This window comes from Rhizobium aethiopicum (assembly GCF_900094625.1).
In the GTDB taxonomy this organism is placed as follows: domain Bacteria; phylum Pseudomonadota; class Alphaproteobacteria; order Rhizobiales; family Rhizobiaceae; genus Rhizobium; species Rhizobium aethiopicum.
The window spans coordinates 1-56,782 of sequence record NZ_FMAJ01000018.1 but is presented as its reverse complement, the minus strand read 5'-3'; the positions used below and the strand labels follow the sequence as shown (position 1 = coordinate 56,782).

The window sequence follows — 56,782 nt, the reverse complement described above, 5'->3', positions numbered from 1 at the left end:
CCAGCGGAAAAGCCGCCCTTGGCGTTGACGACGACGAAGCGTTTGGCGATCGACCGCCAGACGAAATCGCGCACCGGCGGAATGAGGATAAGGATTGCGATGATATCCGTGAGGAAACCGGGAATGATCAGCAGCAGTGCGGCGATGACCGTCATCGCCGGCTTCAGCAGATCGCGCCCAGGCATCATGCCGTTCCGTCCTTCGCTCGACATGCGGCGCAGGATTCCGATCCCCTGCCGGCGCAGCAGGACCACGCCGACAAGGAAGCTCGCCAGCACGAGTGCAAGCGTCAGCGCCAGGCCGATCGCCCGGCCGACGACGACGAAGCCGGCAATTTCGCCGAGCGGCAGCAACAGAATGAAAGCCGGCAGGATTGAAAAACGCATGGTCGTCATGTCCCGGCCCTTGCCGGTCTCCTCTTGGCGCCGGCGAAGATGCCAGCCATCATTTGAATCATCTGTATAGGCGGACTATATGGGAGTACAAATCAGAGATGTTAACGGCGGCTGCGATACGATATGAGTTCGAACGACTTCATCACATTATTCTTCCTGGTGGCGGCGGTGCTGATTTTCTTTCAGCTTCGCTCCGTGCTCGGCCGCCGCACGGGAAATGAGAAGCCACCGCGCGATCTATATACGCCGCGCGATGCGGCTCCGGCCGAAGCCGCCGATGCCGGCAAGGTCGTGACGCTGCCGCGTCGTGATGCGACGGCCGAAGACGAGGATCGCTTCGCCGCCATCGATGCCGTGGCCGCGCCGGGTACACCGCTCAATGAATCGCTGCGCGCCCTGAACAAGGCCGATCCCTCCTTCAGCCCGAAAGAGTTTCTGAACGGGGCCCGCATGGCCTACGAGATGATCGTCATGGCCTATGCCGACGGCGACCGGAAGACGCTGAAGAACCTGCTGTCCCGCGAAGTGTATGACGGCTTCGATGCGGCGATCGGCGAGCGTGAAGCTCGCGGCGAGAAGGTGAAGTCCACCTTCGTCGGCATCGACAAGGCCGAAATTACCCATGCGGAGACGAAGGGCAGCGAAGCGCAGATTACCGTGCGCATCGTCAGCCAGCTGATATCGGCCACTTATGACAAGGCGGACGTGCTGATTGATGGCGACGCCGAAAACGTCGCCGAGGTCAACGACCTCTGGACCTTCGCCCGCGACACCCGTTCACGCGATCCGAACTGGAAACTTGTGGCGACCGAATCGGAACATGAGTGACCACGCATCGGACTTCGTCCTGCAAGCTATCAGCTTCGATCGTTTAAAAGGCTGGGAGGATGATGATCCTTCCAGCCTTTTTGAAGGCATGCGGAGCTGCCATCGGCAGATCACCGATGTCAAACCCTACCGCACCGGATCGCTCGGCCTGAGTTCGGAAGATCTGCTTCCGCTTCTGGCCGCCGCCGAAGATTTCAAGCCGTCGTCGCCGGCATCGGCGCGCGGCTTTTTCGAAAGACATTGTCGGCCCTTTCTGATCCGGCGCAAGGATGGCAATCCCGGCTTCGTCACCGCCTTCTACGAGCCGGAGATCGAAGTGTCGGAGAAGCCGGACGGATTGTTCCGGTTTCCCTTCTACCGCCGCCCGGATAATCTGATCGATCTTGATGACGGCAATCGCCCCGACGAACTGGATGGATCCTATGTTTTCGGCCGTCTTCGTGATGACGGCCGCATCAGCGCCTATCCGGACCGCCGCGAGATCGATCAGGGTTTTCTCGAAGGCCGCGGCCTCGAAATCGCCTGGGCGAAATCGAAGATCGATGTCTTTTTCGTCCATGTGCAGGGTGCCGCCCGCCTGCGTTATAACGACGGCCGTATCGGCCGCATCACCTATGCGGCAAAGGCCGGCCACCCTTTTTCGGCGATCGGCAAGCTCTTGATCGATCGCGGGCAGATCGACCGCGACGAGATCTCCATGCAGTCGATCCGCGCCTGGCTCGGCCGCAATCCCGAGCGGGTGGACGAGGTGCTATGGCACAACCGCTCCTATATTTTCTTCCGGGAGGCTCCGGTTGTCGATCCTCAGGCCGGCCCAATCGCCGCCGCCAAGGTGCCGCTCATCGCCGGCCGCTCGCTGGCCGTCGATCGGATGATCCATACCTTCGGCTTTCCCTTTTTCATCCGCGCCGACAGCCTCACCCATCTTGATCACGGCGGACCCTTCCGCCGGCTGATGCTTGCGCTCGATACCGGTTCGGCGATCGTCGGGCCGGCCCGCGGAGATATCTTCACCGGCTCTGGGGACTTGGCCGGAGAGCGCGCCGGCACCGTCCGCAACGACGCCGATTTCGTCATCCTCATCCCCAAAGCCGCCGCCGGACGTTTCGACTGATGGCCAGGGATCGCAAGCTCAGCGCCGATGAGAGGATCCTCTGGGGCAAGGTTGCCCGCAGCACGCGGCCAATGCCCGGCAAGACCAATGAGTTGACCGAGCTTGATGCTTTTCTTGCCGAAACTGAAGCAGCAGCCGAACGGCAGAATGCCGAAAAACAGATGCCTGCCTCGTCCACGCCGGAACAGCCAGCAGCCCCTTCGGCGTCGAAACGGCCGGCAGGAGTGCATCATCCGCTCGAAAGGCCGGTCAAGCGTAAGATTGCCAAGGGCCGGCTCGCGCTCGAGGCGCGCATCGACCTGCATGGGCTGGTGCAGAGCGAGGCCCATGTCATCCTTCTCGATTTTTTGATCCGTGCCCATGAGCGCGGCATGCGCCATGTGCTTGTCATCACCGGCAAGGGCAGCTCGCTCGGCAGCGACGGTGCGCTGAAGCGGGCCGTTCCCCTGTGGTTCTCGAAGCCCGAATTCCGCTACCTTATCTCCTCCTATGAGTCTGCCGCACAGCATCATGGCGGCGAGGGCGCGCTCTATATCCGCCTGTCGCGGCGGCATGGGGAAAAGGCATGACCCCCTTCGGAGAGGCGGTTCGCAGGCTGAGGGCGCGCAAGGGCGTCTCGCAGAAGGAGATGGCGCAGGCGCTGAACGTCTCTCCCGCCTATCTCTCAGCGCTCGAACACGGAAAACGGGGTCTTCCGACATTCGACCTGTTGCAACGCATCGCCGGCTATTTCAACATCATCTGGGACGAGGCCGAGGAACTGTTCCTGCTTGCCCGTTCTTCCGACCCGCGCGTCGTCATCGACACGTCGGGCCTGGCGCCGGAATACACCGATTTCGCCAACCGGCTGGCCCGGCGGATCCGCGACCTTGACAGCGCTGAGATCGCCCGGTTATCGGCTCTTCTCGAAAATGGCGGCAAAGGTGACGGAAAAGCGTCATAATCCCCTGTTTTATGGCTTGTCCAGGGGACTTGCCATTGGGAACCGGGCTCAAAAAACCTATATACGAGAGTAAAGAAAGCCGGTGATTCGCAAGGCCCGCCGCCGCTTTACGACAACAGGGAAAATCTCGACAGAATGAGCGATACATCCGCGACGGAAAACGGCGTAAGCACCGAATATGGCGCAGATTCCATCAAGGTCCTGAAGGGCCTCGACGCCGTGCGCAAGCGCCCCGGCATGTATATCGGCGATACTGACGATGGCTCCGGCCTCCACCACATGGTCTATGAGGTCGTCGATAACGCTATCGACGAAGCCCTTGCCGGTCATGCCGACATCGTCACCGTCACTCTCAATCCGGATGGTTCGGTGACGGTCACTGACAACGGTCGCGGCATCCCGACGGATATTCATACCGGCGAAGGCGTATCGGCAGCCGAAGTCATCATGACGCAGCTTCATGCCGGCGGTAAATTCGATCAGAATTCGTACAAGGTCTCGGGCGGTCTGCACGGCGTCGGCGTTTCCGTCGTCAACGCGCTTTCGGTCTGGCTGAAGCTGAAGATCCGCCGCCACGGCAAGATCCATGAAATGAGCTTCACCCATGGCGTCGCCGACGCGCCGCTGAAGGTGACGGGGGATGCGCCTGATACGACCGGCACGGAAGTCAGCTTCATGCCGAGCAGCGAAACCTTCACCATGACCGAGTTCGACTACGGCACGCTGGAGCATCGCCTGCGCGAACTCGCCTTCCTGAATTCGGGCGTGCGCATCCTTTTGAGCGACAAGCGCCACTCCGATATCAAACAGGAAGAGATGCGCTATGACGGCGGCCTCGAAGCCTTCGTCGCCTATCTCGACCGCGCCAAGAAGCCGCTCGTCGACAAGCCTGTCGCCATCCGCGGCGAGAAGGACGGCATCACCGTCGAAGTGGCGATGTGGTGGAACGACAGTTATCACGAGAACGTGCTCTGCTTCACCAACAACATTCCCCAACGCGATGGCGGCACCCATATGGCAGGCTTCCGCGCCGCCTTGACGCGCCAGGTCGTTTCCTATGCCGATAACTCAGGCATCACCAAGAAGGAAAAGGTGACGCTGCAGGGCGAGGATTGCCGCGAGGGGCTGACGGCGGTGCTGTCGGTCAAGGTTCCGGATCCGAAATTCTCCTCGCAGACCAAGGACAAGCTCGTTTCCTCGGAGGTCCGCCCGGTCGTCGAAAGCCTCGTCAACGAGGCGCTGAGCACCTGGTTCGAAGAGCATCCGAGCGAAGCCAAGATCCTCGTCGGCAAGGTCGTCGAGGCGGCGGCGGCGCGCGAAGCGGCCCGCAAGGCACGTGAATTGACCCGCCGCAAGGGCGCTCTCGATATCGCTTCGCTGCCCGGCAAGCTGGCCGACTGCTCCGAACGCGATCCGGCCAAATCCGAAGTATTTCTCGTCGAGGGCGATTCCGCCGGCGGCTCGGCCAAGCAGGGCCGGTCGCGCGAGAACCAGGCGATCCTGCCGCTGCGCGGCAAGATCCTGAACGTCGAGCGCGCCCGTTTCGACAAGATGCTCTCCAGCCAGGAAATCGGCACCCTGATCACCGCGCTCGGCACCGGCATCGGCAAGGATGAGTTCAACGCCGAGAAGCTGCGTTATCACAAGATCATCATCATGACGGATGCCGATGTCGACGGTGCCCATATCCGCACCCTGCTGCTCACCTTCTTCTTCCGCCAGATGCCGGAACTGATCGAGCGCGGCCATCTCTACATCGCCCAGCCACCGCTCTATAAGGTGGCGCGCGGCAAGTCGGTGCAGTATCTGAAGGACGAAAAGGCGCTTGAGGAATATCTCATCGCCCAGGGCCTGGAGGATGCATCCTTGAGGCTCGGCAGCGGCGAGGTTCGCACCGGTCAGGATCTGCGTGAGGTCATCCTCGATGCGATGCGCATGCGCGCTTTGCTCGACAATCTCCATTCGCGCTACAATCGCGCCGTCATCGAACAGGCGGCGATCGCCGGCGCCCTCAATGCCGAGCTCGTCAGCGATCGGGCAAGAGCGCAGGCATTGGCGAGCGAGGTCGCAAGCCGTCTCGACATCATTGCCGAGGAGACCGAACGCGGCTGGGAGGGCGACCTGACGAGCGACGGCGGCCTGCGCCTCGAGCGCATGGTCCGCGGCGTCAAGGAAGTGGTCGTGCTCGACATGGCGCTGATCGGCTCCTCCGACGCCCGCCACATCGATCAGCTGACCGCGCGCCTCAAGGAAATCTACCAGACGCCGCCGTCGCTGCATCGACGCGAAGGCGACATCGAGATTTCCGGACCGCGCGCCCTGCTCGACGCGATCTTCGCCAGCGGCCGCAAGGGTCTCAGCATGCAGCGCTACAAGGGCCTTGGCGAGATGAACGCCGAACAGCTTTGGGAAACGACGCTCGACCCCAATGTCCGTTCGCTGCTGCAGGTCAAGGTCGCCGACGCCACCGACGCGGATGGCCTCTTCGCCCGCCTAATGGGTGACGAAGTCGAGCCACGGCGTGAATTCATCCAGGACAACGCGCTCAGCGTCGCCAATCTCGATATCTGACCGAGATTTCTTCAACAAAAAAGCCCCGCCGTTCCTCGAACGGCGGGGCTTTCTTTTATCTGGTTTCCTCAGTTTGCGACGAAACGGCCGTTGAAGGCGAGCTCGGAGAGCGGCTTGCGCTGGCTCGGGACCTCACGCGCCTGGTTGCGTTCGGATAGAACGCTCTTGTCGGCCAGGCGGCCGACGGCAATGCCGGCTTCGACCCGATAGCCCGCCGGAATATCGAACGACTTCCTGATCTCCTCATGTTTGATGCCGCCCATGCCATGGGCATAGAAACCGGAGAGGCGCGCCTGGAGCGCCAGGTACCCCCAGGCCGCACCGGCATCGAAGGAATGGGTGTAGCTCGGCTTTTCCTCACCGGAACCGGCGGCGCCGGTGAAGGCGCGCGAAACGACGAAGATCAACGCCGATGCGTTCTTCGCCCATTCCTGATTGGCATCGACGAGCAGCGCGACGAACTTCTCCCAATGCTGCGAACCCTTGAGGGCGTAGATGAAACGCCAAGGCTGCTGGTTGGACGAAGACGGCGCCCAATGGGCGGCGTCGAGCAGGCCGAGCAGCTGTGCTTCCTCGATGATCTCGCCGGTAAAGGCACGAGGCGACCAGCGGTCAAGGAATATCGGATCGATCGAATAGTCGGATTCGCGGCTATTGCTGTTTGTCATGCTTGTTCCAGGTTGCGGCAGAAGGTTCGGGCTAGTCAGTCCAGACGATGTCGAGTTCCTCGCGGAAGGCGAAGCGCTTCAGATGATCGTCGATGACGCCCTGCATCCTTGCCTGCTGCGCAGGATCGACGACGGAAAGCGTCATCGTCAGCGCCGCGTGGTCGGCGGTGAATGTCACCTCGGCGCTCTCGCTGAACGGCACCCGTCCCTTATGCGGATCGAAATCGACGCTGAACTTGTGGCTCCAGTGTTTGCAGAGCTGCTGCAGGTAGCGGCTCGCATGTTCGGTGCGTACGACGGCCTTGGAGAGGTGCATTGCGAACTCCATCTCATCTTGGAAAGCGGCCAAGTCATATTTCCTGCTTCACCGGCTTGGCAAGGGTAGTATCGTCGCAGCTGGGTGGACGGACTGTCTCCATAAGAGCGACTTACCCACGGGACTGAGGTAATGAACAGCTGGCTTGAAGCCGGCGACGACCCGCCAATCCGGATCTTTCCGAATTTTTCTAGGAGCGCCGTACCGCTTCTGGTCAAAGCCGTAATGACACCGATGAATAATTCGTTCATAGGTGGCTGCAAATCCGTTTTCGATGAGGAGGCATTCCATGAAGCTGATGCGTGTTGGCGAAGCAGGTCGTGAAAAACCGGCGCTTCTCGATGCCGATGGCAAGATCCGCGATCTCTCGGCGCATGTCGCCGACATTGGCGGCGAGGCAATCTCGCCGGCCGGTCTTGCACGGATAGCGGCGATCGACCCGAAGGGCCTTCCGGAACTTGCTCAAGGCCGTATCGGCGCCTGCGTTGCCGGCACGGGCAAATTCATCTGCATCGGCCTCAATTTCTCCGACCATGCCGCCGAAACCGGCGCCACCGTGCCGCCCGAGCCGGTCATCTTCATGAAGGCGACTTCGGCGATCGTTGGTCCGAATGACACCGTGCTCATCCCGCGCGGCTCGGAAAAAACCGACTGGGAAGTCGAACTCGGCGTCGTCATCGGCAAGACGGCGAAATATGTCAGCGAAGCCGACGCGCTCGACTATGTCGCTGGTTACTGCGTGTCGCATGACGTTTCCGAACGCGCTTTCCAGACGGAACGCGCCGGCCAGTGGACCAAGGGTAAATCCTGCGACACGTTCGGGCCGATCGGCCCCTGGCTGGTCACCAAGGATGAGATCGCCGATCCGCAGAACCTCGGCATGTGGCTGAAGGTCAACGGCCAGACGATGCAGAATGGTTCCTCGAAGACCATGGTCTATGGCGTCGCTCACATCGTTTCCTATCTGAGCCAGTTCATGTCGCTGCATCCTGGCGATGTCATCTCGACGGGAACGCCACCCGGCGTCGGCATGGGCATGAAGCCGCCGCGCTTCCTCAGGGATGGCGATGTCGTCGAGCTCGGCATCGAAGGTCTCGGCAGCCAGAAGCAGAGCTTCGTCGCCGATCGTTAACGACACTACTTGCGCTGAACCTTAAGCTTTTCGGTTCTATGGTGATGCCAGGGATCAACTCTCTGGCATTTCCTGTGCAGGTCTGGGACGTCCATGTTGCTGTGCAACAAAAACCTGTTAGTCTGCGTTACGTGCCAGCGTGCGAAAAGAGTCGATGTCTCTCAATCGACGTCATCTTTTCGATAAAGAAAGGCAGCGCCTTCTATGTTCTACCAGCTTTATGAATTGAATCATGCCGCCATGGCGCCGTTTCGCGCCGCGGCTGACATCATGCGATTTGCCTATGCCAATCCGCTCAACCCGTTCGCCCAGACGCCGTTAGGCCGCACGATCGCAGCAAGCCTCGAAATGTTCGAGCGCACGACACGCCGCTACGGAAAGCCCGAATTCGGATTGAAACAGACGGTGATAGGCGATCAGACGGTTTCCGTCCGCGAAGAGATTGTCTGGTCGCGTTCCTTCTGCAATCTCCTGCATTTTTCGCGAAATGTACCGCCTAGTCGCGCTAGCGACCCGCGCGTCCTGATCGTCGCGCCGATGTCCGGCCACTATGCAACGCTGCTGCGCGGCACGGTCGAGGCATTGCTGCCGAGCGCCGATGTCTACATCACAGACTGGATCGACGCCCGCATGGTGCCGATGGCCGAAGGCACCTTCGATTTCGACGACTATGTCGACTATATCATCGAGATGCTGCATTTCCTCGGTCACGATACGCATGTGATTGCCGTCTGTCAGCCCTCCGTCCCGGTGCTGGTCGCAGCCGCGGTAATGGAGGAAGCCAAGGATCCTCTGTCGCCGTCCTCGATGACGCTGATGGGCGGCCCGATCGACACGCGCATCAACCCGACGGCGGTCAACAAGCTCGCCCAGGAGCGGTCGTTGCAGTGGTTTTCCGACAATGTCATCATGAACGTGCCCTGGCCGCAGCCGGGCTTCATGCGGCCCGTCTATCCCGGCTTCCTGCAACTGTCGGGCTTCATGTCCATGAACCTCGACCGGCACCTCGTCGCTCACAAGGAATTCTTCATGCACCTTGTGAAGAATGACGGCGAGCCGGAAAAGCATCGCGACTTCTACGACGAATATCTCGCCGTCATGGATCTGACGGCCGAGTTCTACCTGCAGACGGTGGAAGAGGTCTTCATAAAACATTCCCTGCCCAAGGGCGAGTTGATGCATCGCGGCAAACGTGTTGACCCGGCCGCGATCCACAAAGTGGCGCTCCTGACCGTCGAGGGCGAGAATGACGACATCTCAGGCGTTGGCCAGACTAAGGCGGCGCAGACCATCTGCGTAAATATTCCCGAGGATATGCGCATGCATTATCTGCAGCCGGATGTCGGCCATTACGGGGTTTTCAACGGTTCGCGCTTCCGCCGCGAGATCGCGCCGCGCATCATCGATTTCGTCCGCCAGCATTCCCGCTCCGCCGTAAAACGCCCGGTGCAGCGCGTCATCAAGGGCGGTCGGACGGCTTAATTCAGGGATAGCTGAATTAGCGACGCCAATTCAAGGGCTTGTCCGATTTCGCCGGCAATCGTCTTGAAGGCGCCGATTGCGGTAACCACATCGATTTCCAGCGTTCGGCATCTTGCCGGGCGCGGAAAGCGAGGATACCGCACGATGAACCAGTCAGCATTGCTTCGACCGGATTGGACTCCGGCTACCATTGCCCTGATGATTCTCGGCTTCATGGTTTTCTGGCCTCTTGGTCTGGCCATGCTTGCCTATATCATGTTCGGCGATCGTCTGCGCGGCTTCAAGCGCGACGTAAACCAGGCGACCGATGGTTTTTTTGCCTCCTGCCGCCGTTCGCATGGCCGTCACCGTCCGCATTTTTCGACTGGCAACGTCGCCTTCGACGACTGGCGCAAGGCCGAGCTTGACCGGATCGAGGAAGAGCGCCGCAAGCTGGACGAAATGCGCCAGGAATTCGACGACTATCTGCGTGAACTCCGCCGCGCCAAGGACCAGGAAGAGTTCGACCGCTTCATGCGTGACCGCAAGAATGCAAAGCGTGACGACAACGGCCCGGTCGCGGAGTTCCAGACGCCATGAAGGCTTAAAGCATGACGCGCAAAAGTGTGAAGCGGTTTTGCGGCAACGACATGCGTAAACAAAGACCTGAAGCGCAAGGAGCGAATCTGAAAGATCGCGACGCGCTTTAGGCGATCAAATGATGACCGGCATCTCGCGATGCCGGTTTTTCCATGTCCGCCCACCCGGCAAATCGTTTAGATTCGCCGGCGAATCGTATAGAAAACATCCATGTTTCCGCTTCTGAAGACACGGCCAAAGGCGCGCAAGCCGGCTCCGCCCGAGACGCGGACCCTCGATGTCGCCGGTCGGCTCATGCCTCTGACCATCAAGCAGCATGATCAGGCAACGCGCATCACGTTGCGTATCGAACCGGGCGGGCGGGCCTTGAAGATGACGGTGCCGCGAGGCCTTGCGACGCGCGAGGTCAATGCCTTCCTCGATCGGCACCAGGGATGGCTGCTCACGAAGCTTGCCAAATTTTCGACCGATTCGGGCTTACGCGACGGCGGCAAGATCCTCCTGCGCGGTGTTTCCCATCGTATCGAGCACACAGGTAGCTTGCGCGGCTTGACGGAGGTAGTCTCCGTGGAAGGCAGCCCGGTGCTGCGTGTCAGCGGCATGCCCGAGCATGTCGGACGGCGCATCGCGGCCTTCCTCAAGAAGGAGGCGCGTGCCGATCTCGAACGACTGGCGGCGATGCATGCGGCAACGATCCGGGCGCCGATCCGGTCGATCTCGATGAAGGATACCCGCAGCCGCTGGGGCTCCTGCTCGTCGGAAGGAAACTTGAGTTTTTCCTGGCGCATCGTCATGGCACCGCCTGCGGTGATCGATTATCTCGCCGCCCATGAAGTCGCCCATCTCAAGGAGATGAACCACGGTCCCCGCTTTTGGGCGCTTTGCAAGAAGCTTTGCCCCGGCATGGAGGAAGCGAAATCCTGGCTGAAGCGGCACGGCAGCCAGCTGCACGCCATTGATTTCGATTAGTTGAGCCTTCTCTAAATACAGCATTCCACGCAAATTGGCTCGACTCTTGCCGCATTTCGTGTCACTTCGCTGCCATGAAACCGGATATCAAGATCTGCGGCTTGAAGACGCCCGAAGCGATCGATCGTGCGCTGGAGCGCGGCGCGACCCATATCGGTTTTATCTTCTTCGAAAAGAGCCCGCGTTACGTCGAGCCCGATGTCGCGGCAAAACTTGCCGAACCCGCGCGTGGCAGGGCGAAGATCGTCGCTGTCTTGGTTGATCCCACAAATGACGATCTGGACGAGATCGTATCGCTGCTGAAGCCTGATATTCTCCAGCTCCACGGCAACGAGAGCCCCGAACATGTGTTGACCATCAAGGCGCTCTATGACCTGCCTGTCATGAAGGTCTTTTCGGTGCGCACCGCAGACGACCTGAAGCGCGTCGAGGCCTATATCGGCATCGCCGACCGTTTCCTCTTCGATGCGAAAGCGCCGAAGGGTTCGGAACTGCCTGGCGGCAATGGGATTTCCTTCGATTGGAGCCTCTTGAGCTGGCTCGACGGCAGCATCGACTACATGCTTTCCGGCGGGCTGAACAAGGACAATGTCGCGGATGCGCTGGCGAACACCAAGGCACGTGGTATCGACGTCTCCTCGGGCGTCGAAAGCGCGCCCGGCGTGAAGAGCGTCGCGATGATCGATGAATTTTTCGATTCGGTCGAAAAGGCCGATGCGCCTGTCATGGCCTCAGGGAGTTGAGAGTGAACGAAACGCCTAAACCGAATTCCTTCCGTTCCGGGCCCGATGAAGATGGCCGCTTCGGCATTTATGGCGGTCGTTTCGTCGCCGAAACGTTGATGCCCTTGATCCTCGACCTGCAGGATGAGTGGAACAAGGCGAAGAACGATCAGGCGTTCCAGTCGGAACTGAAGCATCTTGGTGCCCACTATATCGGACGGCCGAGCCCGCTCTATTTCGCCGAACGGCTGACGGCCGAACTCGGCGGCGCGAAAATCTATTTCAAGCGCGAGGAGCTGAACCACACCGGTTCGCACAAGATCAACAACTGCATCGGCCAGATCCTGCTTGCCAAGCGCATGGGCAAGACGCGGATCATCGCCGAGACCGGGGCCGGCCAGCATGGCGTCGCCTCGGCAACCGTTGCCGCCCGGTTCGGCCTTCCCTGCGTCGTCTATATGGGCGCCACCGACGTCGAGCGCCAGGCGCCGAACGTATTCCGCATGAAGCTGCTCGGCGCGGAAGTGAAGCCGGTGACGGCCGGCAGCGGCACGCTGAAGGACGCCATGAACGAGGCGCTCCGCGACTGGGTCACCAATGTCGAGGATACCTATTACCTGATCGGCACGGCTGCCGGCCCGCATCCCTATCCGGAGATGGTCCGCGATTTCCAGTCGGTGATCGGCTCCGAAGCGAAAGAGCAGATGCTGGCGGCCGAAGGCCGTCTGCCGGACCTTGTCGTCGCTGCCGTCGGCGGCGGCTCGAATGCGATCGGCATCTTCCATCCATTCCTCGACGATCCCTCAGTGAAGATCGTCGGCGTCGAAGCCGGCGGCAAGGGCCTGCAAGGCGAAGAGCATTGCGCTTCGATCACCGCGGGTACACCGGGCGTTCTTCATGGCAACCGCACCTATCTGCTGCAGGATGGCGATGGCCAGATCAAGGAAGGCCACTCGATTTCGGCCGGTCTCGATTATCCCGGCATCGGCCCCGAACATTCCTGGCTGAACGATACCGGCCGCGTCGATTACGTGCCGATCATGGACCACGAGGCGCTCGAGGCCTTCCAGACCCTGACCCGCCTCGAAGGCATTATCCCCGCGCTCGAGCCCTCGCACGCGATTGCCGAAGTCATCAAGCGTGCACCGAAGATGGGCAAGGACGAGATCATCCTGATGAATCTCTCCGGCCGCGGCGACAAGGATATCTTCACCGTCGGCAAGATTCTGGGAATGGGACTGTAAGACATGACCGCACGCATGGACAAACGCTTTGCCGAGCTGAAGGCCGAGGGCCGTCCGGCGCTTGTGACCTATTTCATGGGCGGCGATCCTGACTACGACACCTCTCTCGGCATCATGAAGGCACTGCCGGAAGCGGGTTCCGACATCATCGAGCTCGGCATGCCTTTCTCCGATCCGATGGCTGACGGCCCGGCGATCCAGCTGGCCGGCCAGCGGGCGCTCAAAGGCGGCCAGACGCTGAAGAAGACGCTGCAGCTGGCAGCTGACTTCCGCAAGACCAATGACGCGACGCCGATCGTGATGATGGGCTATTACAATCCGATCTACATATACGGCGTCGAGACGTTCCTGGACGATGCGCTGGCCGCCGGTATCGACGGCCTGATCGTCGTCGACCTGCCGCCCGAGATGGATGACGAACTCTGCATTCCGGCCATCCGCAAGGGCATCAACTTCATCCGCCTGGCGACGCCGACCACCGACGAGAAGCGCCTGCCGGCCGTATTGAAAAACACCTCCGGCTTTGTCTATTACGTCTCGATGAACGGCATTACCGGCTCGGCACTGCCCGACCCGTCGCTGGTTTCGGGCGCCGTCCAGCGCATCAAGCAACATACGGAACTGCCGGTCTGTGTCGGCTTTGGCGTCAAGACGGCGGAACATGCGAAGGTCATCGGCGGCTCAGCCGATGGCGTCGTTGTCGGCACCGCCATCGTCAATCAGGTCGCGACGAGCTTGACGAAAGACGGAAAGGCGACCGCGGATACGGTTCAGGCGGTCGCAACACTGGTGCGCGGCCTTTCCTCGGGAACGCGTTCGGCGCGCCTTGTTGCTGCCGAATAGTTTGCCCACATTGGCACCAATCAGTTAGGAGATTTCGAGTTGAACTGGATCACCAACTACGTTCGCCCGCGGATCAATTCCATGCTGGGCCGCCGCGAAGTTCCGGAGAATCTTTGGATCAAGTGCCCGGAAACGGGCGAAATGGTCTTCCACAAGGATCTGGAATCCAACAAATGGGTCATTCCCGCATCCGGTTATCACATGAAGATGCCGGCCAAGGCGCGCCTTGCCGATCTTTTCGATAATGGCGAATACGAATCACTGCCGCAGCCGAAGGTTGCCCAGGACCCGCTGAAGTTCCGCGATTCGAAGAAATATAGCGATCGTCTCCGCGATAGCCGCCTGAAGACCGAACAGGAGGATACGATCCTCGCCGGCCTCGGAAAGGTCCAAGGTCTGAAGCTTGTTGCCGTCGTGCACGAGTTCAACTTCATTGGCGGTTCGCTCGGCATCGCCGCCGGCGAGGCGATCGTCAAGGCTTTCGAACGCGCGACCTCAGAAAAGTGCCCGCTGGTCATGTTCCCAGCTTCCGGCGGCGCGCGCATGCAGGAAGGCATTCTCTCGCTGATGCAGCTGCCGCGCACGACGGTGGCCGTCGACCTGCTGAAAGAATCCGGTCAGCCCTATGTCGTTGTTTTGACCAATCCGACGACCGGTGGCGTCACGGCCTCCTATGCCATGCTCGGCGACATCCATCTTGCCGAGCCCGGCGCCGAAATCGGCTTCGCCGGCAAGCGTGTGATCGAACAGACGCTGCGTGAAAAGCTGCCGGAAGGCTTCCAGACCTCCGAATATCTTCTGGAACATGGTATGGTCGACATGGTCGTCAAGCGTCACGACATCCCGGAAACGCTGGCACGCCTTCTGAAGATCCTGACGAAGAAGCCCGTCTCGGCAGCGAACGACATGAGTGGCGGCGCCATCGCTCTGGCGGCGAGCGCCTGATAACCGACAAGCAGGCGGGGTGCCGAATTGATACCCAGAGGCCAAACAGCGGTGAGTGAGGCAGCGCAAGAGATTGAAAAACTCATGGGATTGCATCCCAAGGGGTTTGATCTGTCCCTCGATCGCATCACCCGTCTTCTCGATGTGCTCGGCAATCCGCACCGGAAATTGCCGCCGGTCATCCATGTCGCCGGCACCAACGGCAAAGGGTCGGTAACAGCCTTCTGCCGCGCCCTGCTCGAAGCCGGCGGTTACAGCGCTCACGTCCACACCTCGCCTCATCTCGTCAATTGGCACGAGCGTTATCGCATCGGCGTGGCGGGCGGACGCGGCCAGCTCGTGGAGGACGTCGTCTTTGCCGAGGCTCTGCGCCGCGTGGCCGATGCCAATGCCGGGCAGCACATCACTGTCTTCGAAATTCTGACGGCGGTCACCTTCATCCTGTTTTCCGAACATCCGGCCGATGCCGCGATTATCGAAGTCGGTCTCGGCGGCCGCTTCGACGCCACCAATGTCATTTCCGATCCGGCCGTTTCGGTCATCATGCCGATCTCGCTGGATCACCAGCCCTATCTCGGCGACAGGGTCGAGCTGATCGCCGCCGAAAAGGCCGGCATCATGAAGCCGGGATTGCCCGTCGTCATAGGCCATCAGGACTATGACGCGGCCTTGGACGTTCTGATGTCGACGGCCGAGCGGCTGCATTGCCCGAGCGCGGTCTTCGGGCAGGATTTCATGGCGCATGAAGAATATGGCCGGCTCGTCTATCAGGACGAGTACGGCCTTGCCGACCTGCCGCTGCCGCGCCTTCCCGGCCGTCATCAATATGACAATGCCGCCGCCGCCATCCGTGCCGTCAAGGCCGCTGGCTTCACCGTCACCGAGACGATGATGGAAAAGGCGATGAATTCAGTGGAATGGCCGGGACGGCTGCAGCGCCTGAGCGAGGGCCGGCTGCTGACGCATGCGCCCGCCGGCGCCGAGACCTGGGTCGATGGCGGGCATAATCCCGGCGCCGGCGAAGTGATCGCCGAAGCCATGGCCAATTTCGAGGAGCGCCAGCCGCGGCCGCTTTTCCTCGTTATCGGCATGATCAACACCAAGGATCCGGTCGGCTATTTCAAAGCCTTTACCGGCTTGGTCGAGAAGGTGTTCTGCGTGCCGATCCGCGCCAGCGACGCGATGATCGATCCGGTAATATTGTCGAATGCCGCCTATGACGCAGGTCTGGTTGCCGAGCCGATGGCGACGGTCGCCGATGCGCTGGAAGCGATAAAGGCCACTGTCGATCCGCAGGCCCTGCCTCCGCGCATCCTCATCGGCGGCTCCCTCTATCTTGTCGGCGATGTGCTTTCGGATAACGGCACGCCCCCGAAATGAGAGGCGCGAAATAAAAAAGCCCGGTCGAAGCCGGGCTTTTTCATGGGATACAATAAACGATATCAATCAGGCAGCGTTGGAAATCCAGTTCGAAAGCGCCGTCTTCGGTTTGGCGCCGACCGAGATATCGGCGACTTCGCCGCCCTTGAAGATTGCGAGAGTCGGAATGGAGCGCACGCCGAACTGGGCGGCGAGTTCCGGATTTTCGTCGATATTCAGCTTGGCGACCTTGACCTTGCCTTCCATTTCGACCGCGATCTCTTCGAGGCTTGGAGCGATCATCTTGCACGGGCCGCACCATTCAGCCCAGAAATCGACGACGACGGGTTCTGCGGATTCCAGGACTTCCGACTGGAAGTTATTGATATCGACTTTCACGGTAGCCATGGGCTGCTCCTTTACCGGAATTAGGTGTTGAATCACATGTGATGGTGCGGCGCCGAATTTTCAATGTCCGGTATTTCACTTTGTCTTCAGTCCTGCAAGCGCCAAACCGAGCGTCGTCTCGCTCAGCGTATGGAGCGATGCATTCTCGGTATAAACGAGCATGCAGTCGATGCGTTTGCCGGGATAGAGCGGCGCCAGGATCTCGCGATAGATCGCCAACTGGGCCTTGTGCGCAAAGGGGATCGCCTCTTCGGTCGCCGGCGGCACCCGGTTGGTCTTGTAGTCGAGAATGACGACGCGATCGGCAAGCACGGCGAGTCGGTCGATCCGGCCGGAGACGGCATAACGCCTCTCTTCGAGCGTGAATGTTCCCATAATCGAAACTTCCGGCTGAGCCTCTACCCCGAGAACCGGCTGCAGGCCCGCTTCGTCCAATAGTTTCAGAACCGAATCGACCAGCCTGCGGCGTTCGGCTTCCGGCCAGAATCGCGCCGCCCGTTCGGCATATCGGCGTGCGGCATCGGGCCGTTCGCCAAGCGGAATTTCCGGAAGCGCCTGCAGCATGCGATGGATCAGCCGGCCCTTTTCCAGCGAACGATCGCTGCGCTGCTGCTCGCCGAACAACGGCGAAGCAACGAACAAGCTGCCTTCGTCTTCGTCGACGATCGTCCCGGCGCCGGAAGGGCTGAGGGGCCGAGGCAGCTCAGCCTGCGGCGGCAAGGGACGCAACAGGCCTTCCGGCAATTCTTCCTGGCTCGCGCGCGCCTCGTTGCGGTCGACACGCTCGAAGCTCCGCTCCACTTGCGGCACGCGCCATCGGATGCCCGGCCATGCCCCGTCGGGGCCGGAGAAGGTGGCCGGCTCCACATGGGGATGGCCTTCGCTCAGCGCGGTGGAAATCATCATATGCCAGGTGTCGCTATTTGCGCGTATGCCACGATAGCCGCAGACGATCAGCCGGTCGGCGGCCCGCGTCATTGCGACGTAAAGCAGCCGGCGATACTCCTCTTCAGCCAGCATCTGGATGCGCGCGGCATCGTTTTGCGTCAGCGAGTTTGCAAGGTCGGAAACGGGAACCCAGGCCGGCAGCGGCGGCTCGTCCGCGGCGGTTTCGATCAGGCGAAGCTTCGGCAGATGTGTATGGGTGAAGGCTTTGGAGCCGCCGTCGACGAGGAAGACGATCGGCGCTTCAAGCCCCTTGGAGGCATGCACGGTCATGATCCTGACCTCGTTGCGCCCCTTGTCCTGCTCCCGCTTCACCTCGGGCGCTTCGAGCTCCAGCGTTGAGATGAAGGATTGCAGCCCGGGAAGGCCGGAGCTCTCGTGGTCGAGGGTGAAGGTCAGGAATTCGTCGAGGATATCACTGACCTCGGTGCCGAGACGGGCAAGGAATTGCCGCCGCCCGCCATAGCTGCCCAGCACGCGCGCATAGAAATCATGGACCGACAGACGCCTCGACTGCCGAAGAAACAGCTCCAGCCTTTCGACGACAGCACGGAATCGTTCGGTGCCGTCGGCCGCAAATCTCTTGAGATGGCTCCAGACGCTCTCATTGTCGCCCCGCAGGCCGGCGATTGCAAAGACATCGTCCTCGGAGAGATCGAAAAGCGGGCTCTTGAGCACGGCAGCGAGCGAAAGGTCGTCTTGCGGCAGAAGCAGGAAACGGCCGAGCGCCAGCAGATCCTGTACGGCGATATGGCTGGTCAGCGTCAATCTGTCGGCACCGGCGACGGGAATGTCGCCGCGGCGCTTCAGGGCGCGTGTCAACGCATTGACGAAGGCGTCGCGCTTGCGCACCAGCACCAATATGTCGCCGGCTTCGATCAGCCGCTCCTTGCCTTTATCGACAATCGTTTGAACGCCGACGAGCGTGCCGATCGAATGAGCGATCCGCCGCGCGAGGATTGCGGCCGGCGCGCTTTCCGGCGTCGCATCGAAGGGCGCCGTCCAATCCTCTTCCTTCACCACCGCTTCCGGCGCGACCATCTCCCAGAGATCGACGGCGCCGGGATGTCCGATGCGGCTGGAACGGTGCACGACCGGCTCCCCGACCGCGCTGAGACCCCGCGCATTGTCCGATGTCCTGAAGATCTGGTCGACGGCCTCGAGCACGTCGGCGGTCGAGCGGAACGAGAGCGGCAGCCGCACAGAGGAAAAACTCTGCCCACTGTCGGATACCCGCCGCCGCGTCCGGTCGCTCTCTTCGGAAAAACGCTCGGGCCGCGCTCCTTGGAAGGAATAGATCGACTGTTTCTCGTCGCCGACCGCAAACAGCGTGCGCACGATCGGCCGGGCGCTCTCGCCGGAAAAGAAATCTGCGGCGAGCGACTGAATGACGCTCCATTGGATCGGGCTGGTATCCTGCGCCTCGTCGACCAGGATATGATCGATACCCCGGTCGAGCTTGTAATGGATCCAGGGACCGACGCCACTTTTTGTCAACAGGTCGGCGGTCCGGGTGATCAGGTCTTCGAAATCGAGTTGGCTGCGCTGCTTCTTCAGCTCTTCATAATCGTGGTTCAGCCGACGGGCGAGCACGAGCGCGGCCTGCGTGGCACCGAACATTCGCATCAGCTTCAATCGGTCGCGGCTTGCCGCGACATGGGCGCGGGCGGCGGCGATGGCGCTCGTCAACTGCGGCGCTTCCGCAAGCATCGCCTTGACGAGGAACTGCGAATCCGATTTCGGCTCGCCCTTCGCCGTCAGGAAGATTTTCTCCAGCATTTCTGCGCGTCTCGCACCATCGCGCTCCCGGCCGGCAAGCCTGAGGCCATAGGCAACCTCCTGCGCCTTGGCCCCGCCTTTCTGGTCGGCAAGCGACAGATAAAGCTCCAGGATGCCGCCGGAAAGCTCCGGCAACGGCCAGTATTGCGCCGCGATCCGGCTTTCCGTATCGCCCGCGGCAAGGCCGAGCCTTTCCCGCAGAACCGTCTCTACGCCGCCCAGTCGTTCTGCCGCCGCCGTGAAGCGGCGAATGGCGTTCCGGTTGGCGACGATGTCGGTGAGCAGGTTCTCCAGGCCGGATTCGTCGCCGAGATTGAGCACATAGGCGAATGCCGCGGCAAGGGCGCTGCCTTCCTCCGGCGCGGTCGCCGTCAGCAGCGCCCGGCGCGCATCAAAAAGCAGTGCAGCCGCCGCGCGATCGTCAAGGACCGAAAAATGCCCGGCAACGTTGGCCTCCAGCGGGAATTGGTGCAGCAGCGCTTCGCAAAAGGCGTGAATCGTCTGGATTTTCAGACCGCCCGGCGTTTCCAGCGCCTTCGCAAACAACCGGCGCGCCTCGGCGAGTTTCAGCAGGTCGGGAGCCGTACCTTCGATCTGCATGATCCGCTGGCTGAGATCTTCGTCGTCAAGCACCACCCAGTCCGCCAGCCGTTCGAAGACGCGGTTCGACATTTCGGAGGCCGCGGCCTTGGTATAGGTCAGGCAGAGAATGGCGGAAGGCCGCGCGCCGGCAAGCAGCAGACGAATGACACGCTGGGTCAGGACATGCGTCTTGCCGGAACCGGCATTGGCCGAAACCCATGCGGAGCGCTCGGGGTCTGAGGCGATCGCCTGCTGGATCGTGGTCCAGCCGATCCAGGCGCCGGGATCGTCGTCATTCGGAAGAGCAGTCTCGTCACTCATCGCCGCCCTCCTCAGTCTCGGCCGTCGACCATTCGGAGACCCGGGCGAGATGATCGTAGTCGCCGCCGAAATCGAATTGCTGCGCCGGAATGAGCCGCGAGGTAAAGCCCTTTTCGCCGGACTGCAGCAAACTGACGAACTTGATCAGCTGGTCGACCGATTCTCCGGCAAGGTCCATCGCCGATTTCGCCTTGTCGCTGCGGGCCGAGTTTTCGTTGTTCACCGTATCGACCTGGAAGCGGCTTCCCGGACGCAGGCGAACATAGAGCAGATCCTGCGGCGCAAGACTGCCGGCATCGCGGAAGGCGCCGGCGCTCAAGGCCGCCGCCTCCAGCGCGAGCTGCGGATCGAGAAGCGCGCGTGCCTGCGCCGGTGAGGGGTTGTAGCCGGTCTTGTAGTCGATGATATCCGCTGCGTCCGGTCCCGTGACATCGATCCGGTCGGCCACGCCGTTGAGCCGGATATTGATCGCCTCCAGCTCCACGCCGCCGCGCACCTCCGTCAGCGTCCTGCGTATGCCGGGACGCCGTCCGGCCTCCCATTCGAGGAAGGCGCGGGCCACTTCGCGAAAGCGCGGGCGCCACACGGCATCGATATGCGGCGGCAGCTTTTCCATGTCGAAAAGCTCGGTGAGGATCCGCTCCATCGCCGCTGCCGCTTCCGGGGTGCCGGCGACATGCGCCTCGCGGATGAACCGGTCGATGATCTTGTGATAGAGCGTTCCGCGTTCGGCCGCTCCCGGGTCGCGGTTGAACGTGTCGACCGGATCGAGCCGCAGGATGCGGCGGGCATAGATGGCGTAGGGATCACGGCGCAGCCGTCCGACCTCGCTGAAGGAATAGGATTTCGGCTGCAGCGTCAGCGGCGGTTTCGGCGAGGGCCGCTGCGCCGCCGCCTGGGCCTCCCCTCGATCGATCAGGCCGGCCCATTGCAGGAAGCGGTCACCGCGTGCCCTTAAGGCCGTTTCAAACGCCTCTCCGCCGAGCGCCAGCAGTCGCTGCAGCCAGCGTGAGGCGACTGTCGGCGTCGAACCCTGGCGCAGCGCGCGCGAATAGATCAGGTGGCGGGTGCCGTTGGCCATCTCGAAATCATGCGCCAGCTGGCCGATGCGCCGCTCCGGCGGCTCGAGCCCGATCTCCGTCTTCATCATGCGCGGAATGAAGGGATTGTTGGCGCTCTGCCCTGGCCAGGAACCTTCGTTCAACCCGCCGAGGATCAGCGTGTCGAGGCTCTGCAGGCGGGCTTCGAGCGTGCCGAAGATGAAGAGGCGGGGATGGCTGAGCGCCCGTGGCTTCACCGCATGGCCAGCCGCGAGGGCGGCCATGATGTCGATCCATTGCGGTCCGTCGGCCTCCATCTGGCCGTCCGTGTCGATCACCTCGCTCAGCAGCGAGGCAAGGGCGTCTCCTGCCTCGTGTGACCAGAGATCGGCGAGATTGCCGTGCGGATCTGCCGCGACCGCTTCGAGCGAACGGCCGGTCCGCTCCGCCCATTCGGACAGCGTGAAACTTTTTGTCTTGCCGCGCTCTTCCGGCCGGTGCCGGACCAGCGCGGAAGCAAGAGGCTCGGTTGCGCGGCTAACCCGGCGGGCAAGCTCGGATGCGGTATTGGCGGCCTCGGCGGCAAGCGCCTTTCGCCATTGCGGCGTATGTCGGTCCAGGGCCTGTTCGCTGAGCTGATGTGTCAGGAGCAATTCAAGCGCGCCAATATCCACCTCCGCCACGCCGCCGCGCAGCGCCAGCAGTTCAAGCGCTTCGGTAGCGGAAATCAAGGCGTCGCGGTCGAGGCCGAAGCGGGCCAGCGGATGTTTGAGCAGCGAGACGATCGCCACCGGATCGCCCGGACGCAGCGCCGCCTCCAGCAGCAGTTGCAGAAGCGTGCCCTGCGACGTCGCCGACAGCGGTGTGCCAGCCGAATCGTCGGCGAGGATGCCGAAGCGGGAAAGCTCGGCCATCACCCGACGGGCGAGATTGCGGTCGGGCGTGATCAGGGCTGCCCGGCTTTCGCCATCCTGTCCCGGCCTTTCCAACGCCATCCTGAGCGCGATGGCAATCGCGGTTGCTTCCTCGCGCTCGTTGGCGGCTTCGATCAGCGAAACATCGCCGAACGCGGAAGTCAGCGCTCCCTCGGGCAGCGCGCCCTTCCAGGCTCCCCAGTCGCTGGTCGCCTCAGCCGGGGCGAGCGCCCGCGACAGGATTTCGGCGCGCCGCTCAAGCTCGGCCTCCGGCCTGTCAAGGAGACGGATGTCGGCTCGTGTCAGCCTCAACCTCTTCAGCAGCAAGGACAGGCCATATTGCGGGTGGCTCCGGCTGGCCGGGTTGGCATGCTGGCCCGGGGCCGGTTCCGGCGCGACCATTTGCCAATGCCTTTCGGGCATGGAGAGATCGAGGCCCGGAAGTACGATCACGCCCTCCGACAGACCGGCGACGGCGGCGATAAGATCGGCAGTGGCGGGAACCGACCCTGTCGAACCGGCGATGATGACCGGCCCGGCGGGCTTCGTCGCCGAAAGCCTGGCTGCCTCGGCCCGAAGAATGGCATTCCTGTGCCGTGCCGGCGAGGATTTGCCGAGCTCGGAAAGCCGCTCCGGCCAGAAGGCGCTGGCGATCTGCAGGAACTCCGCCGTCAGCTGCCACCAGGCGGCGTAGTCGCCGGTGTCGAGTTTCTGCAGTTCCGACCAGTCGAGATCCTCGGTTTCGATGGAATCGATCAGCTCCGCGAGGTTGCGGGCGAGCCAGATCGCATCCGCCGGACTTGCCGGCGCAACCAGCGGCGAATCGGAGTGGATATGACGGACGATCTCCGGCAGTTTGTTTCGCCAGGCAAGGATCAGGCCCGCCAGTTCCAAGAGCCGGGCGGTATTCGACAGCGGCTGGGCGAGATCCATCGTTGCCGGCAGCGCCTCTTCGAAATAACCGCTGTCATCGTCGGTTTCGCCGAGCGGACGGATCACCGGCAGGATCGCCGAGCGGCCGCCAAGCAGATCGACGAATTCCGAGCGCAGCACGCGCACGGCGCGCCTGGTCGGCAGATAGATGGTGACCCGGGCGAGCGACAGGGGATCGTCGGCCTCATGTCGGAAAAGCGGCGTCAACCGGCCGTCGCAAAGGGCCGTTGTTAGGGTTTTCAGGAATGGAAGGCCCGCCGGGATCGTCAGGATGCGTGGCTGGTGCCGTTCCGCCATGAGCTCACGCGAACGCCCGCAATCGGCGGATCGTTTCCTCCGCTTCGCCGATCGCCTCCGGCGTTCCCACCGTCAGCCAATGGCCTTCGAGCACAATGCCGAACAGCCGCCCACGTGCGATCGCCTTGTCGAAGTAGATATTGAGGTTGAAGGCATCCTCCGGGGCATCGTCAAATAGCGCCGGGTTCATGGCGATCGCCCCGGCATAGACGACGGGATTGGACGGATCGTCGCGATAACGTGTCAGCCGCCCGTCTGCCGCAAGGCTGAAGTCGTTCTTGCCATTATGACCCGTCGTATCCGCGATCCCAACGCAAAGCAGCGCCATGTCCATGCGCTCTGCATCGAAGAATTCGGCTAAGCGCTGCAGATTCGTCGGCCGTCCCGGCTGCTCGCCGATCCAGAAGAGATCGGCGTTCATGACGAAGATATCGTCGCGTTCAAGCAGCTTCAGGCCCTTCGCCAACCCTCCGCCGGAATTCATCAGCCCGTCCCGCTCGTCTGATATGATGATGTCGAGGCCGCGATATTTGCCGAGATGATCGAGCATCTGATCGGCATGATGGTGAACATTGACCACGGCCCGCTCGACACCGGCCGAAACAAGCGCGTCCAGCGCATAATCTATCATCGGCTTGCCGTCGATCTTCACCAGCGGCTTCGGAATCGTCTCGGTGATCGGGCGCATGCGGGTGCCGAGACCCGCGGCCAGTACCATGGCTTGTCTGATGGTCATCTTGATCCGGAACTTATGATTCGCTCTGGCCTATTCCAGCCCTTGCGCACCAATCGCGCAAGGGGGCAAGCGCTTCGTGCTGGAGCGCGACGTTGAGATAGGCGAGGGTGCGCGGCATATGTTTGAGATAACCGGCCTTGCCGTCCCGCTGCAGCAGCCGTACCCAGAGACCGGCAAGCTTGCAATTGCGCTGCGCCGACATGATCGCCCAGGCTTTCAGGAATCTGGCTTCGTCGAAGTGGCCCTGCGCGCGGCGAAGCGCCAGATAGTCATCCATCAGCTGCCGGAACAGCTGCGGTTCGATGTTGACGCGCGCATCCTGGACGATGGAGGCAAGGTCATAGGCGGTGGGGCCGATCATCGCGTCCTGGAAATCGATGAGACCGATCCTTTTGATGCCGGCCTGCTGGGGTCTCCAGATGATGTTCGGCGAGTGGAAATCGCGCAGCAGCAGGTTTTTTTCGGCCGCCGCCAGCTCATCGATCAGCGCGTCCCAGATCGCCAGATATTCCTCACGCTCGGTGTCCGACGGTGCGCTGCCGCGCCTCCAGGCAATGTGCCAGTCGAGCACAAGCTGCACTTCCATCTTCATCGCCGTGCGATCGAAATCAGGTATGTGATGCGTATGGGTAGCGGAAACCGGTATATCCCGCGGAAACGGCATGGAATGAAGATGGGCAAGACAGGCGACGCTTTGCCGGTAACGGGCGGCGATCGGCCGCCCCTCGTCATCGAGCACGCCCCCGGTGCCGAGGTCTTCGATCAGCAGGATGCCCTGTTCGTAGTCGACCTTATAGATCTCCGGCGCCGCAAAACCCCGTTCGCGCAGCGCATCGGCAATCGCAACGAAGGGATAGGCGTCCTGTGCGAGATGCGCCACCTTGGGATAGGGCTTGCCGTCGTGGACCGGCGGGCCCTCGGGATGCGGCCGCCAGTCCATCAGGATGATGCGGCCCTTCGCGTTCTCGCGATAAATCGCCTCATAAGCGCGTAGCGAGGCATCGCCGGTCAGGAAGCGACGTTTGGCGCCGGAATAGCCGGCGTCTCCCAGGAAATTGCGGATCGCCAGGACGCGACGGATGCGCAAGGCCTGTGCGCCTGCGGCGATGATCGTCGCCCGGCGGCCGTTGCCTTCATGCGCCAGCGTCAAGGCGATGGATTCCCTCGGCAACTCGCTCGCGGCCATTTCCGGCCATTCGACGAGACAGATGCCGTTCTGCAGGGCCTCGTCGAAACCGAGCTCCGTCAATTCGGCGGGGTCGCCGAGCCGATAGAGATCAAAGTGCGACACCGGGATACGCAGATCGTAGGATTGCACCAGCGTGAAGGTCGGGCTCGGGACTTCGAGCCCTTCGTCATCGGCAATGGCACGCAGCATCGCACGGGCGAGCGAGGATTTGCCGGCGCCGAGGTCGCCTGAAAGGGCAAGACAATCGCCGGCCTTCAAGGCCAGCGCCAAGTCCTCGCCGAGGCGAAGCGTGGCCGCTTCGTCTTCCAGGAAAAGCGAGATCGTATCAGCGGTCGTCATTCGGCGGCGGCGGAATGCGGTATGTTGACTGAGGGGATACGGCAGACCACCGTCGTACCCTTGCCCGGCTCGCTGTCGATCGTCACGTCGCCATGATGCAGGCTGACGAAACTGTCGACGATCGAGAGGCCGAGGCCGGCGCCACCGCGTTTTCCGCTTTTTGCCCCCGTCGCGAACCGGTCGAAGACGGTCGCAATCATGTCGGGCGAAATGCCGGGGCCGCGATCGCGGACGGCGAAGACGAAATCCGTGCCTTCGCGATGGCATTCCAGCGAGACCGAAGTGCCCTCGGGCGAGAAATTCGCGGCATTGGCAAGAAGCTTCAGAAGGATCTGCTTCAGCCGCTGCGGATCGGCGATGATCGAACCGAGGTAGGCGGGGGCGGTGATTTCGAGAGCGACGCCGCTTTCCTGCAGCCGATCTGCGATCTGCATCGAGACGTCGTCGAGCAGGTCGTTCAGATCGATTTCCGCATAGTTCAGCCGCATGATGCCGGCATCGACGGTCGCAAGGTCGAGAATATCGTTGACAAGCGTCAGGAGAACCGAGGACGAGGTCGAGATGTGGTCGATATATTCGGCCTGCCGCTCGTTCAGCGGCCCGACGCCCGGCGTGCGCAGGAGGTCTGTGAAGCCGATGATATTCGTCAGCGGTGAGCGAAGTTCATAGGAAACATGCTGAACGAAGTCGTTTTTCAGTTCATCGGCTTTGCGCAGCGCCTCGTTCTTCTCGGTCAGCGCGCGCTCGGCTCGCACGCTGTCCGTCATGTTGACGAAGGTCAGCATGGTCTGCGCGTTCGGCAGCGGGATGACGGCGTAATCTAGAACCAGGCCGGAGAAGAGTTCCAGCGTCCCCTGACTTGAGCGGCGCTCGTCGTCGAAGCTGGTGATCAGTTCCGCGAAGGTCTTCCAGCCGTCCGGCCGGTCATAGGACGGCGCGCAGGCCTCGCCGAGCGCGCGGATATGAGTGCCGGGCTTGGCCTCTGCCTCCGTGATCCCCCAGAGCGCGCGGAAGGCCGGATTCGACAGGCGGATGCGCCCGTCAGGTCCGAACACCGCGACACCTTCGGAAAGATGATCGATCGTTTCGCCCTGTACCTTGACCAGCGTGTTGTAGCGTGTTTCCAGGTCGACCTGTTCGGTCAGGTTCTCGAACACCCAGGTTGCGCCCCCCTGCGGATGGGCGGTCGCAAAGACGCGCAACGTCTGTCCGTTCGGCAGGTGCCAGAGATCCGATTGCGTGTCGAGGGCGCGATAGACGGAAAGAGCCGCTTCCTTCCAGCTTTTCCAGTTGAGCTGGTCCGGCAGCTTCTTGGCTGCCCGCAGCCGCTCGAGCAGCTCGCTATTGTCCGGGCGGCCCTCTAGGAAGGCGATATCGAGCTCCCAGAGCGCGACGAACGCCTGGTTGTAGAACTGCAGCCGGCGGTCGCCGTCGAAGATGGCGACGGGTGTGGCGAGATGGTCGAGCGTTTCGGCATGGCTCTTCAGCGTCCGTTCCAGCTCGGCGCGCACCGCCTCTATATCAGTCACGTCGATCGCAATCCCGGCCGAGCCGCCGGGGACCCTGACGTCGACGACGTCGAAGAAGGTGCGATTGCCGTGCACGACGGTCGAGATCTTGTCGTGGAAAGGCGATTCCGGCGTCGTCGTTGCTCGAATTCGCTCGCGCGCCACGGTCGTCAGCATCTCGCGGCCTTCATTGATCGCCTGTTGCGGCGAGCGCGCTTCGACCGCGTCGCCATAAGCCTGGTTGACCCAGGTGAGGCGGCCCGCCGGGTCGCGCTGCCAGGCCGGCATGTCGATCGCGTCGAGCATCGTCTGAAAGGCCGAAATCGACGTCATCAGCCGGTCGCGCTCGATTCTGAGTTCGGCAAGCTCGGCGCGCAGATTGTTGAGCGCCACAAAGCGGACGAAGGCGCGTCCGCCGGAAACCCGGCCCTGTGCCTCGAGGATTTCATCGCGGATGGTCTCGACCACCATATCGAAGCTCTGCGCCCCGTCGCGAAGCCGGTCGATTGCCTTCTCCAACTCCGAGGCGGAGTGTGACTTCAGCCAAAGGCCGAAGGCCAGGAATTCACCGTCCTGCGGCGCGCCGGTCTCGGGCGGGAGCTGGCCAAGCAGTTCCGGGCGTGCATTGCCGTCCCAGATGACGATCCGCCGGTTCTTGTCGGCGATCAGCGCCTGATATTGCGAAATGCGCTGCTGGGCATCGGAGAGCGCTGAACGGATTTCCCGGCTCTCGTTTTCCAGATTGCCGCGCTGGCGCACGAGCCAGAGCGTCGAAAGCAGGGCCGCCGATATGACGCCGATGACGACGGAAACGCCGACGACCTGTGAGGAGGTAAAGAGGTGAGCTGAGGCCGCCGCCTGCTGTTCGGTCTGTGCCAGTACCGGCCGCGCCAGCGCGGCAAGCGCCGTGCCGGCCGCGCAGGTTTTCAGGAAGCGCGCCAATGATCCATGCTCTTGCTGTGCGGCCTCGTGTGCCGTTGCAGATTTATATTCTGGGCCTTCCATCGGCGACCGGCGACCGGCGCGAGCGCCATCGTCCGCCTGACCGGTCAGGCTGTTTTTCACTTCCGACATCCGCGGTATGTCTCCGTCCTTCAATGTGCCGCATTACGACAAGACATCCCATTTTCGGAGCGGTCGGACGGGGTCCGGCGTCCCGAATCAAGTCTTAAAACAATACTTCGGAAGGGAATCGGCGGGAAGGGAGTGGCCGAAAAATAAGCCGCGGCATTTGTCAATGCCGCGGCTTCTACATCTTGTGGATATTGATCGCCCTATCAATATCTGTAGTGGTCCGACTTGAAAGGACCCTGAGGCTTCACACCGATATAGGCAGCCTGCTCTTCGCTGAGCTGGGTAAGCTTCACGCCGAGCTTGTCAAGGTGAAGGCGCGCGACCTTCTCGTCGAGATGCTTCGGCAGGATGTAGACCTTGTTCTCGTACTGGCCGGGCTTCGTGAAGAGCTCGATCTGCGCCAGCGTTTGGTTGGTGAAGGAAGCCGACATGACGAAGGACGGGTGGCCCGTCGCATTGCCGAGGTTGAGCAGACGGCCTTCGGAGAGAAGGATGATGCGGTTGCCCTTGGGGAATTCGATTAGATCGACCTGCGGCTTGACGTTGGTCCACTTGAGGTTACGCAGCGCGGCGACTTCGATTTCATTGTCGAAATGGCCGATATTGCCGACGATCGCCATATCCTTCATCTGACGCATATGGTCGATGCGGATGACGTCCTTGTTGCCGGTCGTGGTGATGAAGATGTCGGCTGAGGAGACGACGTCTTCGAGCAGCACGACTTCATAACCGTCCATGGCGGCCTGCAGGGCGCAGATCGGATCGGCCTCCGTGACCTTCACACGGGCGCCGGCGCCCGAGAGCGAGGCGGCAGAACCCTTGCCGACGTCACCGTAACCGCAGACGACGGCAACCTTGCCGGCCATCATCACGTCAGTGCCGCGGCGGATGCCGTCGACCAGCGATTCCTTGCAGCCATATTTGTTGTCGAACTTCGACTTGGTGACGGAGTCGTTGACGTTGATCGCCGGGAAGGGCAGCAGGCCCTTCTGGCTGAGCTGGTAGAGGCGGTTGACGCCGGTGGTCGTTTCCTCGGTGACGCCCTTGATGGCGTCGCGCTGCTTGGTGAACCAGCCCGGAGAAGCGGCGAGGCGCTTCTTGATCTGTGCGAAGAGGATTTCTTCCTCTTCGGAATGCGGATGGGAGAGCACATCCTCGCCGGCTTCGGCGCGGGCGCCGAGTAGGATGTACATGGTGGCGTCGCCGCCATCATCGAGGATCATGTTGGAAAGGCCGCCATCGGCCCACTGGAAGATCTTGTCGGTATAGACCCAGTAGTCTTCGAGCGACTCGCCCTTGATGGCGAAAACCGGAACGCCGGCTGCGGCAATCGCGGCGGCGGCGTGGTCCTGGGTCGAGAAGATGTTGCAGGAAGCCCAGCGGACTTCGGCGCCGAGCGCCACCAGCGTTTCGATCAGCACGGCCGTCTGGATGGTCATGTGCAGCGAACCGGTGATGCGCGCGCCCTTGAGCGGCTTTGCCTCGCCGAACTCGGCGCGGCAGGACATCAGTCCCGGCATTTCCGTTTCGGCTATGGTAATTTCCTTGCGGCCGAAATCCGCAAGCCCGATATCGGCGACGACATAATCTTTTTCAGTGCTCATAGAGGTCTCCAGGCTGAAAAACGTCTCAAAAATTGGCGCAGGCGCGAGCAAGCGCACGGCATGCCAGCCGTTTAGCAGGCTTCGCCTGGGAAGGCAATAAGGATATAAAGAAGTCTTTATATGTTTATATGAACTCCACCGGAGCTCACATTTCTTCGCCGAACTTGTTCTGGATCAGCTGGTCGAGGGCCTCCAGCGCTTCTTGAGCCTGGCTGCCGCTCGCCGAGACGACGACGCTCGAGCCGGGGCTTGCCGCAAGCATCATGAGGCCCATGATCGAGGTGCCGCCGACCGTCATTCCATCCTTGGAAACGGTGATGGCTGCATCGAAATTCTCGACCATCTGCACGAATTTGGCGGAGGCGCGCGCGTGAAGACCGCGCTTGTTGATGATGAGGAGTTCCCGGGAAAGCGACGTCATGGAGGCCCGTTATTTTCCGCTGAGCACGCGGCTCGCGACGTTGATATATTTCCGCCCGGCTTCGGAAGCTTCCACCAGCGCCTTCTCCATGTTGTTCTCGCCGCGCACGCCGGCGAGCTTGATCAGCATCGGCAGGTTCACGCCGGCAATGACCTCGGTATGGCCGCTGCTCATGACCGATATGGCAAGATTGGACGGCGTGCCGCCGAACATGTCGGTCAGGATGACGACGCCATGGCCATCGTCGGCACCGGAAACGGCTTGCAGAATATCCTGCCGTCTTTGGTCCATATCGTCTTCGGGGCCAATACAGACCGTCTCGATAAATTTCTGAGGACCGACGACGTGCTCGACAGCATGACGAAACTCTTCAGCCAGCTTGCCATGAGTGACAAGCACAAGTCCGATCATGATATTACTGCTCCCATATACGCAAACGGTGGCTGAGATATCGCAATGCAGCAATTACGTCCACCGGTGGCGGCACATCTTGGCGATGAAAAGCCGAAGTGCAAGATAAAAATGCAAATATATAAGGCGGATTGATCAATCCGGAAGCCTTCAGCAGCCGATATCAGGCGCTTTTGCCATCAGGATCGCGAGCGGTGAGGCAACATTTGTGAGCAGCCGCAATGCGGGAAGCGAAAAGCCCGGGGCGAGACTGACGATTTCGCCCTCGGCAGGGACGCGGTTTTCACCGGAAGCGCTGCCGGGAAGCACGGCATAATGCATGATTGCCTGCGGCACGTGATCCTGCTGGACGATGCCGGTGCCGCGAAGCTCGATCAGCCCGGCGATCGATGGCGGGCATGCGGCAATCACCGAGCCGGCTTCTTCCGACAGGAGGACCTGGTCGTCAGCGACCAGCGCCGTAAAAAGACCCAGCCGGCGGGCCTCGGTCATGCAGGTGAAGGCCAGCATCGACTTTCCCCAGCCGGAGGGCCCGCTGAACAGGAGCCCCGTCCTGCCGACGACGATCGCCGTCGCATGGATGTTGGGGGCCGGCGCCGTCATGCGGCGGCATCAAGCGGCAGGGCAAGGATGAAGCGCGCGCCGAGCACGCGTCCGTTCTCGCCATCGGTGATGTTCTCCGCCCTCAGCGAACCGCCGTGGGCTTCGGCGATCTGACGGCTGATCGAAAGGCCGAGGCCGGAATTCTGGCCAAAACCTTCCGATTCCGGCCGGTCCGTATAGAAACGCTCGAAGATGCGGTCGATATTTTCCGCCTGGATGCCGGGGCCGTTGTCTTCGATGGTTGTGACGCAGCGCGAGCGTGTGCGCACCAGCCGCACGGTGATCTTGCCGCCCTTCTCGGGCACGAAGGAGCGGGCGTTCTCGATCAGGTTCGTGACGATCTGGCCGATGCGCAGATCGTGGCCGTTGACGACGAAACGCGTCTTGATGTTCGGTTTGCGTTCGATCGTGTATTCGATTTCCACCTGCTTCTTGCTGCCCCTGATCTGGCGGGACACGTCGATCAGGTCGCGCAGCAGCACTTCCATGTCGACCGAGCCGGCGTCGACGCGTGCGAGTTCGGCATCGAGGCGCGAGGCGTCCGATATATCGCTGATCAGGCGGTCCAGGCGGCGCACATCGTGCTGGATGACATCCAGGAGCCGTTTTTTGGAATCCTCGGATTTGGCGAGCGGCAGCGTTTCGACGGCGCTGCGCAGCGAGGTAAGCGGGTTCTTGAGTTCGTGGCTGACATCGGCCGCGAAGCTCTCGATCGCATCGATGCGGTCATAGAGGGCCGTTGTCATCTCGCGCAATGCAATGGAAAGATTGCCGATTTCATCCTGGCGGGCCGAGAAGTCGGGGATCTGTTCGCGCGTCTTGGCGCCACGGCGCACGCGGATCGCCGCTGCCGAAAGACGGCGCAGCGGATTGGCGATGGTCGACGACAGCACCAGGGAAAGCAGCACGTTGACGAGCGTCGCCACGCCGAAGACCCGCATGATCGCAAGCCGTTCGGCATGAACGATATTATCGATGTCGCCCGCCTGCGTCGACAACAGCAGCACGCCGAGCACGGCGCGGAATCGCTGGATCGGCACGGCGACGGAAACGATGAGCTCGCCCTTCTCGGTGGTGCGCACGACTGCGCCGCGCACGCCGGTCAGCGCATTCATCACTTCGGGATAGATCGAGCCGTCGCCGCCCGGCGCTTCCTTGTAGAGCGGCAGGTTGCCGGGCTGCAGTGCCTTGTTGAACAGCGTCGCGAACCAATCGCTCCAGGTCTGCTTCTCTTCTTCGACCGGCGGCAGGTCGAAGCGCAGCACTTGGCCGCGCGAATAGAGGTGACGGGAATCGAGCAGCAGATTGGCGTCGGCATCAAAGATGCGCGCGCGTGTGCGGGTCGGCGAGATCAGCCGGCGCAGGACCGGGGCGACCTTCTCCGGATCGATCGGAAATTCCAGGTCCTCGTCGTTCGGCACCGGGGTGATGCTCTGGCCGGCCTGCAGCTCGAGCAGCTTCTGCGGATCGATGGTGATCGAGTTCGTATCGACGGACGCGGAGGCCGAAACGGCGCCGGCAATGATTTCACCCTGCGTCAACAGGCTTTCGGCGCGGGCGTCGATCAAGCCTTCGCGAAACTGGTTGAGGTAGAGAATGCCGCCAACGAGCACCACCAGCGCGACGAGATTGAAGAACAGGATGCGCCGCGTCAGGCTGGAAAACACCGCATTGCCGAAGATGCGGCGGATCAGTGTAAAGGGATGCGACCAACGGCGGCCTCGGACGCGACGGGTGCTCACGCCCTCCGCATCGTCCAGATCCCTTTCCTGCACCAACTGTGCCAATGACAGGCCCTTTCGAAGGGTCGGGCCGGATGGGACCGGCCCGCAACCCTCAACAATTGCTCGCGCTGCGCCGTTCGGGCTCAGGCTGCTTCGCGAAAGCGGTATCCCACTCCGTAGAGCGTTTCAATCATATCAAAGTCGGTATCGACCATCTTGAATTTCTTGCGCAGCCGCTTGATGTGGCTGTCGATGGTCCGGTCGTCGACATAGACCTGTTCATCATAGGCTGCATCCATCAGCGCGTCGCGGCTTTTCACGACGCCGGGGCGCTGCGCCAGCGAATGCAGGATCAGGAACTCGGTCACAGTCAGCGTCACGGCCTCGCCCTTCCAGGTGCAGGTATGGCGCTCCTGGTCCATGACCAGCTGTCCGCGCTCCAGCGAGCGGGCCTGCTGCACCGCGCCGGCTTTCGGCGTACCGCTGGGGCTCGTGCCGCCGGCGGCCGCGGCTTCACGGCTCGAGGCGCGACGCAGAACGGCGCGGACGCGCTCCACCAGCAGGCGCTGCGAGAAAGGTTTGGTGATGAAATCGTCCGCGCCCATTTTCAGGCCGAAGAGTTCGTCGATCTCCTCGTCCTTGGAGGTGAGGAAAATAACCGGGATATCCGACTTCTGCCGCAGGCGGCGCAGCAGCTCCATGCCGTCCATGCGCGGCATCTTGATATCGAAGATCGCCAGCTGCGGCGGTCGCGCCAGAAGGCCGTCGAGCGCCGAGGCACCGTCCGTATAGGTCTCGACCTTATATCCTTCGGCCTCCAGTGCGATCGACACCGAGGTGAGGATGTTGCGGTCGTCATCAACGAGCGCGATTGTCGGCATTGTGTTGGTCTCCGTCATCAGTGCGCAATCTCCCGGATTTGTTTGTCCCCAGGCGGTCTCAGCGACCGGATGCGCTTATGGAGGATAAAGGTGGAACAAATTGTGGCAAAGATAAAGGGGAGGATTGTTCTAAAATTTACCGGCAATCTGAAGTGGTGCGGCAAAATGTTTCAACGCGGTCCCTTAAAACGATTTAAAAAGGACGCGGCAAATTTAAATCGATTAATTATTTGATATTACTACCTTTTCTCAATTTTAGTCTCTTGTGTTTTAAAATTTCTCCCCGTATTTTCACCTTCAGTTTAACGGCAACGAGCCTGAGCGAAGGGAACTAGCCATGGAAAAGTTCGGAGTTCATAACCCGGCAATAGAGCTGGAAACGGTTGGATTGAGCGGCGCAGCCAGCGTTCGCTATAACTTTTCCGCCGCAGCGCTCTATGAAGAAGCGATCCGCCGGGGTGAAGCCGAACTGACCGCCCAGGGCGCGCTCCGGGCCATTACCGGCCAGCACACCGGCCGTTCGCCGCGCGACAAATTCGTCGTTCGCGACGCCAATACCGATGGTCAGATCTGGTGGGACAACAATAAGCCGCTCTCGCCGGAGCATTTTGCCCTGCTGCGCGCCGACATGCTGGCCCATGCCGCGGGCAAGGAGCTTTTCATCCAGGATCTCGTCGGCGGCGCCGAGGAGGGCCATGCCCTGCCGACCCGCGTCGTTACCGAATACGCCTGGCATTCGCTGTTCATCCGCAATCTGCTGATCCGCCCAGAGGCTGCGGCGTTGCCGACCTTCGTGCCGAAGCTGACGATCATCGATCTGCCGAGCTTCAAAGCCGATCCGGCTCGTCACGGCTGCCGTTCGGAAACGGTGATCGCCTGCGATCTCACCAATGGTCTCGTGCTCATCGGCGGCACCTCCTATGCCGGCGAAATGAAGAAATCGGTGTTCACGGTGCTCAACTACCTGCTGCCGGCCAAGGGCGTCATGCCGATGCACTGCTCGGCCAATGTCGGCCCCGACGGTGACGCGGCGGTCTTCTTCGGCCTTTCTGGCACGGGCAAGACGACGCTTTCGGCCGATCCGGCCCGCACCCTGATCGGTGACGACGAACACGGCTGGAGCGAAAACGGCATCTTCAATTTCGAGGGCGGCTGCTACGCCAAGACCATCCGCCTCTCGGCGGAAGCCGAGCCGGAAATTTATGCGACGACGCAGCGCTTCGGCACCGTGCTCGAAAACGTCGTGCTCAACGAAGGCCGCGAGCCCGATTTCGACGACGGGTCGCTGACCGAAAACACCCGCTGCGCCTATCCGATGCATTTCATCCCGAATGCTTCGGAAACCGGCCGGGCCGGGCATCCGAAGACAATCATCATGCTGACTGCCGACGCTTTCGGCGTCATGCCGCCGATCGCGCGCCTGACGCCCGATCAGGCGATGTATCACTTCCTCTCCGGTTACACCGCCAAGGTGGCCGGTACCGAAAAGGGCGTCGTCGAGCCGGAAGCGACCTTCTCCACCTGCTTCGGCGCACCTTTCATGCCGCGCCACCCGGCCGAATACGGAAATCTGCTCAAGGAGCTGATTAGCCGTCACGGCGTCGAGTGCTGGCTTGTCAACACCGGCTGGACCGGCGGCGCCTACGGCACCGGCAAGCGCATGCCGATCAAGGCGACGCGCGCCCTTCTGGCCGCCGCTCTGAGCGGCAAACTCGGGCAGGTCGAATTCCGCGCGGATCCGAATTTCGGTTTTGCCGTGCCGATCTCCGTCGACGGTGTCGATGGTGGCATTCTCGATCCGCGCTCGACCTGGACCGACAAGGCAGCCTATGACGCGCAGGCCGAAAAGCTCGTCTCGATGTTCATCGCCAACTTCGCCAAGTTCGAAAATCACGTCGATGGCGGCGTTCGCGACGCGGCTCCTGGCGTGAAGGTCGCAGCCGAATAACAGGCAGACTTCTGATTCACGTGAAACCCGGCATCGCAGGATTGCCGGGTTTTCTCGTTGACCGCCGATATTTTCAATTGGTCAGCGATATGAGATAGAACGCCGCATGGCCAGCGACGCGCTCTATATCGATGACAGGATCACCATCGCCGGATGGGAGCTGACGGAACAGTTCGTTCTGGCGGGCGGTCCCGGCGGCCAGAACGTCAACAAGGTCTCGACCGCCGTCCAGCTGTTCTTCAACATTCCGAGTTCGCCATCGCTCAATGATCGCGTCAAGGCCAACGCGATCAAGCTCGCCGGCCGGCGTATGTCGAAGGACGGCGTGCTGATGATCGAGGCGAGCCGCTTTCGCAGCCAAGATCGAAATCGCGAGGACGCGCGCGATCGGCTGAAGGAACTGATATTGGAGGCGGCCAAGCCACCGCCGCCGCCGCGCAAGAAGACCAAACCGACCAAGGGATCGGTCGAGCGCCGCCTGAAGGAAAAGTCGGGCCGTTCCGAAGTCAAGAAAATGCGCGGCAGACCCGGCGGCGGGGAATGACATGCCCAGCCTCCTGAACGGCATCCGCCATCTGCCGGGATATCTGGACAGGATGCGCCAGGAAGACTTGATCGAAGTGATCCGTGCCGTCGTCGCCGAAGCGCCGCTTTTCGTCCCCGTTATGCCCGGCACCGGCAAGCCGATGTCGGTGCGCATGACCAATTGCGGGCCGCTCGGCTGGGTGACGGACAAGGAGCGCGGCTATCGCTACCAGCCGACCCATCCGGCCACCGGCAGGCCCTGGCCGGCCATGCCGCAGCCCTTGCTCGATATCTGGAATGGTGTTTCCGGTTATGAAAAGCCGCCGGAAGCATGCCTCGTCAATTTCTATTCAGACGAGGCCCGCATGGGCCTGCATCAGGACAAGGACGAGCAGGATCTGCAGCCGCCTGTCGTGTCGATCTCTCTCGGTAACAGCTGTCTCTTCCGCATCGGCGGTCTCAACCGCAATGATCGCACGCTATCTTTCAAGCTTGCGAGCGGCGATCTGATCGTGCTGGGCGGCGAGGGGAGGCTTTGTTACCATGGCGTCGACCGCATCTACCCCGCGACATCGACGCTGTTGAAGAACGGCGGCCGCATCAATCTGACGCTGCGCCGCGTTCATCCGTGAAAATTGATCGCCTGCTATAGTTTTCTGAGTGCGACCTGTTCGATCAGGTGATCCTTACCCTTTTTCAGGATGAGATCGGCGCGCGGCCGGGTCGGCAGGATGTTTTGCCGCAGGTTTTTCAGGTTGATGTTCGTCCAGAGATCTTCGGCGATTTCGAGCGCTTCCGCATCGGTGATCGAGGCGTAGCGATGGAAATAAGAGTTGGGATCGCGGAAGGCGGTTTCCCGCAGCCGCATGAAGCGCGTCACATACCAGTTGTGGATCTGGTCTTCTGCGGCATCGATGTAGATCGAGAAGTCGAAGAAGTCGGATACCATCGGCACGATCTTGCCGTCGGCCGGCAGGTCGCGCGATTGCAGCACGTTGATGCCTTCGAAGATCAGAATGTCGGGCCGGTCGACGATCTTGTATTCGTCCGGCAGCACGTCATAGACGAGATGCGAATAACACGGCGCCTTCACATCAGGGCGCCCGGCCTTGATCGCCGAGAGAAAGCGCAGGATCGCGCCGGTATCGTAGCTTTCCGGGAAACCCTTGCGCTGCATCAACTTTTCCCGCTGCAGCACCGCGTTGGGGTGGAGGAAGCCATCCGTAGTGATGAGATCGACCTTCGGGCTGGAAGGCCAGCGGCCCAGGAGCTCCTTCAGGATGCGGGCTGTGGTCGATTTTCCCACAGCGACCGAGCCGGCAATGCCAATGACGAAAGGCGTTTTCGTCACATCCGACATGCTGAGGAAGCGGTTGCGCTGGTCGAACAGCATCTGCGAGGATTCGACATGCGACGATAGCAGGCGCGACAGCGAGAGGTAGATGCGCCGGACCTCGTCGAGATCGATCGGATCGCCCATCGAACGCAGCCGCTTGACCTCGTCTCCGGTCAGCGTCAGCGGCGTGTCCGCTCGAAATTTCGCCCATTGTTCGGAAGAGAAGAAGTGGTAGGGCGAATAGGATTCAGACTGGAAGTGATCCAATATCTCCGGCACCCCGATAATCTCAGTCGCGATACTCATGAACTCTGCCGGCTGGCCTTTTCCTTGAGACCGGACTGCGCGGTTCTGCGCTCGAGTTCGGCCATGACATCCTCTAACGGTATTTCAGCAATCTTCAATACGACCAATAGGTGATAGAGCACATCGGCGGCCTCGTAGGTCAGATTGTCGCGGTCGCCGGTCACCGCCGCCATCACCGCTTCGATTGCCTCCTCACCGAGCTTCTTCGCCGCTTTCGGCTGGCCGGCGGCCACGAGCTTGGCGGTCCAGGATTGCTCCGGTGAGGCTTTCGATCGCTCTTCGACGATGCGTTCGAGGTCGGAAAGGGAAAATCCGCTCATTGTCCGCTCTCCGGGTTCAGTCGAGACGCATGGCGATGCCGCACTTCGACATATAGTGCTTCGCCTCGCCGACGGAATAGGTGCCGAAGTGGAAGATCGAGGCGGCGAGCACGGCATTGGCATGGCCCTCCTTCACCCCGGCGACGAGATCGTCCAGGTCGCCAACGCCGCCGGACGCAATGACCGGCACACGCACCGCATCGGCGATCGTCCGTGTCAGTTCCAGATCGTAGCCGACCTTGGTGCCGTCGCGGTCCATCGAGGTGACCAGCAGCTCGCCGGCACCGCGCGCCACCATCTTCTGAGCGAATTCGACGGCATCGATGCCGGTCGCGTTTCGGCCGCCATGCGTATAGATTTCCCAGGCGCTGAGATTGTCGCCGCCGACCGCCTGCGTGCGCCGGCGCTTGGCATCGATCGAGACGACGATGCACTGGTCGCCGAACTTGTCGGCCGCCTCGGCGACGAAATCGGGATTGCTGACGGCTGCGGAATTGATCGAGACCTTGTCGGCGCCGCACAGCAGCAGCTTGCGGATGTCGGCGATGGTTCTGACCCCGCCGCCGACGGTCAGCGGCATGAAGCACTGATCGGCGGTGCGCGACACGACGTCGAAGATCGTTTCTCGATTATCCGAGGAGGCGGTGATGTCGAGGAAGCAGAGCTCGTCGGCACCGGCCGCGTCATAGGCCTTCGCCGCTTCGACGGGATCGCCGGCATCGACGAGATTGAGGAAATTGACGCCCTTGACGACGCGGCCGTCCTTGACGTCGAGGCAGGGGATGACACGGGCCTTGAGGGTCATTTACGCTGTCTCCTTGGGCCTGCTGGCCTTGATCAGCGCCAGTGCTTCCGCCGGATCGATGCGGCCGTCGTAAAGCGCCCGGCCGGAAATCGCCCCTTCCAGCTTGTGCGCATCCGGCTGCAGCATGCGCTTGATGTCTTCGATCGAGGCAAGGCCGCCAGAGGCGACGACCGGAATGGAGACGGCGTCGGCAAGTTCCAACGTCGAGCTCCAGTTGATGCCGGTCAGGATGCCGTCGCGGTCGATATCGGTGTAGATGATCGCGCTAACGCCGGCGCCCTCGAATTTCCTGGCGAGCTCGACGATGCCGAGTTCGGAAGCCTCCGCCCAACCCTCGACAGCCACCTTGCCGCTCTTGGCATCGATGCCGACGGCGACGCGGCCGGGGAATTTCCGGCAGGCCTCGATGACCAGATCGGGATTTCTGACCGCGACGGTGCCGAGAATGACCCGCCGCAGCCCCCGCGACAACCAGGCCTCGATGTGATCAAGTGTGCGGATGCCGCCGCCGAGCTGCACGGGGTTTTTGGTCGTCTTCAGGATCGCCTCGACGGCGTCGCCATTGGCTGAATGTCCCGCGAAAGCGCCATCGAGATCGACTACGTGCAGCCATTCGAAACCCTGGTCTTCGAAGGATTTCGCCTGGGCGGCCGGATCGGTGTTGTAGACCGTCGCCTGCTGCATGTCGCCGAGCTTGAGGCGGACGCATTGGCCGCCCTTCAGATCGATCGCGGGAAAAAGAATCATGTCGCCTTACGTCCGTAGAGTGATCGCTGTCATCAGCGCATTCCACGCATCTACGATATCCGAGCGGAAAATGACAGCGGCAATGGTGGCGGCGCTCAAAAGCAGGAGAAGCAGCAGCGTGACGGTGAAGTCGGCGCGCACCTGCCGCCAGAAACCGAGGCGCTTCCTTACGGATTTCTCGATCTCTTGCGCCCGCCGCACGGCGTCACTGTTGACGGCGGCGAGCCGGATATCCGGCTCCATCGCCTCGACATAGGTCTCGGCATAGATCGAAAGAATCTGTGAGGCGCGATCGCGCAGCGTGTTGCGCAGATCGCTGGAGAGATAGTTGCTGGAAACGGCGGCAAGCTCGGCCTCGTTCGGCGAACGGCCGGCGTTCCGCTTGCGATAGCTGACGACGAAATCGCGCTTCTGTCGTTCGTAAAGGGCGTAGGCAAGCAGGCCGATCAGATCGTCTTCGCCTTCGATATAGAATTCCAGCACGGCTTCTGTCATGTCGCCGGCGTTGATCCCATTGGCGCGCAGTTGCGAATTCTCGTTGCCGGCAAGGAAGTCGTGGATCATCGGTCCAGCCTTTCTTTCAATGCCTTGGCTGCATTTGCAAGCGCTCTCTGATGGACGGTTTCGTCGACACGGCGAATGATCGTCCCGTCGGGAAGGCGGATGTCCGAGAAGGGAGGCAGACCCTCTCGGGAGGACCGCAGCATATAGAACACCTTGCCTGATTTCCGCGAAGCTGGCATCGAGCACACTCCTGTTCCGCCCTTTCCATAAAGAGGAAATAAGGCGGAGCTATTACGGATTCCAGCGTAGGAAATTGGCGATCAGCGCCAGGCCGAGCTTCTGGCTCTTTTCCGGGTGAAACTGAGCACCCACCATGTTGTCGCGCCCGACGAGCGCCGTCATCCGCCCGCCATAATCGACCGTCGCAATGACATCCGCGGCATTTTCCGCTGCAAGATGGTAGGAATGCACGAAATAGGCGTGCAGTCCCTCGGATCCGGTTGGAATACCTTCGAACAGCGGATGTTCACGCCTCAGGTCGAGCGTGTTCCAGCCGATCTGCGGAATCTTCAAGGCAGGATCGTCGGGTGTCATCTCAATGACGTCGCCGGGGATCCAGCCGAAGCCGTGCGTGACGGTCTTCTCAAGGCCGCGCGACGACATCAGCTGCATGCCGACGCAGATGCCGAGGAACGGCCGTGCCTTCTTCTCGACAGTCTCGATCAGCACCTCGGCCATCTCAGGCACCGCATCGAGGCCGCGCCGGCAATCGGCGTAGGCACCGACGCCCGGAAGCACGATGCGGTCGGCGGCGGCGACATTCTCCGCCTTGTCGGTGAGATCGATATGCGCATCGATGCCCGCCTCGCGGGCGGCCCGTTCGAAAGCCTTGGTCGCCGAGCGCAGGTTGCCGGAACCGTAATCGATAATCGCGACGCGCATCATCAGCGTCCTCCATCAAAACCGAAAAGTCCAAGCGAGGTGGCATGGCCGTGCCGGCCGCCCGGGCCAGCCTTGTTCTGCCAGTCCGGTGCTGCGGCGTCGACGTTCTCCGCAATGCCTGCCTTGCCAGCGAAATAGACATCCTCGGCAATGCCGAGCGTATCGGCTGCAACAAGCTGGTCTTCCGTCCAGCCTTTGGCGGCGAGGTTGCGGAGGCGCAAATTCTGGCCCTCCAGGCCGACCAGCAGATTCACGCCCAGTGTCATCGCCATCCCCGCCGGCCAGAGACCGGGTTGATCCATCAGCCCACCGCCAACCGCCTGCAGGAGGAAGGCTGCGATTGCATAGAGCCAGAGCCGGTGCACCAGCAGCCATGCCCATGGAAAAAGGAAGCCGAGCCACGTGAAGCCGTCGCGGATCGTTCGCGTCTCGTCGAGGCGAGTGTCTGCGCTGCCGGGCGGCGTTAGAAAAATATAGCTTGATGTCATTCTCGCCGCTCCCTTGAGGGGCTCAGACGAGCGTGCCCTTCGTCGAGGGAACACGGCCCGCCTGTCTCGGATCGATCTCTGTCGCCGTACGCAGTGCACGGGCAACGGCCTTGAAGCATGTCTCGGCAATATGGTGATTGTTGGCGCCATAGTGGTTGAGAATATGCAAGGTGATGCCGGCATTCTGGGCGAGCGCCTGGAAGAATTCGCGCACCAGCTCGGTGTCGAAAGTGCCGATCTTCGGCGCGCTGAACGCGACATTCCAGACGAGGAACGGCCGGCCGGAAAGATCGACCGCAGCCTTGGTCATCGTCTCGTCCATCGCGAGATCGATGGAAGCGTAGCGCGTGATGCCGCGCCGGTCGCCGAGCGCTTGCGAGATCGCCTGGCCGATCGCAATGCCTGTATCCTCGACCGTATGATGGTCGTCGATCTGCAGGTCGCCCTTCGCCTCGATTTCCATGTCGATGAGCGAATGCCGCGAAAGCTGGTCGAGCATATGGTCGAAGAAGCCGACGCCGGTCGAGATCTTCGATTTGCCGGTGCCGTCGAGATTGACGGAAACGGAAATCGACGTCTCGTTGGTCTTGCGGGAAACGCTGCCCGTACGGCTTGCTGCGGTCTCGGCCATCTGGCCCTCCATCGGAATAAGGCCGTTCCTTATCAGGCGTATCGGCAAATATCCAGAAGCCGGGCAGGAGAAAAGCCCGCCCATTTGCAATCGGCCCCGGCCTGCTTACATAGGGTTCAACAAGGACGGTATGCGGTTTTATGTAAAGGCCCGCGTCATGGGCAGACAGGTGTTTTATGACAACAATCATTACAGTTCGAAAAGGCGGCAAGGTGGTGATGGCGGGTGATGGCCAGGTGAGCCTCGGCCAGACCGTCATGAAGGGCAATGCCCGCAAGGTGCGGCGCATCGGCAAGGGCGAGGTCATCGCCGGTTTCGCCGGCGCCACGGCTGACGCCTTCACCCTGCTCGAACGGCTTGAAAAGAAGCTGGAACAATATCCCGGGCAGCTGATGCGCGCCGCCGTCGAGCTTGCCAAGGACTGGCGCACCGACAAATACCTGCGTAATCTCGAAGCCATGATGCTCGTCGCCGACAAGTCGATCACACTGGCAATCACCGGCAACGGCGATGTTCTGGAGCCGGAACACGGCACGACGGCGATCGGTTCCGGCGGCAATTTTGCCTTCGCCGCCGCCCGTGCACTGATGGATACCGACAAATCGGCCGAAGAGATCGCCCGGCGCGCCCTCGATATCGCCGCTGAGATCTGCGTCTACACCAACCACAATATCGTGGTGGAATTGCTGGATGTCGAAAGCTGAATCCCGGGCCTTCCGGCTGACCTGCCGCGGCGCGACAACGATGAATTGCGGCCGGGCGCCGATGGCTCCGGACCGTCAGGAGAATGATACGTAATGACGACCTTTTCCCCCCGCGAGATCGTTTCCGAACTCGATCGCTATATCATCGGCCAGCATGACGCCAAACGCGCCGTCGCAATTGCACTGCGCAATCGCTGGCGTCGCCAGCAGCTCGACCCGAGCCTGCGCGACGAAGTCATGCCGAAGAACATCCTGATGATCGGCCCGACCGGCGTCGGCAAGACGGAGATCTCCCGCCGTCTGGCAAAACTTGCCGGCGCGCCCTTCATCAAGGTCGAAGCGACCAAGTTCACCGAGGTCGGTTATGTCGGCCGGGATGTCGAACAGATCATCCGCGATCTGGTCGAGGTCGGCATCGGCCTGGTGCGCGAGAAGAAGCGGGCCGAGGTGCAAGCCAAGGCGCATGTGAGCGCCGAGGAGCGTGTCCTCGATGCGCTGGTCGGCACCACCGCTTCGCCGGCCACCCGCGAAAGTTTCCGCAAAAAGCTCAGGGACGGTGAACTCGACGACAAGGAAATCGATATCGAGGTGGCCGATGCCGGTTCCGGCATGGGAGGCTTCGAAATACCCGGCATGCCGGGTGCCAATATCGGCGTACTCAACCTGTCGGAAATGTTCGGCAAGGCAATGGGCGGACGCACCAAGAAGGTCCGCACGACGGTCAAGGCCTCCTATACCGATCTGATCCGCGACGAATCCGACAAGCTGATCGACAACGAGGTGATCCAGCGCGAAGCCGTTCGCTCCACCGAAAATGACGGGATTGTCTTCCTTGACGAAATCGACAAGATCGCCGCCCGCGACGGCGGCATGGGCGCCGGCGTTTCGCGTGAAGGTGTCCAGCGCGACCTGCTGCCGCTCGTCGAGGGTACGACGGTCTCGACCAAATACGGGCCTGTGAAGACCGACCATATCCTCTTCATCGCGTCGGGCGCCTTCCATGTCTCCAAACCCTCCGATCTTCTCCCCGAACTGCAGGGCCGCCTGCCGATCCGTGTCGAGCTGCGTGCGTTGAATAAGGAGGATTTCCGCCGGATCCTGACGGAAACCGAAGCAAGCCTCATCCGCCAGTATCGGGCGCTGATGGAAACCGAAAGCCTGAGCCTCGATTTCACCGAGGACGCGATCGACGCGCTCGCCGACGTCGCCGTACATTTGAACTCCTCGGTCGAGAATATCGGCGCCCGCCGCCTGCAGACGGTGATGGAGCGGGTGTTGGACGATATTTCCTACAATGCGCCCGATCGGGCCGGGGCAGCCGTCACCATCGACGCAGCCTATGTGCGCGAACATGTCGGCGATCTCGCGCAGAATACGGATTTGTCACGCTTCATTCTGTGATATCGGCGCACCGGTTCATGGCTTAACCGCTGTAATGCCGACTTGTGACGAATTCCACTCTCGACAGCGGGCCTTTTCCTTTCTAGTGAAGGCCCGTTTTGTTTTCCGCTCCGGCTTTATTCGGCCAAGATTCTGGTCCAGTCAGCCGCTTCGCGAACAGGACGATGAACGGACGGGATAGCGGATCGTGCGACGCCTTTTGACAAGCCTATTGATTGCCGTGGCCCTGGCGAACTCGGCGCCGGCCTTCGCAATGCAGGCGGTGCCGGCGGGCAATCGCCATGCCGAGCAGCCCGATATTCCGGGCGCATCCGTCCGCCGCACCAAGGGCACGAAAAGCAGCTTCGATCTGAAATACGAGAAGGTGCACGAGCTTCTGGCGACCGATCGCGAGCTGATGGCCAAGATCCGCAAGGTCTCCAGCGCTTACGGCATCAATCCCATCCATGTTATCGGTGCGATCGTCGGCGAACATACCTATAATGTCGATGCCTACGACCGGCTGCAGGCCTATTATGTCAAGGCCGCCTCCTATGCCGGTGAGAGCTTCCGCTTCGCCTATGACGGCGAAGGCATCGACGATTTCGTGGCGCGGCCGCAATTTGCCGGGTGCAAGGGCAAGAGTGATTCCTACACGCTCTGGTCTTGCCGTGAAGATGTCTGGGAAAGCGACTTCCGCGGCAAGACGGTCGGCGGCGAGAGCTTCCCCAACAACCGTTTCAGCGCTGTCTTTTTCCAGCCCTTCTATGCCGGCCAGACCTTCGGCCTCGGCCAGGTCAATCCGCTGACGGCGCTGATGCTCTCCGATCTGGTGAGCCGGGTCTCCGGTTATCCGAAGCTGAACGAGAAGAATGCCGGCGCCGTCTACAGGGCCATCATGGATCCCGACATCTCGCTCGCCTTCGTCGCCGCCTCGATCCGCAGATCGATCGACGATTACAAGGAGATTGCCGGCATGGACATATCAGGCAATCCCGGCCTGACGGCGACGCTTTACAATGTCGGCAATTCGCGCCAGCGTGCCGCAGCCCTTGCTGCGAAAAACCGATCTTCAGGCGCGACCGTCTGGCCCGAGGAGAATTATTACGGCTGGCTGATCAACGACAAGCTGGACGAACTCAAGGACCTGCTCTAGCTTCAAGCTTGCCGGGAAGGCGTCGCTCTTCCCCGAAAGGCTTTGACGATGGACATGCGTCCGGATCCCTTCGTTCCGCCGGCACCGCTGCCGCGCACCGTGCCGCCGAGCCGGCTTGATATCATCCGTATCATCCTGCGCAACCCGCTCGAACTCTGGGGCGAGCCGTCCTACACGCTGCCCTGGATCAAGACGAGCTTCTTTGGGCAACACACGCTGATCGTCAACGATCCCGGCCTGATCAAGCACGTGCTGGTCGATAATGCCGGCAATTACCGCATGTCCGACATTCGCCAGCTGGTGCTGCGGCCCATCCTGCGCGACGGTCTGCTGACGGCCGAAGGCCCGGTCTGGAAGCGGTCGCGAAAGGCGGTCGCGCCTGTCTTCACGCCGCGCCACGCCAAAGGCTTTGCCGGCCAGATGCTGCGGCAATCCGAAGATTTTATCCGCAAATATGAGGGCGCCGATGCGGCCGGCCAGGTCTTCGATATCGCCACCGACATGACCGATCTGACCTTCGCGATTCTTGCCGATACGCTCTTCTCCGGCGAAATCGTCTCATCGAGCGGTCATTTCTCCGACGACGTCAACCAGCTCCTCCACCGCATGGGCCGCGTCGACCCGATGGACCTGCTGCGCGCGCCCTCCTGGGTGCCGCGCCTGACTCGCATCGGCGGCCAGAAGGTGCTGGAGAAATTCAGGGCGATCGTGCGTGACACCATGGATATGCGGCTTGCAAAGATGAAGTCCGATCGCGCCGCGGCACCGGACGATTTTCTGACGCTGCTCCTCGAACAGGCAGGCCCCGACGGCCTGACCAAGGAGGAGATCGAGGATAATATCCTGACCTTCATCGGTGCAGGCCATGAGACCACGGCGCGCGCGCTCGCCTGGACGCTTTATTGTGTCGCGAACAGCCCGCATATCCGTGAGGCGATGGAGACGGAGATCGACGCCGTCCTGGCAACCGGCGCCGAGCCTGTGGAATGGCTGGATCTGATGCCGGTCACGCGGGCGGCCTTTGAAGAAGCGCTGAGGCTGTATCCGCCCGCACCTTCGATCAATCGCGCCGCGATCGCCGATGACTTCTGGACGAATGCCAAGGGCGAAAGGATCGAGATCCCGGCCGACATCACCGTGCTCATCATGCCGTGGACGCTGCATCGCCACGAACTCTATTGGGAAAAGCCGCGCGCCTACATGCCCGAACGGTTCCTTCCGGAAAACCGCGGCAACATCGGCCGCTTCCAGTTTCTGCCGTTCGGCGCCGGTCCGCGCGTCTGCATCGGCGCGACCTTCGCGCTGCAGGAGGCGGTGATCGCATTGGCGGTCATGATGCGCCGCTTCCGTTTCGACCAGACGGAAACCACCAAACCCTGGCCGGTGCAGAAGCTGACGACGCAGCCGCAGAATGGCCTTCCGATGCGCGTGACACCGCGCATAATTTCCCAACCGGCATAAATCTTTCGAATTATTACGGAATTGACTGTAAGTGAAAGCCGGGCAAAGTGGCAGCATGCAAAGGCATTGCCAGGGAGATATCGCATGAGCCGCATTGATAAGCACGGTCTTGCCATCGAAACCGTCCTTCATGATTTCCTTTCCCAGGAAGTTTTGCCGGGCCTGGCGATCGATGCGGACAGGTTCTTTGCCGATTTTTCGGCGATCGTCCACGATCTCGCCCCGCGCAACCGGGCGCTGCTGGCGAAACGCGACGAACTGCAGACGAAGATCGACGGTTGGTACCGTCAGCATGGCGCCCCGTCGGATATGGACGACTATCAGTCCTTTCTGCGCGGCATCGGTTACCTCCTGCCGGAAGGTTCGGATTTCCAGGTCTCGACCGAAAACGTCGACCCGGAGATCGCCTCGATCGCCGGTCCGCAGCTCGTCGTTCCGGTGATGAATGCCCGCTACGCTCTGAACGCCGCCAATGCCCGCTGGGGTTCGCTCTATGATGCGCTCTATGGCACCGACGCCATCCCCGAGAGCGAGGGCGCCGAGAAGGGCAAGGGTTACAATCCGAAGCGCGGCGAAAAGGTCATCGCCTGGGTGCGTGATTTCCTCGATACGGCGACGCCGCTGCAGGACAGCAGCTGGAAGGATGTCGGCAGCTTTACCGTCAAGGACGGAACGCTTGTCATCAGATCGGTCGACGGCGAGCAGGCAATGCTCAGCGATGGCCGGCATTTTGCCGGCTATCGCGGTGATGCCGCGGCGCCGAGCCACATTCTCCTGAAGAACAACGGCATTCATATCGACATCGTCATCGACCCGGCAACGGCGATCGGCAAGTCCGATCCGGCGCATATTTCCGACGTCTGGCTGGAATCCGCGATCACCACGATCATGGACTGCGAGGATTCGATTGCCGCCGTCGATGCCGAGGACAAGGTCGTCGTCTATCGCAACTGGCTCGGCCTGATGACGGGCGATCTTCAGGAAGAGGTGGCAAAGGGCGAAACCCGCTTCATCCGCAAGCTCAACCCGGATCTGAACTACATCGGCCCGGATGGCGCTTCGTTCGAGGTGCATCGCCGCTCGCTGATGCTGGTGCGCAATGTCGGCCACCTCATGACCAATCCGGCGATACTCGACAAGGACGGCAACGAAGTGCCTGAAGGCATCATGGATGCCGTCATTACCGGCCTCATCGCGCTTTACGATATCGGTCCTGCCGGCCGGAAGAAAAATTCCCGCACCGGCTCTATGTATGTGGTCAAGCCGAAGATGCATGGGCCTGAAGAAGTTGCCTTCGCCGTCGAGATTTTCTCCAGGGTGGAAGATGCGCTCGGCATGACGCGCAACACTATCAAGATGGGCATCATGGATGAGGAGCGCCGCACGACGGTCAACCTCAAGGAATGCATCCGCGCTGCCCGCGAACGCGTCGTCTTCATCAATACCGGCTTCCTCGACCGTACCGGCGACGAGATCCACACCTCGATGGAAGCCGGACCAATGATTCGCAAGGGCGATATGCGCCAGGCGGCCTGGATTTCGGCCTATGAGAACTGGAACGTCGATATCGGCCTCGAATGCGGCCTCTCCGGCCATGCCCAGATCGGCAAGGGCATGTGGGCGATGCCGGATCTGATGGCCGCGATGCTGGAACAGAAGATCGCCCATCCGAAATCCGGTGCCAACACCGCCTGGGTGCCGTCGCCGACGGCGGCGACCCTGCACGCCACCCATTATCACCGCGTCAACGTCGCCAAAGTCCAGCAGGGGCTGAAGGACCGGGCCCGCGCCAAGCTGTCAGATATTCTCTCGGTGCCGGTTGCGGTGCGGCCGAACTGGACGCCGGAGGAAATCCAGCGAGAACTCGACAACAACGCCCAGGGTATCCTCGGTTATGTCGTGCGCTGGGTCGATCAGGGTGTCGGTTGCTCGAAGGTGCCTGATATCAACAATGTTGGCCTGATGGAGGATCGCGCGACATTGCGCATTTCGGCCCAGCACATGGCGAATTGGCTGTATCACAAGGTCGTCACCGAAGCTCAGATCGTCGAAACGATGAAGCGCATGGCCTCTGTCGTCGACCGGCAGAACGCGTCGGACCCCGCTTATCAGCCGATGGCCGGCAATTTCGACGGTTCGATTGCCTTCCAGGCGGCTCTCGATCTCGTCCTCAAGGGCAGGGAACAGCCCAATGGTTACACCGAACCGGTGCTTCATCGCCGTCGCCTCGAGCTCAAGGCGAAACACCCGGCGTAAAGGGGAATATGAAAAGGCCGCCGAGACGACAGTCCGGCGGCCTTTTTTATACCGAATTCGCTATCTAGTTTTACTGAATGACGACGACCTTGGAGGTCGCCTTGCCGGGACGGACGCGGCTATACAGGTCGATGACGTCCTGGTTCATCAGGCGAATGCAGCCGGAGGAAGCGGCGGTGCCGATCGAAGCCCATTCCGGCGTGCCATGCAGGCGGAAGAGCGTGTCCTTGCCGTCCTCGTTGAAGAGATACATGGCGCGTGCGCCGAGCGGATTGCTGAGACCCGGGCCCATGCCGTCTTCGACATATTTGGCGACGTCGGGCCGGCGAACGGCCATTTCCTTCGGCGGGTGCCAGGTCGGCCATTCCTGTTTCCAGGCGACGTAGGCGGTACCGGCCCATGCGAAACCCTGTTTGCCCACGCCGATGCCGTAACGCATCGCTTTGCCGTTCGGCAGGATGTAGTAGAGGAAGCGCTCGCGCGTGTTGACGACGATCGTTCCGGGCCGCTCGGTGGTCTCGTAGCTGACGACCTGGCGGCGGAATTGCGGCTTGACCCTGTCGATCGGGATCGCCGGCAGGGAGTATCCGGCATCCTTCGTCAGGCCATAGGCGTCATTGAAGATCTGGGCCGTCTGGACTGTCGGGCCCGCGCCCTTGGTGTCGGCGGAGGCGCTGTCTGAGGTCGTGGAGCAACCGGCCAGAGCGAGCGTCGTCAGCAGGCCAAATACAGGGAATGCATTGCGGATGCGCATGAATGACTCTTGAAGTTTTGGGCAAGGAGAAGGTCTTTCGACCATCGTTGATTATGGTTTATTTTCGATTAACTTGCGCTTTGCAAGACCGCTGCAGCGCGAGGAATCCGTCTGTCGCGCAAATTAAAAGCGCATGGTTTTTTTGCAACAACACGCCTGGGTCTGCGACGGTTATCCATGACGATTTTGAGCGTTTACAATAACAATCCGTTAATCGACGGCCGGCAATCGGACAGGGCCATGATGGTGCGGCGCGGGACGCAGATATTGCTGCATGAAATGCGCCATGCCGTGCTGCCCGAACTGCCGCTCGCCAGCGGCCGCCGGGCCGATCTGATCACGCTCTCGGAAAAGGGCGAAGTCTGGATTATCGAAATCAAGACGTCGATCGAGGATTTCCGGGTGGATCGCAAATGGCCGGAATACAGGCTGCACTGCGACCGCTTGTTCTTTGCGACTCATCAGGATGTGCCGCTCGACATCTTTCCCGAGGAATGCGGGCTCTTCCTCTCGGACGGCTATGGCGCCCATATGATCCGCGAGGCGCCGGAGCATCGCATGGCGCCTGCCACGCGCAAATCAGTCACGCTCAGTTTCTCGCGCGCCGCCGCGCAGAGGCTGATGATGGCCGAATGGGCAAACGGAAAACCGTTCACCGTCGATGATGTGTGACGGACGTTTGGTCTATTTCGGCGCGCGTTTGGCAAGAATGCGCTGCAGCGTACGCCGGTGCATGTTGAGCCGGCGCGCCGTTTCCGACACATTACGCTCGCACATTTCATAGACCCGCTGGATGTGTTCCCAGCGCACCCGATCGGCCGACATGGGGTTCTCGGGAAGCTCGGCTTTTTCACCCGGCCGTTGCGTCAGGGCTGAAAAGACGTCGTCGGCATCGGCGGGCTTGGCGAGATAATCGACGGCTCCGAGTTTAACGGCCGTCACCGCCGTGGCGATATTGCCGTAGCCGGTCAGCACGATGATCCGCGTGTCGTCGCGCCGCTGGCGGATAGCTTCGATGACGTCGAGCCCATTGCCGTCGCCGAGGCGAAGGTCGACCACAGCATATTTCGGCGGTCTCCCTTTTGACTTCGCAACACCCTCCGCCACCGATTCGGCCGTCTCCACGTGGAAGCCGCGCGTCTCCATCGCCCGTGCGAGACGGCGCAGGAACGGCCCGTCGTCGTCGACGATCAGCAAGCTGGCGTCGGGCCCGATATGGTCTTCATCCGACGCGGCGAAATTTCCATGATTCTGTTCTGTCATCGTCTCGGGTCCTGCCGGTTGAACGCGCGATCTTGGCCAACCGTTTTTCGTTCTACTTATGCCCATAAACTCATTTTGTCGAATTTGCGTCGATCAGCATCCGCGGCCATTCGATGCGGATGCGTGCGCCGGCTCTTTCCGGCTCCCGGTTCTCGAAAATCAGCGATGCGCCCGAGCGCTCCAGCAGCGTCTTGGCGATGAAAAGCCCGAGCCCGAGGCCGCCGGCCGTATCTTCCTTCTGCCTCTTGGTGACATAGGGCTCGCCAATTCGCGTCAGTATGTCAGGCGAATAACCGTTCCCGTCGTCCTCGATGACGATCAGCACTTTGTCGTGATCGTGCTCGACCGTGACGGTCACCTTCTCTCTGGCATAGTCGACGGCATTTTCGATGAGATTGCCGAGCCCGTACATGATGCCAGCATTCCGGTCGGTGACAGGCTCGCCCTTGCGCGGGCTCTTTTCGATCAGCTCGAGCGCGATGCCGAATTCCCGGTGCGGTGCGACGACCTCTTCGATCATCGAGGAAAGCGGCAACCGGCGCATATGCGCCTCGCCTTCGGAAGAGAGCGTCGTCAGCCGCCGCAGAATGTCACGACAGCGCTCGCTCTGGCTGCGCAGCAGCATGACATCTTCGCGGAAGCGATCATCGTCCTTGAGCTCGCGCTCCATTTCCTTGGCGACGACGCTGATCGTGGCAAGCGGCGTGCCGAGCTCATGGGCAGCGGCCGCAGCCAAGCCGTCGAGCTGCGAAAGATGCTTTTCCCGCTGCAGCACCAGTTCGGTTGCAGCCAGCGCGTCGGCAAGCTGGCTCGCCTCCATCGAGACGCGATAGGCGTAAAATGCGGCAAACGCCATCGTCGAGGCGATCGAGCACCAGACGCCGAACTGCATGACATTGTGGACATTGATCTCAACCCCGTCGAACCAGGGCAGCGGAAAGGGCGAAAAGGCAAGCACCGTCACGCAGACCATCGCAAAGCCGATCAGTGCGGTGCTGTAGCGGACCGGCTGCGAGGCAAAAGAGATGATGACGGGCACGCAGACAAGTGCGGCGAAAGGATTGGCAAGACCGCCGGTGATGAAGAGCAGCGCGCAGAGTTGCAGCAGATCGAAGCCGAGCAGCGCGAAGGCGGCAGGCGGCCCCAGCCGATGCGTCGAGGGATAGCGGATCGTCAGATAAAAATTGACCCAGGCAAGAGCGGCGATCAGCGAAGCGCTGGCGATCAGCGGCAAGGGAAATTTCAGCCAGAAGGCCACGATGAACACCGTTGCTGCCTGACCGCCGACGGCAAGCCAGCGCAGCCGCACCAGCGTCTGCAGGCGCAGTCTGCGGCTGCTGTGCCGGTCTTCCAGCGTATGGCTTTCCGTCTTGTCGATCATGCCGGGCTTTTCGATCATGCCGGGGCTCCTTGATGGCTCTCATGTACCACGTGGTTTTGCCCGTGTCGTCGGCAGCGCCTCTTCCGGCCGCTCCGGCCAGGGATGGCGGGGATAGCGCCCGCGCATCTCGGCGCGTACGTCCTTCCAGGAGCCGGCCCAGAACCCCGGCAGGTCGCGTGTCGTCTGGATGGGGCGATGCGCCGGCGACGTCAGCTCCAAAAGCAGCGGCAGGCGGCCTCCGGCGATCGCCGGATGTTGCTTCAACCCGAACAGTTCCTGCACGCGGATCGTCAGCGCCGGCTCCTCGCCCTCATATTGGATCGGATGTCTTTGGCCGGTCGGTGCCTCGAAATGCGTCGGGGCAAGCCGGCTAAGCTCGCGCTGCAGCTCATAGGGCACCAGCGACATCAGCCCATTCGAAAGCCCGGCCGCGGAAACCTCCGAGAGGCTTCGGGCACCGTCCTGAAAAGGCGCGAACCATTCCTCTAGTCGGGAAAGCAAAGCCGCATCGCTGACGTCTGGCCAGGGGTCGCCGATCGTTCTGTGAAGGAACCCGATCCGCTCACGCAGCTGGATGGCCTCCTTCGAAAAGGCAAGTTGATCTAGCCCGATTTCGCGCACGCCTTCCATTAGCGCCCGGGTGACGGCCGCCCCGGAGGGGCGCGGCAGGGGCGTCTCGTCGAAGACGATTGCGCCGAGCCGGGTTGCCCGCCGCGCCCGCACCTGCCGGCTCTGCCGGTCGAAGAATATCTGGTCGTCGGTTCTGATTTCGCCGGGCAATTCGGCTTCGATATCGCCGCGCGTCACTTCGACTGCCGCCAGGATCCGCGCCTGCGCCGCGCGGCCGGTGAGATCGGCGATCACGAGCATCTGGCTGCCGGCGAGCCTCTCGGTGTCCGACAGCTCGGCTCCCCGCCCGTTGGCCAACAAGAATCGGCCTCGCCCGCCCCGCTGAAGCGCGATCCGATCCGGGAAAGCGTGCAGCAGAAGCTGGCCCGCAAGCGCCGGCGCCGTTGCGGCAGCTCTGTCCAGCCCGCTCGCTAGCCGCGCCGCCAGCCGCCGTGCCGCGTCGGCTCTTTCGCCGCGCTCCGCCTTGAAGCGTCTCAGCCGCTCCTCGATGTCGAGGTTCGTTCCGCCAAGCCCCTGTTCGGTCAGGAGCACGGCGATCGATGCCGCATCGCGTGCATGCCCGGATTCGCCCGCCGAGACGACCATCGCGGCAAGCCGTGGCGGCAGGGCGAGATCGCGCATCACCTTGCCGCGCGCCGTCAGCGCACCATCCTTGTCGAGCGCGCCGAGCTGACCAAGCAGCATCCGCGCTTCCTTGAGCGTCGTTTCCGGCGGCTGATCGACAAAGGCCAGGGAGCTGGGATCCTGGACGCCCCAGTGGGCGAGATCGAGCACCAGCCCGGAAAGATCGCTGGACAGGATCTGCGGCGGCGTGAAGGCCGGCAGTGCCGCCGTCTGTCCCTGGTGCCACAGCCTGAGAGCAATACCAGGTTCCGTTCGCCCGGCGCGGCCAGCCCGCTGATCGGCTGAAGCCCGCGACGCGCGCACCGTCTCGAGCCGCGTGATGCCGGTCGATGCCTCGAACACCGGCAGGCGCTGCAATCCGCTGTCGATCACGATCCTCACGCCGTCGATGGTGATCGACGTCTCCGCAATCGATGTCGCGAGTACGATCTTGCGCATGCCGGTGGGTGCCGGTCGGATTGCGGCATCCTGATCCTTCTGCCCGAGGTTGCCGTAAAGCGGCGCAATCAGCGTTTCGGGTCCGAATCGTCCCTGCAGCCGCTCCGCCGTCCGGGTGATTTCCGCCTGGCCGGGCAGGAAGACGAGGATTGAGCCGGTTTCGTTGGCATGCGCCTCCATAATCGCGCGCGTTACAACATCTTCGATGCGCTCGCCGCCCGGCCGGTCCTGGTAACGGATATCGATGGGAAAGCTGCGCCCCAGGCTTTCGATGACAGGCGGATACTTAAGCAGGGCGGCCACACGTTCGACGTCGAGCGTAGCCGACATGACGAGGATACGTAGATCCTCGCGCAGCGCCGATTGCACGTCGAGCGCCAGCGCCAGCCCGAAATCGGCGTCGAGCGAACGCTCGTGGAATTCGTCGAAGATCACGACCGAGATTCCGGCGAGCTCCGGATCGTCGAGGACCATTCGGGCAAAAACCCCTTCCGTCACCACCTCGATCCGGGTTGCTGCCGAAATCCTGTTGTCGAGGCGCATGCGGTAGCCGACCGTGCCACCGACCTGTTCTCCGAGCAGCGACGCCAGCCGGCTTGCCGCCGCCCGCGCCGCCAGCCGCCGCGGCTCCAGCAGGATGATCTTGCCGTCGCCGCGCCAGGCTTGCTCAAGCAGGTAAAGCGGCACAAGTGTCGTCTTGCCGGCTCCCGGCGGCGCGGAAAGCACCGCGCGTTTCTGCTCGGCCAAGGCGACGCCGATGGCCGGCAGGACATGCGAAACCGGAAGTTCCGGCAGGGACCTACGGCTTGTCACTGTCGGCCCGTCACCGTTTCATAGGCGAGAATCGCCCCGGCGAGATCTTCCAGCGCCGCGCCAACGGATTTGAACAGCGTGATCTCGGCGTCATCGCTGCGCCCGCCGTGGGCGCCGCTTACGAGTTCCGCAAGCTCGGCTTTGATATCGATCTCCTTGAGCACGCCGCTTTTCAGCGGCTGGACGATGTCGCCTGCCTCGCTGATCGCGCCGGCACGGGTATCGACATAGACGCTGGCGCGACGGATGGCCTCGTCGTCGCTTTCGCGCATGCCCGGCTTGAAGGCGCCGACAAGATCGAGATGGGCGCCTGGTTTCAGCCATTCGCCTGATATCAGCGGCTCGCTGGAAAGCGTCGCGCAGGAGATGATATCGGCCGTTCGCGCCGCGGCCTCGGCGTTCGCAACCGCCTCGGCATCCAGGCCGAGCGCCCGTGCTTCGGCTGCGATCTTCTCGGCAGCCTGTCCGTTTCGGCCCCAGACCCGGAATTTCCTGAGCGGTCGGGTCGTGCCGTGAGCGAGCATAAGATTGAGCGACAGCCGGCCGGTTCCGCAGACGAGCATCTCCTGTGCGTCGGAGCGGGCAAGATAACGGGCTGCCAGCGCCGATGCGGCCGCCGTGCGCCGTGCAGTGAGCTCGCCGCCGTCGATGACCGCCAGCATCTCGCCGGTGGTGCCGGAGGAAAGAAGATAGGTCCCGAAGATCGTCGGCAGTCCCCGCCGCATATTGCCGGGAAAGACCGAGACGGTCTTCACCCCGGCATAACGCCCCGGAACCCAAGCGGGCATCACCAGCAATGTCGCGTTCTCCTCGTTCGGTACAGCCATGTCATGGTGATGGCGCACCGGCATCACGCAGTCGCTCTGGAACATCCGGGCGATCGCCTCGATCAGTTCCGGCCAGGGCAGGGCCGCGCGCGTTCGTTCTTCATCGAGGACAAGCATTCTTCACTCCGCCGGGTTGTTTACCGCTGCCAAATTACCGAGGGTGACGCTTTATAGGCAAGCACCCTGGAATTTCGCGTCAGGGTCCCCATATAGGTCTTGTCTCCCCTGCCGAAGCCTTTCCTTGAGGATTCGGCAAAAACGAATCTCAAAACCGCCCGATCGGACGGTGGATTTGCTCGTTTCTGGAGATTGGAGCTAAAAGCCCTTCTGTTTCAACCCGTTACAAAAATGTCAAAAAACTTTTGTTTGGTGTGTTGACTTGGAAAAGGGGTTGGTTCTATAAGCCCACTCACTGAACGAGGGCGGCGGCGCTGCTGGCGACGAAGTCTCTCGCTCTTAAGAAACTCAAGCGGATTGGCTGATGCTGGTTTGTTGCTTCGGGCTTAGGTTTGGAGCGGGTTTTGGTGACGGCATGTGTCGTCGGTTATTTGACAATTGAAGATTGGAAGAAAGAGAAACGTGGGCGGCGGAGCTTGCGGGATCTGAGAGATTGGATCCTTTGAAAGAGACTTTGGCGGTCACGTTTATCAAGAGAAGTTACACTGGTTTTCGGAGATGGAGTTTCGGCTTTGTTTCCTGGAAGACAGGTGTGAAGTTCTCGTCG

General features: G+C 61.6%; 52 protein-coding genes (1 of these 52 cut by a window edge). 23 read left to right on the top strand and 29 right to left on the bottom strand.

The features are described from left to right. A protein-coding gene (locus GA0061105_RS27115; protein WP_092753986.1) for an FxsA family protein crosses the window boundary here: on the bottom strand, window positions 1-386 show its 5' portion. 121 nt of this gene lie to the left of the window's left edge; the window shows 386 of its 507 coding nt (coding positions 1-386); the start codon lies at window positions 384-386; its stop codon lies beyond the left edge, outside the window. Between the two features lie 132 nt (window positions 387-518). On the opposite strand from GA0061105_RS27115, the gene GA0061105_RS27110 reads away from it, so the two are divergent. The 5 genes from GA0061105_RS27110 (at window position 519) to gyrB (ending at window position 5,851) form a co-directional block, all read left to right on the top strand. Then, window positions 519-1,223, top strand: coding sequence for a Tim44/TimA family putative adaptor protein (locus GA0061105_RS27110; RefSeq protein WP_064696388.1), 705 nt, complete (start codon window positions 519-521; stop codon window positions 1,221-1,223). Continuing rightward, window positions 1,216-2,337 carry a murein transglycosylase A gene (gene mltA / locus GA0061105_RS27105; protein WP_092753960.1) on the top strand — a complete coding sequence of 374 codons (1,122 nt, stop codon included), beginning with the start codon at window positions 1,216-1,218 and terminating at the stop codon, window positions 2,335-2,337. The genes GA0061105_RS27110 and mltA overlap by 8 nt, the downstream gene beginning before the upstream one ends. Next, the gene (locus tag GA0061105_RS27100; RefSeq protein WP_092753958.1) at window positions 2,337-2,906 is read left to right on the top strand and encodes a Smr/MutS family protein; all 570 of its coding nucleotides are present in this window, start codon (window positions 2,337-2,339) and stop codon (window positions 2,904-2,906) included. The genes mltA and GA0061105_RS27100 overlap by 1 nt, the downstream gene beginning before the upstream one ends. After that, on the top strand, window positions 2,903-3,280 hold the full coding sequence (locus tag GA0061105_RS27095) for a helix-turn-helix domain-containing protein (protein WP_064696385.1): 378 nt from the start codon (window positions 2,903-2,905) through the stop codon (window positions 3,278-3,280). The genes GA0061105_RS27100 and GA0061105_RS27095 overlap by 4 nt, the downstream gene beginning before the upstream one ends. A gap of 135 nt (window positions 3,281-3,415) precedes the next feature. Continuing rightward, window positions 3,416-5,851: a DNA topoisomerase (ATP-hydrolyzing) subunit B gene (gyrB, locus tag GA0061105_RS27090; protein WP_064696384.1), complete on the top strand. Its 2,436-nt coding sequence runs from the start codon at window positions 3,416-3,418 to the stop codon at window positions 5,849-5,851. Between the two features lie 68 nt (window positions 5,852-5,919). On the opposite strand, the gene GA0061105_RS27085 is transcribed toward gyrB, so the two are convergent. Both GA0061105_RS27085 and GA0061105_RS27080 read right to left on the bottom strand, forming a co-directional pair. Further along, entirely contained in the window at window positions 5,920-6,519 is a 600-nt protein-coding gene (locus tag GA0061105_RS27085; RefSeq protein WP_092753956.1) for a nitroreductase family protein, read from the bottom strand. A gap of 31 nt (window positions 6,520-6,550) precedes the next feature. Further along, window positions 6,551-6,835 (bottom strand): DUF2218 domain-containing protein, encoded by a 285-nt coding sequence (locus GA0061105_RS27080; RefSeq protein ID WP_092753984.1) that lies wholly within the window; start codon window positions 6,833-6,835, stop codon window positions 6,551-6,553. Window positions 6,836-7,124: 289 nt separating this feature from the next. Between GA0061105_RS27080 and GA0061105_RS27075 the strand changes: the two genes are divergently transcribed. The 9 genes from GA0061105_RS27075 (at window position 7,125) to GA0061105_RS27035 (ending at window position 16,131) form a co-directional block, all read left to right on the top strand. Continuing rightward, the gene (locus GA0061105_RS27075; protein ID WP_092753954.1) at window positions 7,125-7,967 is read left to right on the top strand and encodes a fumarylacetoacetate hydrolase family protein; all 843 of its coding nucleotides are present in this window, start codon (window positions 7,125-7,127) and stop codon (window positions 7,965-7,967) included. A gap of 204 nt (window positions 7,968-8,171) precedes the next feature. Continuing rightward, window positions 8,172-9,449, top strand: a complete 1,278-nt coding sequence (locus GA0061105_RS27070) for a polyhydroxyalkanoate depolymerase (protein WP_092753952.1) — start codon at window positions 8,172-8,174, stop codon at window positions 9,447-9,449. Between the two features lie 144 nt (window positions 9,450-9,593). Then, a complete protein-coding gene (locus tag GA0061105_RS27065) occupies window positions 9,594-10,028 on the top strand; it encodes a DUF2852 domain-containing protein (protein ID WP_064696380.1) in 435 nt (144 codons plus the stop codon). Window positions 10,029-10,238: 210 nt separating this feature from the next. Further along, entirely contained in the window at window positions 10,239-10,997 is a 759-nt protein-coding gene (locus GA0061105_RS27060; RefSeq protein ID WP_064696379.1) for a M48 family metallopeptidase, read from the top strand. A gap of 74 nt (window positions 10,998-11,071) precedes the next feature. Continuing rightward, a complete protein-coding gene (locus GA0061105_RS27055) occupies window positions 11,072-11,740 on the top strand; it encodes a phosphoribosylanthranilate isomerase (RefSeq protein ID WP_092753950.1) in 669 nt (222 codons plus the stop codon). A 2-nt stretch (window positions 11,741-11,742) separates the two neighbouring features. Continuing rightward, window positions 11,743-12,963 (top strand): tryptophan synthase subunit beta, encoded by a 1,221-nt coding sequence (trpB, locus tag GA0061105_RS27050; protein ID WP_092753948.1) that lies wholly within the window; start codon window positions 11,743-11,745, stop codon window positions 12,961-12,963. Window positions 12,964-12,966: 3 nt separating this feature from the next. Next, window positions 12,967-13,806 (top strand): tryptophan synthase subunit alpha, encoded by an 840-nt coding sequence (trpA, locus tag GA0061105_RS27045; RefSeq protein ID WP_092753946.1) that lies wholly within the window; start codon window positions 12,967-12,969, stop codon window positions 13,804-13,806. Window positions 13,807-13,845: 39 nt separating this feature from the next. Beyond that, on the top strand, window positions 13,846-14,751 hold the full coding sequence (accD, locus tag GA0061105_RS27040; protein WP_092753944.1) for an acetyl-CoA carboxylase, carboxyltransferase subunit beta: 906 nt from the start codon (window positions 13,846-13,848) through the stop codon (window positions 14,749-14,751). A 27-nt stretch (window positions 14,752-14,778) separates the two neighbouring features. After that, window positions 14,779-16,131, top strand: coding sequence for a bifunctional folylpolyglutamate synthase/dihydrofolate synthase (locus GA0061105_RS27035; protein ID WP_208601708.1), 1,353 nt, complete (start codon window positions 14,779-14,781; stop codon window positions 16,129-16,131). 66 nt (window positions 16,132-16,197) lie between these two features. On the opposite strand, the gene trxA is transcribed toward GA0061105_RS27035, so the two are convergent. From trxA to GA0061105_RS26975, 12 genes are all read right to left on the bottom strand, one after another. Then, the gene (gene trxA / locus GA0061105_RS27030; RefSeq protein WP_008528748.1) at window positions 16,198-16,518 is read right to left on the bottom strand and encodes a thioredoxin; all 321 of its coding nucleotides are present in this window, start codon (window positions 16,516-16,518) and stop codon (window positions 16,198-16,200) included. Between the two features lie 75 nt (window positions 16,519-16,593). Further along, window positions 16,594-20,145 (bottom strand): double-strand break repair helicase AddA, encoded by a 3,552-nt coding sequence (gene addA, locus GA0061105_RS27025; RefSeq protein WP_092753941.1) that lies wholly within the window; start codon window positions 20,143-20,145, stop codon window positions 16,594-16,596. Further along, on the bottom strand, window positions 20,138-23,329 hold the full coding sequence (gene addB, locus GA0061105_RS27020; protein WP_092753939.1) for a double-strand break repair protein AddB: 3,192 nt from the start codon (window positions 23,327-23,329) through the stop codon (window positions 20,138-20,140). The genes addA and addB overlap by 8 nt, the downstream gene beginning before the upstream one ends. 4 nt (window positions 23,330-23,333) lie before the next feature. Further along, window positions 23,334-24,065 carry a nucleotidyltransferase family protein gene (locus GA0061105_RS27015; RefSeq protein ID WP_092753937.1) on the bottom strand — a complete coding sequence of 244 codons (732 nt, stop codon included), beginning with the start codon at window positions 24,063-24,065 and terminating at the stop codon, window positions 23,334-23,336. A gap of 13 nt (window positions 24,066-24,078) precedes the next feature. After that, a complete protein-coding gene (gene tsaE, locus GA0061105_RS27010) occupies window positions 24,079-25,593 on the bottom strand; it encodes a tRNA (adenosine(37)-N6)-threonylcarbamoyltransferase complex ATPase subunit type 1 TsaE (RefSeq protein WP_092753935.1) in 1,515 nt (504 codons plus the stop codon). Continuing rightward, the gene (locus GA0061105_RS27005; protein WP_092753933.1) at window positions 25,590-28,175 is read right to left on the bottom strand and encodes a PAS domain-containing sensor histidine kinase; all 2,586 of its coding nucleotides are present in this window, start codon (window positions 28,173-28,175) and stop codon (window positions 25,590-25,592) included. The genes tsaE and GA0061105_RS27005 overlap by 4 nt, the downstream gene beginning before the upstream one ends. 203 nt (window positions 28,176-28,378) lie before the next feature. After that, entirely contained in the window at window positions 28,379-29,779 is a 1,401-nt protein-coding gene (ahcY, locus tag GA0061105_RS27000; protein ID WP_064696368.1) for an adenosylhomocysteinase, read from the bottom strand. A gap of 145 nt (window positions 29,780-29,924) precedes the next feature. Next, complete coding sequence (locus tag GA0061105_RS26995) at window positions 29,925-30,200, bottom strand: HPr family phosphocarrier protein (protein ID WP_011423436.1); 276 nt, start codon at window positions 30,198-30,200, stop codon at window positions 29,925-29,927. 9 nt (window positions 30,201-30,209) lie between these two features. Next, window positions 30,210-30,611 (bottom strand): PTS sugar transporter subunit IIA, encoded by a 402-nt coding sequence (locus GA0061105_RS26990; RefSeq protein WP_004672623.1) that lies wholly within the window; start codon window positions 30,609-30,611, stop codon window positions 30,210-30,212. Window positions 30,612-30,761: 150 nt separating this feature from the next. Continuing rightward, entirely contained in the window at window positions 30,762-31,214 is a 453-nt protein-coding gene (locus GA0061105_RS26985; protein ID WP_092753931.1) for an HPr kinase/phosphorylase, read from the bottom strand. Next, window positions 31,211-33,001 (bottom strand): sensor histidine kinase, encoded by a 1,791-nt coding sequence (locus GA0061105_RS26980; RefSeq protein WP_064696366.1) that lies wholly within the window; start codon window positions 32,999-33,001, stop codon window positions 31,211-31,213. The genes GA0061105_RS26985 and GA0061105_RS26980 overlap by 4 nt, the downstream gene beginning before the upstream one ends. Window positions 33,002-33,081: 80 nt before the next feature. Next, a complete protein-coding gene (locus GA0061105_RS26975) occupies window positions 33,082-33,819 on the bottom strand; it encodes a response regulator transcription factor (RefSeq protein WP_190233656.1) in 738 nt (245 codons plus the stop codon). 337 nt (window positions 33,820-34,156) lie between these two features. On the opposite strand from GA0061105_RS26975, the gene GA0061105_RS26970 reads away from it, so the two are divergent. The 3 genes from GA0061105_RS26970 to GA0061105_RS26960 all read left to right on the top strand — a co-directional run bounded on the left by GA0061105_RS26970 (window position 34,157) and on the right by GA0061105_RS26960 (window position 36,924). After that, window positions 34,157-35,767 carry a phosphoenolpyruvate carboxykinase gene (locus GA0061105_RS26970; protein ID WP_092753929.1) on the top strand — a complete coding sequence of 537 codons (1,611 nt, stop codon included), beginning with the start codon at window positions 34,157-34,159 and terminating at the stop codon, window positions 35,765-35,767. 106 nt (window positions 35,768-35,873) lie between these two features. Next, on the top strand, window positions 35,874-36,311 hold the full coding sequence (gene arfB / locus GA0061105_RS26965; protein WP_092753927.1) for an alternative ribosome rescue aminoacyl-tRNA hydrolase ArfB: 438 nt from the start codon (window positions 35,874-35,876) through the stop codon (window positions 36,309-36,311). A gap of 1 nt (window position 36,312) precedes the next feature. Continuing rightward, on the top strand, window positions 36,313-36,924 hold the full coding sequence (locus GA0061105_RS26960; RefSeq protein ID WP_092753925.1) for an alpha-ketoglutarate-dependent dioxygenase AlkB family protein: 612 nt from the start codon (window positions 36,313-36,315) through the stop codon (window positions 36,922-36,924). A 14-nt stretch (window positions 36,925-36,938) separates the two neighbouring features. Here GA0061105_RS26960 and coaA read toward each other — a convergent pair whose 3' ends face one another. The 9 genes from coaA to hisB are packed head-to-tail and all read right to left on the bottom strand — an operon-like array spanning window position 36,939 to window position 42,371. Further along, complete coding sequence (gene coaA / locus GA0061105_RS26955) at window positions 36,939-37,934, bottom strand: type I pantothenate kinase (protein ID WP_064696362.1); 996 nt, start codon at window positions 37,932-37,934, stop codon at window positions 36,939-36,941. Continuing rightward, window positions 37,931-38,254, bottom strand: a complete 324-nt coding sequence (locus GA0061105_RS26950) for a phosphoribosyl-ATP diphosphatase (protein ID WP_092753923.1) — start codon at window positions 38,252-38,254, stop codon at window positions 37,931-37,933. Before GA0061105_RS26950 ends, coaA begins: the two co-directional genes overlap by 4 nt. A 16-nt stretch (window positions 38,255-38,270) precedes the next feature. After that, entirely contained in the window at window positions 38,271-39,059 is a 789-nt protein-coding gene (gene hisF, locus GA0061105_RS26945; protein WP_092753921.1) for an imidazole glycerol phosphate synthase subunit HisF, read from the bottom strand. Continuing rightward, entirely contained in the window at window positions 39,060-39,806 is a 747-nt protein-coding gene (gene hisA, locus GA0061105_RS26940; RefSeq protein WP_092753919.1) for a 1-(5-phosphoribosyl)-5-[(5-phosphoribosylamino)methylideneamino]imidazole-4-carboxamide isomerase, read from the bottom strand. A gap of 6 nt (window positions 39,807-39,812) precedes the next feature. After that, window positions 39,813-40,370 carry a hypothetical protein gene (locus GA0061105_RS26935; RefSeq protein WP_092753917.1) on the bottom strand — a complete coding sequence of 186 codons (558 nt, stop codon included), beginning with the start codon at window positions 40,368-40,370 and terminating at the stop codon, window positions 39,813-39,815. Further along, window positions 40,367-40,549 carry a hypothetical protein gene (locus GA0061105_RS26930; RefSeq protein WP_064696357.1) on the bottom strand — a complete coding sequence of 61 codons (183 nt, stop codon included), beginning with the start codon at window positions 40,547-40,549 and terminating at the stop codon, window positions 40,367-40,369. The genes GA0061105_RS26935 and GA0061105_RS26930 overlap by 4 nt, the downstream gene beginning before the upstream one ends. A 52-nt stretch (window positions 40,550-40,601) precedes the next feature. Next, window positions 40,602-41,252 carry an imidazole glycerol phosphate synthase subunit HisH gene (gene hisH, locus GA0061105_RS26925; protein ID WP_092753982.1) on the bottom strand — a complete coding sequence of 217 codons (651 nt, stop codon included), beginning with the start codon at window positions 41,250-41,252 and terminating at the stop codon, window positions 40,602-40,604. Window positions 41,253-41,254: 2 nt separating this feature from the next. Next, window positions 41,255-41,740 (bottom strand): DUF2628 domain-containing protein, encoded by a 486-nt coding sequence (locus GA0061105_RS26920; protein WP_092753915.1) that lies wholly within the window; start codon window positions 41,738-41,740, stop codon window positions 41,255-41,257. A gap of 22 nt (window positions 41,741-41,762) precedes the next feature. Next, entirely contained in the window at window positions 41,763-42,371 is a 609-nt protein-coding gene (hisB, locus tag GA0061105_RS26915) for an imidazoleglycerol-phosphate dehydratase HisB (RefSeq protein ID WP_092753914.1), read from the bottom strand. Window positions 42,372-42,547: 176 nt separating this feature from the next. Between hisB and hslV the strand changes: the two genes are divergently transcribed. The 5 genes from hslV (at window position 42,548) to GA0061105_RS26890 (ending at window position 49,328) form a co-directional block, all read left to right on the top strand. Continuing rightward, a complete protein-coding gene (hslV, locus tag GA0061105_RS26910; protein WP_064696354.1) occupies window positions 42,548-43,075 on the top strand; it encodes an ATP-dependent protease subunit HslV in 528 nt (175 codons plus the stop codon). A gap of 93 nt (window positions 43,076-43,168) precedes the next feature. Next, a complete protein-coding gene (hslU, locus tag GA0061105_RS26905; RefSeq protein ID WP_064696353.1) occupies window positions 43,169-44,476 on the top strand; it encodes an ATP-dependent protease ATPase subunit HslU in 1,308 nt (435 codons plus the stop codon). Between the two features lie 187 nt (window positions 44,477-44,663). After that, entirely contained in the window at window positions 44,664-45,611 is a 948-nt protein-coding gene (locus tag GA0061105_RS26900) for a DUF1402 family protein (protein WP_092753912.1), read from the top strand. 48 nt (window positions 45,612-45,659) lie between these two features. Beyond that, window positions 45,660-47,072, top strand: coding sequence for a cytochrome P450 (locus GA0061105_RS26895; RefSeq protein WP_092753910.1), 1,413 nt, complete (start codon window positions 45,660-45,662; stop codon window positions 47,070-47,072). A gap of 84 nt (window positions 47,073-47,156) precedes the next feature. Beyond that, the gene (locus tag GA0061105_RS26890) at window positions 47,157-49,328 is read left to right on the top strand and encodes a malate synthase G (protein WP_092753908.1); all 2,172 of its coding nucleotides are present in this window, start codon (window positions 47,157-47,159) and stop codon (window positions 49,326-49,328) included. Window positions 49,329-49,398: 70 nt separating this feature from the next. Here the strand turns inward: GA0061105_RS26890 and GA0061105_RS26885 are convergent, their stop codons facing one another. Further along, complete coding sequence (locus GA0061105_RS26885; RefSeq protein ID WP_092753906.1) at window positions 49,399-50,082, bottom strand: L,D-transpeptidase; 684 nt, start codon at window positions 50,080-50,082, stop codon at window positions 49,399-49,401. A gap of 177 nt (window positions 50,083-50,259) precedes the next feature. Here GA0061105_RS26885 and GA0061105_RS26880 point away from each other — a divergent pair, with 177 nt between their 5' ends. Next, window positions 50,260-50,754, top strand: coding sequence for an MmcB family DNA repair protein (locus tag GA0061105_RS26880; RefSeq protein ID WP_092753904.1), 495 nt, complete (start codon window positions 50,260-50,262; stop codon window positions 50,752-50,754). Between the two features lie 12 nt (window positions 50,755-50,766). Here GA0061105_RS26880 and GA0061105_RS26875 read toward each other — a convergent pair whose 3' ends face one another. From GA0061105_RS26875 to lhpI, 4 genes are all read right to left on the bottom strand, one after another. Then, the gene (locus GA0061105_RS26875) at window positions 50,767-51,345 is read right to left on the bottom strand and encodes an ActR/PrrA/RegA family redox response regulator transcription factor (protein WP_092753902.1); all 579 of its coding nucleotides are present in this window, start codon (window positions 51,343-51,345) and stop codon (window positions 50,767-50,769) included. Window positions 51,346-51,415: 70 nt separating this feature from the next. After that, a complete protein-coding gene (locus GA0061105_RS26870) occupies window positions 51,416-52,744 on the bottom strand; it encodes an ActS/PrrB/RegB family redox-sensitive histidine kinase (RefSeq protein WP_208601707.1) in 1,329 nt (442 codons plus the stop codon). 21 nt (window positions 52,745-52,765) lie between these two features. Continuing rightward, window positions 52,766-55,231: an ATP-dependent helicase HrpB gene (hrpB, locus tag GA0061105_RS26865; RefSeq protein WP_092753900.1), complete on the bottom strand. Its 2,466-nt coding sequence runs from the start codon at window positions 55,229-55,231 to the stop codon at window positions 52,766-52,768. Beyond that, entirely contained in the window at window positions 55,228-56,175 is a 948-nt protein-coding gene (lhpI, locus tag GA0061105_RS26860) for a bifunctional Delta(1)-pyrroline-2-carboxylate/Delta(1)-piperideine-2-carboxylate reductase (protein ID WP_064696345.1), read from the bottom strand. The genes hrpB and lhpI overlap by 4 nt, the downstream gene beginning before the upstream one ends. Window positions 56,176-56,782 lie beyond the last annotated feature (607 nt).

Coding starts and splice junctions, on each gene's coding strand:
- GA0061105_RS27110 (WP_064696388.1), top strand. CDS start 519: ATGAGTTCGAACGACTTCATCACATTATTCTTCCTGGTGGCGGCGGTG.
- mltA (WP_092753960.1), top strand. CDS start 1,216: ATGAGTGACCACGCATCGGACTTCGTCCTGCAAGCTATCAGCTTCGAT.
- GA0061105_RS27100 (WP_092753958.1), top strand. CDS start 2,337: ATGGCCAGGGATCGCAAGCTCAGCGCCGATGAGAGGATCCTCTGGGGC.
- GA0061105_RS27095 (WP_064696385.1), top strand. CDS start 2,903: ATGACCCCCTTCGGAGAGGCGGTTCGCAGGCTGAGGGCGCGCAAGGGC.
- gyrB (WP_064696384.1), top strand. CDS start 3,416: ATGAGCGATACATCCGCGACGGAAAACGGCGTAAGCACCGAATATGGC.
- GA0061105_RS27085 (WP_092753956.1), bottom strand. CDS start 6,519: ATGACAAACAGCAATAGCCGCGAATCCGACTATTCGATCGATCCGATA.
- GA0061105_RS27080 (WP_092753984.1), bottom strand. CDS start 6,835: ATGCACCTCTCCAAGGCCGTCGTACGCACCGAACATGCGAGCCGCTAC.
- GA0061105_RS27075 (WP_092753954.1), top strand. CDS start 7,125: ATGAAGCTGATGCGTGTTGGCGAAGCAGGTCGTGAAAAACCGGCGCTT.
- GA0061105_RS27070 (WP_092753952.1), top strand. CDS start 8,172: ATGTTCTACCAGCTTTATGAATTGAATCATGCCGCCATGGCGCCGTTT.
- GA0061105_RS27065 (WP_064696380.1), top strand. CDS start 9,594: ATGAACCAGTCAGCATTGCTTCGACCGGATTGGACTCCGGCTACCATT.
- GA0061105_RS27060 (WP_064696379.1), top strand. CDS start 10,239: ATGTTTCCGCTTCTGAAGACACGGCCAAAGGCGCGCAAGCCGGCTCCG.
- GA0061105_RS27055 (WP_092753950.1), top strand. CDS start 11,072: ATGAAACCGGATATCAAGATCTGCGGCTTGAAGACGCCCGAAGCGATC.
- trpA (WP_092753946.1), top strand. CDS start 12,967: ATGACCGCACGCATGGACAAACGCTTTGCCGAGCTGAAGGCCGAGGGC.
- trxA (WP_008528748.1), bottom strand. CDS start 16,518: ATGGCTACCGTGAAAGTCGATATCAATAACTTCCAGTCGGAAGTCCTG.
- addA (WP_092753941.1), bottom strand. CDS start 20,145: ATGAGTGACGAGACTGCTCTTCCGAATGACGACGATCCCGGCGCCTGG.
- addB (WP_092753939.1), bottom strand. CDS start 23,329: ATGGCGGAACGGCACCAGCCACGCATCCTGACGATCCCGGCGGGCCTT.
- GA0061105_RS27015 (WP_092753937.1), bottom strand. CDS start 24,065: ATGACCATCAGACAAGCCATGGTACTGGCCGCGGGTCTCGGCACCCGC.
- tsaE (WP_092753935.1), bottom strand. CDS start 25,593: ATGACGACCGCTGATACGATCTCGCTTTTCCTGGAAGACGAAGCGGCC.
- GA0061105_RS27005 (WP_092753933.1), bottom strand. CDS start 28,175: ATGTCGGAAGTGAAAAACAGCCTGACCGGTCAGGCGGACGATGGCGCT.
- ahcY (WP_064696368.1), bottom strand. CDS start 29,779: ATGAGCACTGAAAAAGATTATGTCGTCGCCGATATCGGGCTTGCGGAT.
- GA0061105_RS26995 (WP_011423436.1), bottom strand. CDS start 30,200: ATGACGTCGCTTTCCCGGGAACTCCTCATCATCAACAAGCGCGGTCTT.
- GA0061105_RS26990 (WP_004672623.1), bottom strand. CDS start 30,611: ATGATCGGACTTGTGCTTGTCACTCATGGCAAGCTGGCTGAAGAGTTT.
- GA0061105_RS26985 (WP_092753931.1), bottom strand. CDS start 31,214: ATGACGGCGCCGGCCCCCAACATCCATGCGACGGCGATCGTCGTCGGC.
- GA0061105_RS26975 (WP_190233656.1), bottom strand. CDS start 33,819: ATGCCGACAATCGCGCTCGTTGATGACGACCGCAACATCCTCACCTCG.
- GA0061105_RS26970 (WP_092753929.1), top strand. CDS start 34,157: ATGGAAAAGTTCGGAGTTCATAACCCGGCAATAGAGCTGGAAACGGTT.
- arfB (WP_092753927.1), top strand. CDS start 35,874: ATGGCCAGCGACGCGCTCTATATCGATGACAGGATCACCATCGCCGGA.
- GA0061105_RS26960 (WP_092753925.1), top strand. CDS start 36,313: ATGCCCAGCCTCCTGAACGGCATCCGCCATCTGCCGGGATATCTGGAC.
- coaA (WP_064696362.1), bottom strand. CDS start 37,934: ATGAGTATCGCGACTGAGATTATCGGGGTGCCGGAGATATTGGATCAC.
- GA0061105_RS26950 (WP_092753923.1), bottom strand. CDS start 38,254: ATGAGCGGATTTTCCCTTTCCGACCTCGAACGCATCGTCGAAGAGCGA.
- hisF (WP_092753921.1), bottom strand. CDS start 39,059: ATGACCCTCAAGGCCCGTGTCATCCCCTGCCTCGACGTCAAGGACGGC.
- hisA (WP_092753919.1), bottom strand. CDS start 39,806: ATGATTCTTTTTCCCGCGATCGATCTGAAGGGCGGCCAATGCGTCCGC.
- GA0061105_RS26935 (WP_092753917.1), bottom strand. CDS start 40,370: ATGATCCACGACTTCCTTGCCGGCAACGAGAATTCGCAACTGCGCGCC.
- GA0061105_RS26930 (WP_064696357.1), bottom strand. CDS start 40,549: ATGCCAGCTTCGCGGAAATCAGGCAAGGTGTTCTATATGCTGCGGTCC.
- hisH (WP_092753982.1), bottom strand. CDS start 41,252: ATGCGCGTCGCGATTATCGATTACGGTTCCGGCAACCTGCGCTCGGCG.
- GA0061105_RS26920 (WP_092753915.1), bottom strand. CDS start 41,740: ATGACATCAAGCTATATTTTTCTAACGCCGCCCGGCAGCGCAGACACT.
- hisB (WP_092753914.1), bottom strand. CDS start 42,371: ATGGCCGAGACCGCAGCAAGCCGTACGGGCAGCGTTTCCCGCAAGACC.
- hslV (WP_064696354.1), top strand. CDS start 42,548: ATGACAACAATCATTACAGTTCGAAAAGGCGGCAAGGTGGTGATGGCG.
- hslU (WP_064696353.1), top strand. CDS start 43,169: ATGACGACCTTTTCCCCCCGCGAGATCGTTTCCGAACTCGATCGCTAT.
- GA0061105_RS26895 (WP_092753910.1), top strand. CDS start 45,660: ATGGACATGCGTCCGGATCCCTTCGTTCCGCCGGCACCGCTGCCGCGC.
- GA0061105_RS26890 (WP_092753908.1), top strand. CDS start 47,157: ATGAGCCGCATTGATAAGCACGGTCTTGCCATCGAAACCGTCCTTCAT.
- GA0061105_RS26885 (WP_092753906.1), bottom strand. CDS start 50,082: ATGCGCATCCGCAATGCATTCCCTGTATTTGGCCTGCTGACGACGCTC.
- GA0061105_RS26880 (WP_092753904.1), top strand. CDS start 50,260: ATGACGATTTTGAGCGTTTACAATAACAATCCGTTAATCGACGGCCGG.
- GA0061105_RS26875 (WP_092753902.1), bottom strand. CDS start 51,345: ATGACAGAACAGAATCATGGAAATTTCGCCGCGTCGGATGAAGACCAT.
- GA0061105_RS26870 (WP_208601707.1), bottom strand. CDS start 52,744: ATGATCGAAAAGCCCGGCATGATCGACAAGACGGAAAGCCATACGCTG.
- lhpI (WP_064696345.1), bottom strand. CDS start 56,175: ATGCTTGTCCTCGATGAAGAACGAACGCGCGCGGCCCTGCCCTGGCCG.